53 protein-coding genes and 1 other RNA gene (2 of these 54 cut by a window edge) are annotated in these 55,859 nt (G+C 63.9%); 30 read left to right on the top strand and 24 right to left on the bottom strand.

Annotation, left to right across the window (positions count from 1 at the left end):
• The 3 genes in view from trpC to ACYQML_RS11160 are tightly spaced (each overlapping or abutting the next) and all read left to right on the top strand, a layout consistent with a single transcriptional unit that may run on beyond the window.
• Positions 1 to 190 carry the 3' portion of an indole-3-glycerol phosphate synthase TrpC gene (gene trpC / locus ACYQML_RS11170; protein ID WP_461224981.1) on the top strand. The gene continues 668 nt to the left of window position 1, outside the view, so only the last 190 of its 858 coding nucleotides appear in the window; its start codon lies off the left edge, out of view; it ends in the stop codon at positions 188 to 190.
• Positions 187 to 672: a cyclic pyranopterin monophosphate synthase MoaC gene (gene moaC / locus ACYQML_RS11165; RefSeq protein ID WP_461224983.1), complete on the top strand. Its 486-nt coding sequence runs from the start codon at positions 187 to 189 to the stop codon at positions 670 to 672. Before trpC ends, moaC begins: the two co-directional genes overlap by 4 nt.
• On the top strand, positions 669 to 1,898 hold the full coding sequence (locus ACYQML_RS11160; protein ID WP_461235541.1) for a molybdopterin molybdotransferase MoeA: 1,230 nt from the start codon (positions 669 to 671) through the stop codon (positions 1,896 to 1,898). Before moaC ends, ACYQML_RS11160 begins: the two co-directional genes overlap by 4 nt.
• Positions 1,899 to 1,913: 15 nt before the next feature.
• Here ACYQML_RS11160 and ACYQML_RS11155 read toward each other — a convergent pair whose 3' ends face one another.
• From ACYQML_RS11155 to ACYQML_RS11140, 4 genes are all read right to left on the bottom strand, one after another.
• Entirely contained in the window at positions 1,914 to 2,372 is a 459-nt protein-coding gene (locus ACYQML_RS11155) for an FUSC family protein (protein WP_461235540.1), read from the bottom strand.
• A 253-nt stretch (positions 2,373 to 2,625) separates the two neighbouring features.
• Positions 2,626 to 3,303, bottom strand: a complete 678-nt coding sequence (locus ACYQML_RS11150) for an alpha/beta hydrolase (RefSeq protein WP_461224989.1) — start codon at positions 3,301 to 3,303, stop codon at positions 2,626 to 2,628.
• Positions 3,304 to 3,386: 83 nt separating this feature from the next.
• The gene (locus ACYQML_RS11145) at positions 3,387 to 3,755 is read right to left on the bottom strand and encodes a YybH family protein (protein ID WP_056426973.1); all 369 of its coding nucleotides are present in this window, start codon (positions 3,753 to 3,755) and stop codon (positions 3,387 to 3,389) included.
• Positions 3,756 to 3,778: 23 nt separating this feature from the next.
• A complete protein-coding gene (locus ACYQML_RS11140) occupies positions 3,779 to 4,222 on the bottom strand; it encodes an OsmC family protein (RefSeq protein ID WP_207412362.1) in 444 nt (147 codons plus the stop codon).
• Positions 4,223 to 4,642: 420 nt separating this feature from the next.
• Here ACYQML_RS11140 and ACYQML_RS11135 point away from each other — a divergent pair, with 420 nt between their 5' ends.
• Positions 4,643 to 5,086 (top strand): PAS domain-containing protein, encoded by a 444-nt coding sequence (locus ACYQML_RS11135; RefSeq protein WP_056426967.1) that lies wholly within the window; start codon positions 4,643 to 4,645, stop codon positions 5,084 to 5,086.
• A gap of 125 nt (positions 5,087 to 5,211) precedes the next feature.
• Positions 5,212 to 6,462 (top strand): formyl-CoA transferase, encoded by a 1,251-nt coding sequence (gene frc, locus ACYQML_RS11130; RefSeq protein WP_207412361.1) that lies wholly within the window; start codon positions 5,212 to 5,214, stop codon positions 6,460 to 6,462.
• Between the two features lie 268 nt (positions 6,463 to 6,730).
• Here the strand turns inward: frc (ACYQML_RS11130) and ACYQML_RS11125 are convergent, their stop codons facing one another.
• From ACYQML_RS11125 to oxlT, 3 genes are all read right to left on the bottom strand, one after another.
• On the bottom strand, positions 6,731 to 6,934 hold the full coding sequence (locus ACYQML_RS11125; RefSeq protein WP_461235539.1) for a DUF2867 domain-containing protein: 204 nt from the start codon (positions 6,932 to 6,934) through the stop codon (positions 6,731 to 6,733).
• A gap of 252 nt (positions 6,935 to 7,186) precedes the next feature.
• Complete coding sequence (locus tag ACYQML_RS11120) at positions 7,187 to 7,504, bottom strand: hypothetical protein (protein ID WP_207412359.1); 318 nt, start codon at positions 7,502 to 7,504, stop codon at positions 7,187 to 7,189.
• Between the two features lie 107 nt (positions 7,505 to 7,611).
• A complete protein-coding gene (oxlT, locus tag ACYQML_RS11115; RefSeq protein ID WP_419951759.1) occupies positions 7,612 to 8,928 on the bottom strand; it encodes an oxalate/formate MFS antiporter in 1,317 nt (438 codons plus the stop codon).
• 633 nt (positions 8,929 to 9,561) lie between these two features.
• Between oxlT and ACYQML_RS11110 the strand changes: the two genes are divergently transcribed.
• The 4 genes from ACYQML_RS11110 to ACYQML_RS11095 all read left to right on the top strand — a co-directional run bounded on the left by ACYQML_RS11110 (position 9,562) and on the right by ACYQML_RS11095 (position 12,833).
• Positions 9,562 to 9,924, top strand: coding sequence for a CBS domain-containing protein (locus tag ACYQML_RS11110; protein ID WP_461235538.1), 363 nt, complete (start codon positions 9,562 to 9,564; stop codon positions 9,922 to 9,924).
• Between the two features lie 329 nt (positions 9,925 to 10,253).
• Positions 10,254 to 10,535, top strand: a complete 282-nt coding sequence (locus ACYQML_RS11105) for a hypothetical protein (RefSeq protein ID WP_056430905.1) — start codon at positions 10,254 to 10,256, stop codon at positions 10,533 to 10,535.
• A gap of 67 nt (positions 10,536 to 10,602) precedes the next feature.
• Positions 10,603 to 12,423 (top strand): DEAD/DEAH box helicase family protein, encoded by a 1,821-nt coding sequence (locus ACYQML_RS11100; RefSeq protein ID WP_461224997.1) that lies wholly within the window; start codon positions 10,603 to 10,605, stop codon positions 12,421 to 12,423.
• Between the two features lie 248 nt (positions 12,424 to 12,671).
• Positions 12,672 to 12,833, top strand: a complete 162-nt coding sequence (locus tag ACYQML_RS11095; RefSeq protein WP_461224999.1) for a hypothetical protein — start codon at positions 12,672 to 12,674, stop codon at positions 12,831 to 12,833.
• A 134-nt stretch (positions 12,834 to 12,967) separates the two neighbouring features.
• Here the strand turns inward: ACYQML_RS11095 and frc (ACYQML_RS11090) are convergent, their stop codons facing one another.
• Both frc (ACYQML_RS11090) and oxc read right to left on the bottom strand, forming a co-directional pair.
• Positions 12,968 to 14,242, bottom strand: a complete 1,275-nt coding sequence (frc, locus tag ACYQML_RS11090) for a formyl-CoA transferase (protein WP_461235537.1) — start codon at positions 14,240 to 14,242, stop codon at positions 12,968 to 12,970.
• Positions 14,243 to 14,333: 91 nt separating this feature from the next.
• Entirely contained in the window at positions 14,334 to 16,073 is a 1,740-nt protein-coding gene (oxc, locus tag ACYQML_RS11085; protein ID WP_207412818.1) for an oxalyl-CoA decarboxylase, read from the bottom strand.
• A 787-nt stretch (positions 16,074 to 16,860) separates the two neighbouring features.
• Between oxc and ACYQML_RS11080 the strand changes: the two genes are divergently transcribed.
• Entirely contained in the window at positions 16,861 to 17,553 is a 693-nt protein-coding gene (locus ACYQML_RS11080) for a GntR family transcriptional regulator (RefSeq protein ID WP_461225003.1), read from the top strand.
• A gap of 366 nt (positions 17,554 to 17,919) precedes the next feature.
• Positions 17,920 to 18,657 (top strand): transcriptional repressor LexA, encoded by a 738-nt coding sequence (lexA, locus tag ACYQML_RS11075; protein ID WP_311275128.1) that lies wholly within the window; start codon positions 17,920 to 17,922, stop codon positions 18,655 to 18,657.
• Here lexA and ACYQML_RS11070 read toward each other — a convergent pair.
• The gene (locus ACYQML_RS11070; RefSeq protein ID WP_461235536.1) at positions 18,651 to 20,921 is read right to left on the bottom strand and encodes a ComEC/Rec2 family competence protein; all 2,271 of its coding nucleotides are present in this window, start codon (positions 20,919 to 20,921) and stop codon (positions 18,651 to 18,653) included. The genes lexA and ACYQML_RS11070 overlap by 7 nt on opposite strands.
• Before the next feature lie 178 nt (positions 20,922 to 21,099).
• Between ACYQML_RS11070 and gltX the strand changes: the two genes are divergently transcribed.
• Together gltX and gltA are read left to right on the top strand one after the other, a co-directional pair.
• Entirely contained in the window at positions 21,100 to 22,527 is a 1,428-nt protein-coding gene (gltX, locus tag ACYQML_RS11065; protein ID WP_461225007.1) for a glutamate--tRNA ligase, read from the top strand.
• 229 nt (positions 22,528 to 22,756) lie between these two features.
• Positions 22,757 to 24,046, top strand: coding sequence for a citrate synthase (gene gltA / locus ACYQML_RS11060; RefSeq protein ID WP_056430927.1), 1,290 nt, complete (start codon positions 22,757 to 22,759; stop codon positions 24,044 to 24,046).
• Positions 24,047 to 24,296: 250 nt separating this feature from the next.
• Here the strand turns inward: gltA and rpsD are convergent, their stop codons facing one another.
• Together rpsD and murI are read right to left on the bottom strand one after the other, a co-directional pair.
• The gene (gene rpsD, locus ACYQML_RS11055) at positions 24,297 to 24,914 is read right to left on the bottom strand and encodes a 30S ribosomal protein S4 (RefSeq protein ID WP_056430930.1); all 618 of its coding nucleotides are present in this window, start codon (positions 24,912 to 24,914) and stop codon (positions 24,297 to 24,299) included.
• Between the two features lie 204 nt (positions 24,915 to 25,118).
• On the bottom strand, positions 25,119 to 25,997 hold the full coding sequence (gene murI, locus ACYQML_RS11050; protein WP_461235535.1) for a glutamate racemase: 879 nt from the start codon (positions 25,995 to 25,997) through the stop codon (positions 25,119 to 25,121).
• Positions 25,998 to 26,191: 194 nt separating this feature from the next.
• On the opposite strand from murI, the gene egtB reads away from it, so the two are divergent.
• Both egtB and egtD read left to right on the top strand, forming a co-directional pair.
• A complete protein-coding gene (gene egtB / locus ACYQML_RS11045; RefSeq protein WP_461225011.1) occupies positions 26,192 to 27,466 on the top strand; it encodes an ergothioneine biosynthesis protein EgtB in 1,275 nt (424 codons plus the stop codon).
• A 59-nt stretch (positions 27,467 to 27,525) separates the two neighbouring features.
• Entirely contained in the window at positions 27,526 to 28,500 is a 975-nt protein-coding gene (gene egtD, locus ACYQML_RS11040) for an L-histidine N(alpha)-methyltransferase (RefSeq protein ID WP_461235534.1), read from the top strand.
• A gap of 3 nt (positions 28,501 to 28,503) precedes the next feature.
• Here egtD and ACYQML_RS11035 read toward each other — a convergent pair whose 3' ends face one another.
• The 4 genes from ACYQML_RS11035 to ACYQML_RS11020 form a co-directional block, all read right to left on the bottom strand.
• Complete coding sequence (locus ACYQML_RS11035) at positions 28,504 to 28,779, bottom strand: hypothetical protein (RefSeq protein WP_056430939.1); 276 nt, start codon at positions 28,777 to 28,779, stop codon at positions 28,504 to 28,506.
• A gap of 336 nt (positions 28,780 to 29,115) precedes the next feature.
• Positions 29,116 to 31,605, bottom strand: coding sequence for an ATP-dependent Clp protease ATP-binding subunit ClpA (gene clpA, locus ACYQML_RS11030; protein WP_461235533.1), 2,490 nt, complete (start codon positions 31,603 to 31,605; stop codon positions 29,116 to 29,118).
• A 23-nt stretch (positions 31,606 to 31,628) separates the two neighbouring features.
• Positions 31,629 to 32,036 carry an ATP-dependent Clp protease adapter ClpS gene (gene clpS, locus ACYQML_RS11025; protein WP_461225495.1) on the bottom strand — a complete coding sequence of 136 codons (408 nt, stop codon included), beginning with the start codon at positions 32,034 to 32,036 and terminating at the stop codon, positions 31,629 to 31,631.
• A 351-nt stretch (positions 32,037 to 32,387) separates the two neighbouring features.
• Positions 32,388 to 32,732 carry a phasin family protein gene (locus ACYQML_RS11020; RefSeq protein WP_056430945.1) on the bottom strand — a complete coding sequence of 115 codons (345 nt, stop codon included), beginning with the start codon at positions 32,730 to 32,732 and terminating at the stop codon, positions 32,388 to 32,390.
• Between the two features lie 299 nt (positions 32,733 to 33,031).
• On the opposite strand from ACYQML_RS11020, the gene ACYQML_RS11015 reads away from it, so the two are divergent.
• On the top strand, positions 33,032 to 34,519 hold the full coding sequence (locus tag ACYQML_RS11015; protein WP_461235532.1) for an SPOR domain-containing protein: 1,488 nt from the start codon (positions 33,032 to 33,034) through the stop codon (positions 34,517 to 34,519).
• A gap of 146 nt (positions 34,520 to 34,665) precedes the next feature.
• On the opposite strand, the gene ACYQML_RS11010 is transcribed toward ACYQML_RS11015, so the two are convergent.
• From ACYQML_RS11010 to ACYQML_RS11000, 3 genes are all read right to left on the bottom strand, one after another.
• Positions 34,666 to 35,379: a J domain-containing protein gene (locus ACYQML_RS11010; RefSeq protein WP_461225016.1), complete on the bottom strand. Its 714-nt coding sequence runs from the start codon at positions 35,377 to 35,379 to the stop codon at positions 34,666 to 34,668.
• Positions 35,376 to 35,633, bottom strand: coding sequence for a hypothetical protein (locus tag ACYQML_RS11005; protein WP_461225018.1), 258 nt, complete (start codon positions 35,631 to 35,633; stop codon positions 35,376 to 35,378). The genes ACYQML_RS11010 and ACYQML_RS11005 overlap by 4 nt, the downstream gene beginning before the upstream one ends.
• 86 nt (positions 35,634 to 35,719) lie before the next feature.
• Positions 35,720 to 36,853, bottom strand: coding sequence for a S1C family serine protease (locus ACYQML_RS11000; RefSeq protein ID WP_461235531.1), 1,134 nt, complete (start codon positions 36,851 to 36,853; stop codon positions 35,720 to 35,722).
• A gap of 423 nt (positions 36,854 to 37,276) precedes the next feature.
• On the opposite strand from ACYQML_RS11000, the gene ACYQML_RS10995 reads away from it, so the two are divergent.
• Entirely contained in the window at positions 37,277 to 37,492 is a 216-nt protein-coding gene (locus ACYQML_RS10995; RefSeq protein ID WP_018044781.1) for a hypothetical protein, read from the top strand.
• Positions 37,493 to 37,711: 219 nt separating this feature from the next.
• Here the strand turns inward: ACYQML_RS10995 and ACYQML_RS10990 are convergent, their stop codons facing one another.
• Positions 37,712 to 37,912: a hypothetical protein gene (locus ACYQML_RS10990; protein WP_056430960.1), complete on the bottom strand. Its 201-nt coding sequence runs from the start codon at positions 37,910 to 37,912 to the stop codon at positions 37,712 to 37,714.
• Positions 37,913 to 37,986: 74 nt separating this feature from the next.
• Positions 37,987 to 38,892, bottom strand: coding sequence for a DUF817 domain-containing protein (locus tag ACYQML_RS10985; protein WP_461225022.1), 906 nt, complete (start codon positions 38,890 to 38,892; stop codon positions 37,987 to 37,989).
• Positions 38,893 to 38,984: 92 nt separating this feature from the next.
• Here ACYQML_RS10985 and ACYQML_RS10980 point away from each other — a divergent pair, with 92 nt between their 5' ends.
• The 3 genes from ACYQML_RS10980 (at position 38,985) to ACYQML_RS10970 (ending at position 43,327) form a co-directional block, all read left to right on the top strand.
• A complete protein-coding gene (locus ACYQML_RS10980; RefSeq protein WP_461225024.1) occupies positions 38,985 to 39,404 on the top strand; it encodes a hypothetical protein in 420 nt (139 codons plus the stop codon).
• 148 nt (positions 39,405 to 39,552) lie between these two features.
• The gene (scpA, locus tag ACYQML_RS10975; protein ID WP_461235530.1) at positions 39,553 to 41,718 is read left to right on the top strand and encodes a methylmalonyl-CoA mutase; all 2,166 of its coding nucleotides are present in this window, start codon (positions 39,553 to 39,555) and stop codon (positions 41,716 to 41,718) included.
• A 175-nt stretch (positions 41,719 to 41,893) separates the two neighbouring features.
• Entirely contained in the window at positions 41,894 to 43,327 is a 1,434-nt protein-coding gene (locus ACYQML_RS10970; protein WP_461225028.1) for a mannose-1-phosphate guanylyltransferase/mannose-6-phosphate isomerase, read from the top strand.
• An 18-nt stretch (positions 43,328 to 43,345) separates the two neighbouring features.
• Here the strand turns inward: ACYQML_RS10970 and ACYQML_RS10965 are convergent, their stop codons facing one another.
• A complete protein-coding gene (locus ACYQML_RS10965) occupies positions 43,346 to 44,881 on the bottom strand; it encodes a YifB family Mg chelatase-like AAA ATPase (protein ID WP_461225030.1) in 1,536 nt (511 codons plus the stop codon).
• A 146-nt stretch (positions 44,882 to 45,027) separates the two neighbouring features.
• Between ACYQML_RS10965 and ACYQML_RS10960 the strand changes: the two genes are divergently transcribed.
• The 4 genes from ACYQML_RS10960 to ACYQML_RS10945 all read left to right on the top strand — a co-directional run bounded on the left by ACYQML_RS10960 (position 45,028) and on the right by ACYQML_RS10945 (position 47,867).
• Positions 45,028 to 45,291 carry a PepSY domain-containing protein gene (locus ACYQML_RS10960; protein WP_056430974.1) on the top strand — a complete coding sequence of 88 codons (264 nt, stop codon included), beginning with the start codon at positions 45,028 to 45,030 and terminating at the stop codon, positions 45,289 to 45,291.
• A 56-nt stretch (positions 45,292 to 45,347) separates the two neighbouring features.
• An RNA gene (gene ffs, locus ACYQML_RS10955) (signal recognition particle sRNA small type) lies at positions 45,348 to 45,444 on the top strand.
• A gap of 68 nt (positions 45,445 to 45,512) precedes the next feature.
• Complete coding sequence (locus ACYQML_RS10950; protein ID WP_461235529.1) at positions 45,513 to 47,480, top strand: DNA polymerase III subunit gamma/tau; 1,968 nt, start codon at positions 45,513 to 45,515, stop codon at positions 47,478 to 47,480.
• Between the two features lie 66 nt (positions 47,481 to 47,546).
• On the top strand, positions 47,547 to 47,867 hold the full coding sequence (locus tag ACYQML_RS10945) for a YbaB/EbfC family nucleoid-associated protein (RefSeq protein WP_056430980.1): 321 nt from the start codon (positions 47,547 to 47,549) through the stop codon (positions 47,865 to 47,867).
• Between the two features lie 67 nt (positions 47,868 to 47,934).
• Here ACYQML_RS10945 and ACYQML_RS10940 read toward each other — a convergent pair whose 3' ends face one another.
• The gene (locus ACYQML_RS10940) at positions 47,935 to 49,551 is read right to left on the bottom strand and encodes a phosphoenolpyruvate carboxykinase (RefSeq protein ID WP_311275113.1); all 1,617 of its coding nucleotides are present in this window, start codon (positions 49,549 to 49,551) and stop codon (positions 47,935 to 47,937) included.
• 336 nt (positions 49,552 to 49,887) lie between these two features.
• Between ACYQML_RS10940 and recR the strand changes: the two genes are divergently transcribed.
• From recR to ACYQML_RS10915, 5 genes are all read left to right on the top strand, one after another.
• On the top strand, positions 49,888 to 50,493 hold the full coding sequence (gene recR / locus ACYQML_RS10935; protein ID WP_311275112.1) for a recombination mediator RecR: 606 nt from the start codon (positions 49,888 to 49,890) through the stop codon (positions 50,491 to 50,493).
• Between the two features lie 121 nt (positions 50,494 to 50,614).
• Positions 50,615 to 51,133 (top strand): peptide deformylase, encoded by a 519-nt coding sequence (locus tag ACYQML_RS10930; RefSeq protein ID WP_207412799.1) that lies wholly within the window; start codon positions 50,615 to 50,617, stop codon positions 51,131 to 51,133.
• Positions 51,134 to 51,161: 28 nt separating this feature from the next.
• Positions 51,162 to 52,091, top strand: coding sequence for a methionyl-tRNA formyltransferase (gene fmt, locus ACYQML_RS10925; protein WP_461225036.1), 930 nt, complete (start codon positions 51,162 to 51,164; stop codon positions 52,089 to 52,091).
• Positions 52,092 to 52,116: 25 nt separating this feature from the next.
• Entirely contained in the window at positions 52,117 to 52,890 is a 774-nt protein-coding gene (gene truA / locus ACYQML_RS10920; RefSeq protein ID WP_461225038.1) for a tRNA pseudouridine(38-40) synthase TruA, read from the top strand.
• Between the two features lie 88 nt (positions 52,891 to 52,978).
• On the top strand, positions 52,979 to 54,364 hold the full coding sequence (locus ACYQML_RS10915) for a hypothetical protein (protein ID WP_461235528.1): 1,386 nt from the start codon (positions 52,979 to 52,981) through the stop codon (positions 54,362 to 54,364).
• Positions 54,365 to 54,370: 6 nt separating this feature from the next.
• Here the strand turns inward: ACYQML_RS10915 and dapE are convergent, their stop codons facing one another.
• Positions 54,371 to 55,576, bottom strand: a complete 1,206-nt coding sequence (gene dapE / locus ACYQML_RS10910) for a succinyl-diaminopimelate desuccinylase (RefSeq protein WP_461225497.1) — start codon at positions 55,574 to 55,576, stop codon at positions 54,371 to 54,373.
• A 112-nt stretch (positions 55,577 to 55,688) separates the two neighbouring features.
• Between dapE and ACYQML_RS10905 the strand changes: the two genes are divergently transcribed.
• Positions 55,689 to 55,859, top strand: partial view of a HesA/MoeB/ThiF family protein gene (locus ACYQML_RS10905; RefSeq protein WP_461225042.1) — the 5' end (the start) only. 606 nt of this gene lie beyond the right edge of the window; 171 of the gene's 777 nt are visible here — the first part of the coding sequence; its start codon is at positions 55,689 to 55,691; its stop codon lies beyond the right edge, outside the window.

The raw sequence follows: 55,859 nt of genomic DNA, 5'->3' as shown, positions 1-55,859 counted from the left end.
CATCCGCGTTGCCAAGGGCGTGCCAGAGGACCGTATCGCTGTCGCGGAGAGCGGCATCAGCGGGCACGACGATGTCCTGCGCCTCGAAAAGGGTGGACTTCGGACGATCCTCGTCGGGGAAAGCCTGATGCGCGAAGCGGACGTGACCAAGGCGACGAAACGCCTGCTCTTCGGTAAGGCCGGCAAATGAGCAGCCTCACGCATCTCGATGCGGCCGGTGCCGCCAACATGGTCGACGTCTCAGACAAGGCCGCCACCACCCGCATCGCTCGCGCCGAAGGCGTGGTGGTGATGCTGCCCGAAACGCTGCGCCTGATCCGCGAAGGCGATGCCAAGAAGGGCGACGTAATCGGCACAGCGAGGCTCGCGGGCATCATGGCCTCGAAACGCACGCATGAACTCATCCCGCTGTGCCATCCGCTGCTGATCTCCAAGGTCCGGGTGGAATGCGAGCCGGACGATTCCCTGCCAGGCCTTCGCGTGACCGCAGAGGTCAAGGTGATCGGTCCGACCGGGGTCGAGATGGAGGCCCTCACCGCCGTCTCGGTTGCCTGCCTCACGATCTACGACATGGTGAAGGCAGCCGATCGCGCCATGCGGATCGAAGGCATCCACCTAGTCTCCAAGGATGGCGGAAAGTCGGGCTCGTACCGGGCCGAGGGCGCTTCGTGAGCAAACTCATTCCGGTGGAGGAGGCGCTCGCGCGCATCCTCGCCAGTGCCGCCGAGCCAGTGGCAGCCGAGACGGTACCGGTAGCCGACGCCTACGGCCGGACCCTGGCCGACGATGTGGCCGCCCTACGGACCCAGCCGCCCTTCCCCGCCTCCGCTATGGATGGCTATGCGGTGCGTTCCGAGGATGTGGCCGCCGTTCCGGCAAAACTGGCGCTCATCGGCATGAGCGCTGCGGGCCACGGCTTCTCGGGCACGATCGGCCCCGGCGAGACGGTACGGATCCTCACGGGGGCTCCAGTGCCCACGGGGGCCGACACGATCCTCATTCAGGAGAATGCCGACGTCTCGGACAATGTGGTCACGGCGAAGGAAACGGTCGCCGCCAAGCGCCATATCCGCGTTCCCGGTCTCGATTTCCGGTCGGGCGATCTGCTCTTGCGGGCGGGGGAGTGCCTGGATGCGCGCCGGCTTGCCCTCGCGGCCGCGGGTGGTCACGCCACTCTCCAGGTTCGCCGCCGGCCTCGGGTCGCGATCCTCGCCACCGGCGACGAACTCGTGGCGCCGGGAGAACCGGCCTGCTGGGACCAGATCGTCGCCTCGAATGGATTGGCGGTGGCGAGCCTTGCCCGCGAGGCAGGCGCGGAACCCATCGATCTCGGCATTGCCGGAGACAGCCTCGCCTCCCTCGAAGCCGCACTGGGCCGGGCGCGGGACGCGAAAGCAGACCTTCTGGTGACCCTAGGCGGCGCCTCCGTGGGTGATCACGACCTCGTCCAGGCGGCTCTGCATCGCGAGGGGCTGGAACTTAGTTTCTGGCGAGTGGCCCTCCGCCCCGGAAAGCCACTGATGCATGGGCGCCTCGGTCCGATGATGGTCATCGGTTTACCGGGTAATCCCGTCTCCGCCGTAGTCTGCGGCCTGCTCTTCGTCGTGCCGGCGATCCGGGCTCTTCTTGGCGACCCCAAGGCCGGGGCCGACCGCAGCGAGCCGGCCCTGCTCGGGGCGGACATGCCGGCCAACGATATCCGCCAGGACTACATGCGGGCGCGGATCGAAATCGCGGATGACGGACGTCCGATGGCGTACGCCGAAACGCGCCAGGATTCCTCGATGCTCTCGGTCCTCGGTCAATCCGAAGCGCTCCTGGTTCGCCCACCCGGCGCTCCGGCCGCGAAGCGCGGCGATCCATGCCGGATCATTCGCCTCGATCGAGCGCTGCTCTGAACAGATCCGGTTTCGTCATTTTCCGATGACGTCAGGGGCCGATCTAGCCAGCCGCGTGGCGAGCCAGCCGACGATGATCGCTACGGTGACGCCCCAGCCCACCTCCATGACGCGCGAGCCGAAGATATGCTGCGCCGTTCCGTCATGGGGTACGAGCAGGATGATGGTCGCGGTGATCCCGGCGAGCCGGGCCGCACTCGCCACATTCAGCAACCAGCAGGCCGTGAGCGACAGGATGACTGCGAGGGCATAGGAAGCCAGATGCTGCCCGAGGCCGAGCCAGATACCGAGGCCGATGAGGCCCCCCGTGGCCGCACCGAGCAATTGGTCCCGCCCGACTTTCCGCGTCGCGCGGAACTCGGTCTGGAGTACGGCGATGGCAGTGATTGCCGACCAGAACCCCTCACGCTGATTCAGCGCCTGGGTCGGCAGATAAGCCAGCACCGCCGCGCCAGCGGATAAAAGGCCGTGCACCAAACCATCGATGAGGCGGCGTCGTAGCGGCAAGCCCTTGCGAAGGCGCGCGATACGTTCGCCGAGCCGGCTGATCCTGGCCTCGTCGCGCCCTCCTTTTTCGGTTCCTGGAGGGTGTGCCTGCGCTCGCCACCCAGGGCTTCCCGGTTGCTGCTCCACGATGACACGGTCGCTCGAATCCATGATTTTTGAACGCGAGCCGAGCCTGCTTCGATCCGCCGGCGATCTTCGGGTTTCTCGCTTGCCGGCTCGGTCAGCCGAACACGAACTCCACCGCCTGCGTTACAACCTCAGGCTGGTAGGGGTGTGGCCCATCATACTCCACAGAGGTCACATCGTAGCCAACGTCCCTCAGTTTCGAAGTGTGCACCCGTGCGCTGCGATCGATGGGTATCTGCTCGTCCCGTGTCCCATGTGAGATGAAGATGCGTGGTGACCCGGCCTGCAGATGTACCGACAGGAACCCGGCCGAGGAGATGATGAGGTGGGTGACGACATGGCCATTGGCGAGGCCGGAGGAGAGAGCGTAGCTCCCGCCATCGGAATGGCCGGCGAAGACGATGTGCAGCGGATCGAGCATGAAGCGTGACGCTACCTCGGTCAAAGCGAGGTCGAGCCGCTCGCGGTCCGGCCCGTGACCGCCGATGACGAGATCCCAGGTCGGGAATACGGATTGTGGAGCGAGGAGCAGAAATCCGCGCGCCTCCGCATGCTTTTCGAGCATGGGCAGGATCTTCTCCGCACTCCCGCCGCCGCCATGAAAGAGTACGACGAGGGGAGTTGGCCGTCGCGGATTGATCCTCGGCGGCACGATCAGCATGGCGTCGCGCTCATCGAATAGACCGAGCGGATGGCGGCCCGGAGGCATGGGCTCCCTAGTCGGCAGACGATGCGCAAAAGCGAGACGTCCTGCGAGTTTAGGGTCGATCATGCGGCGAGCCTCGCGTCGTTCGGTGACATGGTGCGGGCGTCGGTCGTTCTCTGCGGTCGGCGCCCCTTGCCTAAGCTGCCGCGTCAATCCGGCTTGGCTTCGCTCAAAGGCTTGATCTTCAGTTGATCGATGATCCACAGCCAGCCGCCGGCCTCCTGCTTCCGTGCGGTCTCCACCGAGATCGTTCCGTTCGGTAGGCGCGCGAAGGTCATCGCAATCCCCCCGTTGCGAATGCTCGGCAGCGTCTCTGCGGCCGGGAACTCGGAGCGCCGCGCCAGAAGGTCGGTGTAGAAGGCCCGGATCTCCTGATGTCCCGTCGCGACCACCTTTCCGGCAGCCAGCACGGCATCCGGTTCGTAGAGGGCGACCAACCCCTCCACATCGCCGGCATTGGCCCTTTCGTTGAAGAGACGGGCAAGGTCTTCTGGGGTTTCTGCTAGCACGTGGTCCATGGCGTTTTCCTCTTGTTACACGGCTACTTCAGCAGCGTACCAGCCGAGTCGCGCACCGCTACGGTGACCGGAATCCCCGCTTTGACGCTCTCGGAGACGGTACAGAAGCGCTCGAACTGCTCGAGAACCTTGTCGAGCCGTGGCATTGTTTCCGCCGGAGCGCTCAGCGCGATGCCGACTTCGATCCCGCTGATCCTCAGGCGACCATCCGCGTTGCGTTCCACGCGAAAGCTCGATCGCGCTGCGAGCCCGGTTGCGTCCTGTTTGAATTTGCCGAGGGCGAAGACCAGGCTCGCGCACAGACAGTTGGTGACGCTGGCGACCAGGATCTGCTCGGGGTAAGGCCCCTCCCCCCCGCCATAGGGTGGCGCCTCGTCAACGGCGAGGTTCGGGAAGGCTTCCCCAAAATCGATCTCGAACCGATAGCCCTCGATCTGCCTGATCGTGATGCTGCCGTCACTGCCCATCCGGGACGTCTCCTCTCGGCTCGCCTAGCCGCCGCGTGCGCACTGAAGCGGCAAAGCAGCGACTGGCAAGGCAACGAACGAGAAGCAAAGGCGAGTTCCATCTCATTCCCCCTCCTTGCCCGCGTGTTGACAGCCCGCCCTCATTGGCATACCAAATACCAACAGTAGACGCACAGAAAAAGCAAGTGCGCGGAACATCTCACGGACGGGGTTTGACCTTTCCGCGAAATGGAGGAAGCGATCACGATGATGCAATGCAGCATTCGCAACCGCAATATATTCCAGACGGAAGCCGAAATCGCGACCACGACTGCGAACGAAGCATCGCGCGTCTCAAGTGAAATCCCTCATCGCGTTTGACGGCCGTACCTGCTGCCTAAGTCGATGGACGACGTTTCACTCGAAGACGCGAAACAAGCCATGTCGGATCAAGCAAATTTCGCCGGTATCGACGTCTCTCAACTGATCGAAGCCGCCGGAGACGCCATCGTCGTCTCCGATCCGGACGGTGCGATCGTCGTGTGGAACGCGGCGGCGGAGAGGATCTTCGGGTTCTCGTCATCCGAGGCGCTCGGCCAATCCCTCGATCTGATCACCCCGGAACGCCAGCGCCAGCGTCACTGGGATGGTTACGCCAAGACAATGCGGACCGGCATCACCCGCTACGGCACCGAGGTGCTGCGCGTGCCGGCGCTTCACAAAGACGGCCGATCACTCTCGATCGCCTTCACCGTCGGACTCCTTCACGGTTCTGACGGCGCAGTGACTGGAATCCTCGCCATCATCCGCGATGAGACCCGGCGCTGGAACGACGAACGTCAGATGCGCAAGCGTCTGAGCGAGCTCGAAAGCGCTGCCGTTTAAGTGGAGGCGCGAAAAGCTAAAAGTTTCGCCAGAATACCGGCCAACACGAGTTCCGGATCAGAACCGGACATTCGAACTATCCGATCCATTATCGTTGCATGACGATCGAAAGGGAGAACGTCGAGATGAGCAAGCCGCTTGAAGGCACCAAGATCATCGATTTCACTCACGTCCAGGCTGGCCCTGCTTGCACGCAGCTTCTCGCCTGGTTCGGCGCCGACGTCATCAAGGTCGAGCGTCCCGGTGCCGGAGACGTGACACGGACGCAGCTGCGCCACGTGGAGGATGCCGACGCCCTTTACTTCACCATGCTGAATTCGAACAAGCGTTCGCTGACCCTCGACACCAAGACCCCCGAGGGCAAGGAAGTTCTCGAGAACCTCATCAAGCAATCCGACGTGATGGTCGAGAATTTCGGTCCCGGTGCCCTCGACCGCATGGGCTTCTCTTGGGCCCGCATTCAAGAACTCAACCCGGGCATGATCCTGGCTTCGGTGAAGGGCTTCTCGGACGGCCACCATTACGAGGACCTGAAGGTCTACGAGAACGTCGCCCAATGCGCCGGCGGCGCCGCCTCCACCACCGGCTTCTGGGACGGCCCCCCCACCGTCAGCGCCGCCGCTCTCGGTGACTCGAACACCGGCATGCATCTCGCCATCGGCATCCTCACGGCGCTCCACCAGAAGAACAAGACCGGCAAGGGCCAGAAGGTCGCCGTGTCGATGCAGGATTCGGTGCTGAACCTCTGCCGTGTGAAGCTGCGCGACCAGCAGCGCCTCGACGCCCTTGGCTACCTTGAGGAATACCCCCAGTATCCGCATGGCGAGTTCACCGACGTGGTGCCGCGCGGCGGTAATGCGGGCGGCGGCGGGCAGCCGGGCTGGGTGCTGAAGTGCAAGGGCTGGGAAACCGACCCGAACGCCTACATCTACTTCACGATCCAGGGCCATGCCTGGGCCCCAATCTGCAAGGCGATCGGCCGCGAAGAGTGGATCGAAGATCCGGCCTACAACACCGCCCGTGCCCGCCAGGACAAGATCATGGACATCTTCGGCACGATCGAGGAATGGCTCGCTGACAAGACCAAGTTCGAGGCGGTCGACATCCTGCGCAAGTTCGACATCCCGTGTTCGCCGGTCCTGTCGATGAAGGAACTCTCGGTCGATCCGTCGCTGCGCGCCAGCGGCACCATCGTCGAGGTGCAGCACCCCAAGCTCGGCTCGTATCTCACCGTCGGAAGCCCGATCAAGTTCTCGGACATGCCGGTCGAGATCAAATCTTCGCCGCTCCTCGGAGAGCACACTGACGAAGTGCTGCTCGACCTCGGTTACACCCAGCAGCAGATCGAGCGCTTGCACCAGGCACGCGCCGTCTAAGACAGATGCAAAGCGGCCCGTCCTCGGACGGGCCGTGGATTGAGGAAAACGGCGTGCCGCGAGGCGCGCCGTTTTCTTTTGGGATGGGACAAGGCCGCAGCAGGACGGCTGCGTCGTCGGCATCGTTGATCGAGCGCCGGCCCTGTTCGAGTGAACGACCTACGTACCGGGACGCACGGCTTCCTGCCCCAACGAGTTCGTCAAACGCCGCAGGTCGGCGGTGAGGATCAAGCGATGGATCGGCGCGACCGGCACCATGCAGACCCAATCAAAGGCATTGTGGATGACGACCGACGAGGTGGCGGTCCCGCACGGTGAGAACCAGCATATCCGGGGCGCTGTGTTCCACCAGGAAGAAGTCCAACGTTTCACCCGCGTGCGCTTGGATCCGGCGTTCACCGGAAAAGCCGCCGATCGCCTTCACGCCGAAACGGGCCGCGATCGAATCTCTCAAGCGGAAGGCGAGCGACATGAGCGGTCGTGGCTCTGAAGTGATGAAATTCTAGTCCTGTATCGGAGTCATCGCCGAGGAGAGTACGACCGATCGCGAGTCGTCATAAACGAGCTGATCGCTCGGGCGCAGAAGCTGAACCGGCAGATCGACGGCCAAGGACTTTCCCCATCTCATTGGTGGGTCGGCCCTAGCATGACCGACGCGGATAATCGGCGGCGCGATGGGTGAACGAGCGCGGCCTGGGCCAAACCGGGCCCGGTAGCCGTGCGTTTATCCCCCTAAGGACGTGGTGCGGTCCTGTTGCCCTCCGATGGGATGCGTAACCGGGAGGCCGTTACGCGAGACATCCAGCGAGGCTGCGTCTTTCCCCTCCATCGCGAGTGCCCCGTAGGGGAGCCAGCCGGCGAAAGGTTCCAGATTGTCCTGCCCAGCGGGGCGATACCAACGCCAGACTTGGCGTGCCGCACTCGGGGCGTACCAGCGACCGGGGCGACCCTCGGCCAGGATCGGACCGAGGGTCAGGTGGTTGAGCCAGATCCGCTCCACGATCTGTGGGGCCGTGTGCATCGGGCGCCAGGTCGGCGGCATCGGACATCTCCTGCGAGGGCGATCACGGGGCGATGAAACGGGTGCGGGGGCCAGGACTTGGCGTCCGGCCCCCGCACTCTGTTCGTGGTCGGTGGCTCAGCCTGAGTTCAGGCAGCGACCACGCGGGGGGCAGGCTTGGTCTCGTCGGAGACGGCCAGCGCCTGGGCCACCACCCGCTTGCGCCAGGGCTTCAGCACGGCGATGGCGAGGAGGGATGCGAGGATGTTGGCGCCTGCGGCGACGAGGAAGACGCCGTCCCAGCTGTTGGTGGCCTGCTGGAGGTAGTTGGCGACCGGGACCAGGAGGGCGGCGGTGCCCTTGGCGGTATAGAGCAGGCCGGCATTGGTGGCGGCGAACTTGGTGCCGAACGTGTCCGTGCAGGTGGAGGGGAAGAGGGAGTAGATCTCGCCCCAGGCGAAGAACACGAAGCCGGAGAGCAGGACGAACCACAGCGGGTCGTGGCCCCAGAGGTAGAGCATGTAGATGCCGAAGCCTTCCATGGCGAAGGCGATGAACATGGTGTTCTCGCGGCCGATCTTGTCGGAGACCCATCCGAAGAACGGGCGGGTCAGGCCGTTGAGCACGCGGTCGATGGTGGCCGCGAAGGTGATGGCCACCATGGTGATGCCCATGATGGTGACGGGCACCTTGTCGACGCCGATATCGGAGGCGATGGGCTTGAGGTTGGCGGTGATCATCAGGCCGCCGGCGCCGACGATGACGAACATGAAGTACATGAGCCAGAAGATCGGCTGGCGGGCGACTTCGCCGGGGGTGTAGTTGCGCCGGGTCTGGATGATGTTGGCGTTGGCCACGACCTCCGGCACCTGGCCCTTCTTGGGCGAGGTGAAGAAGAAGGCGAGCGCGCAGACGACGAGGCCCTGGCCGATGCCGAAGTTGAAGAAGGCGGCCTGGAAGCCGTGGTCGGCGATCATCCACTGGATCGGGGCGACGGTCAGCGCCGAGCCGGCGCCGAAGCCGGCGGCGATGATGCCGGCGGCCAGGCCCCGCTTGTCGGGGAACCACTTCAGGGCCGAGCCGACGCAGGTGCCGTAGACGGCGCCGGCGCCGATGCCGGCCACGACCTGGCCGAGATAGAACATGTTGAGCGAGGCGGCGTAGGAGTTGATGACCCAGCCGATGCCGCAGAGCGCGCCGCCGAACAGCACGACCACGCGCGGGCCGTACTTGTCCACGAACCAGCCCTCGATCGGGACCAGCCAGGTCTCGAACAGCACGAACAGGGTGAAGGCCCACTGGATCGCCGCCCGGTCGAAGCCGAACTTCTTCTGGATGTCCGGCACGAAGAACGTCCAGCCGTATTGCAGGTTGGCGATCATCACCATGCAGATCACGCCGATCACCAGCTGACCCCAGCGGTATCCATCGGATACTCGCCCACTCGTTGTTTCCGCCCTCGTCATTGTCGTCCTCCGCGTTGTTCTATTTTGCTTCACTCGAGGCGTAGGAGCCGGTTGCCCGGCTTCCAGTCTTGGCGAATGCCGACCCTTTGGCGTCGTCAGCATTCTGGTATGTGGAATACCAGCCTCTCTCGTACGTATGAGCCCGTCAAGACCGAGTTGCAGAAAAATCGTCGCCGCAATGCAGCAAACGGGGATTAAACTCAAGATCTCGTTCAGGCGATGAAGAATCTGTCTGAGCTATGCGAAAACAATATCTCGCGGACGCAAATACGGGTCTGCCATGCCCCTAAGTGCATATTGTTGCATAGGCGCAAATTTGCCGTGGAAACGAGGGGTACACCTCTCAACCACCGGATTTTTGCTGATAAATCTGAAATCTGTACGCGACGGCTTTGCGCATGCCTTCGGGAACAGGCAATGCCATACCGGCCACGCAGTGACCGAGCCAAGCCGACGAGGACGTACATAGCCTACCCGCCTCGCCCTGGTCAGGCACCATAGTGCTCTTTCATTCATTGACAACCGGTATTTTGCATACCAGGGTCTGAACTCAGGAAGCGATCCGGAAGGGGCGACGTTATGCCGGCGAGGCAGCAGACGAGCACTGTGGCAAGTCGCCTAAACTATATCCGAATGGATCGCTCGGTTCGCGATGCATTGAACATGTTGCAGAATCCCGGGGTCGACGCTCTCGTCGTCATCGACGGTGTCCCTCTCGCGGACGGTGCCATCGTCGGCATCATTACCGAGCGCGAGATCTTCCGTGCCATGGCATCGCGCGGCCTCGAAGTGCTCGACAACCTTGTCTGGATGTTGGCGAAGCAAGATTTCGCATCTGCCGACGTCAGCACGTCAAATGCCGACCGGCTTAAGCTGTTCTGTGCATATCAGACCGACCATATCGCCGTGACCGATGGCTTCGTCCTGACGTCGATCCAGAGCATTTGGAGCTGCGTCGACGCCATGACTGATAGGAGTACCTCGGCTCACTCGTGATGATCGATCAGGCATTCGGGGTGTTACAATCGAATGTAACGTCAGGTCGTCCAGAGGTTGCCGAGAGATTAAATGATGCGCAATCGATCTCGATCCTTCGTTATTGCGCTGCAACGCGGTCTCACCGCAGGTGCAGGATAAGATATCCCGCTTCTGATCATTGACCTCCATCGTTTTTGCATTCAAAATTTCGACACGATACCCTAGTGTTTCGGCCTGCTCGAAAGGTTCGATTCAAGCCGGGGATCGAGGCAAGGAGACGCTACGGGGCAGCGATCGTCGGTGAAACGCCGACCGCTCGCATCTCGTGGCCAACAGGGTTAGCAGCAATGCGTTACTTGGCCATTCTTGAATGCCCGGTCATCTTCAGCGGCGAATCCCCCAACGGGATGACCAGCATGGACATGTGTCCCTCGGCCGGGATTACGCGCGGACTGATCAGCCGCCATGTCAAAGTCATCGATTCAAGGGTGATCGCAGTCTGCATCTGGCAGAGCGAGTTCTGCGCCAAGCTCTACTTCAACGCGGAATGGTACGAGAAGGCCGAGGCACTCTGGGGTGACCGCTATCAGTTGCGGCTCGAGGCCATCGATGAGGAAGCGGTCGCCTGAGGCGTTCGAGGTCGCCGCCGCGATGCATGGCCGCCCTGGAATTCACTGACTTTTGGAGGGGCCGGCCATGTCCATCATGGTGCCCCCGACTGCCGGCCCAGCTGATTTGCCTCCGCGCCCGGAGTTCGGCCCCTGGAATCCGGGGTTGGAATCGACGTTGCCCCGGGCGTTTCTGTCTCTTGAGACACTCTTCAGACCGGACAACGTAGAAACCAGCCTCGACGATGCCCGCGAGATGAGTGACGTGAGTGGTCTGCCACTGACGCAGCTCGTGCTCTTCCGTGCTCAGCGTCTCGTGGTGCACGAAGTGCTTATCCGCGTCATGGCCGATCTGTCGGTACCGGTCGGGCGCACTTATGGCGATCTCGGCGTCAACTTTCGGGCCATCGTCAGCACGATCCTGGACACCGGGATTGCGTCTCACGCGAATGAGATCGCTGACCTGCTCGTCCAGATCCGGAGCGACGCCGCGCTCGTGCTCCAACGCGAACTGTCCGAGATGTTCACCCCGAAGGTTGTCGGAGAACCGGCCCGCGGACAACCCTCCCTCTGGCAGCTGATCCTTGGCTCTCCCGAACCGGCCAGGCGGAAAAGGGAGCACGGCACGCCAGAGCAATGGGCCCTCCACCATCTCGACGCGTGGTACGCGCGTTGCGCTACACCATCAGACTCCCTCGAAATGGCGGTTTGCGTCGCCCTGCGACAGGTGGTGACAAGCATCATCCGGCGTCGCGGCTTCCTGATCCGCGACACCGCGCTTCTCCACCGTCTCGTCTGCATCCTGGTCTCGAACCAGTATGGTAGCAGCCGGATCGGCCAGCTCATTGAACCATGGTTCCGCGAGGTCGTCGCACGGGAAGGCTACCGCTCATTGAGAGCCCAGACGCAGCCGGTGGTGATGAACGTCAAAGGTGCATCAGCTTCCGGCAAAAGCACGATCCGGCCATATCAGCGTGCGCTCGCCGGGCAAGTCGGCCTCGACGAGTCGGATTTTGCTGTCATCACACCCGACGTCTGGCGCAAGTTCCTGCTCGATTACGACAGCCTCGGTGCGGCCCGCCGCTATGCCGGTACGCTGACAGGACGCGAGGTCGAGATCATCGATCGCAAGCTCGACCGTCACATGGCGGTAAAGGCTGCGGAGGGGCGCATCTCACATCTTCTGATCGACCGGTTCCGGTTCGACAGTTTCACCGTCGATCCCGGAGCAGAGGATGGCAGCCAACTCCTGACCCGCTTCGGCCATTGCGTCTACATGCAGTTCATGATCACGCCGCCGGAGGCAACCGTCGAGCGGGCGTGGAAACGCGGCGAACAATTCGGCCGTTACAAAGCTGTCGAAGATCTGCTCGCACACAACGTTGAAGCCTATACCGGCATGCCACGGCTCTTTTTCACCTGGGCACTCAGGTCGGACAAGCGGGTCCATTTCGAGTTTTTGGACAATAGCGTACCGGAAGGTGAACGTCCCCGAACCGTTGCCTTCGGCATCAACGGCACGATGAATATCCTCGACCTGAAATTTCTCTTCGACATAGATCGGTACCGCAAGATCGATATCTCCGCGCGGTCCGCGCAGGAGGTCTATGCCGCTGCCGGTTCGATGGCGCCTTCGGACAACATGAGCTTCCTGCGCGATTGTATCCGCCGGATGACCACGATCCGCTTTGCGGATTTCGGGACGGGACACGTCTACGCCAAGCTTCACCAGGGGCGCCTGACCCATCTCGCTGCGGATATCGCGGAGCGGGCGGTCGAGAACGCGGAATTGAAGGCGACTCTCGGAGCGATAGGCGTATCGGGAGTTTCACTTCCCATGCCCGAACCCGGCGAGATCCTTCGTCGGGAAGAGGCTCAGACATTGGGCCGCTGGGGTGACGCGTTCTAGGCTCTTATGGTCCTGAACGCGTATGCAACGCGTGCGATGGATGCGGCCAAGGCCCAAGCAATGCGGTGAATATAAAGTCCGTTGGGCCAGGTCCACCCGAACGGGTTGGCGGAATGAACTCAGCGTCTGCCCGAGGCCCTGACACGCTCCGATATGCGCCAGCGACATGAGTGGTCGAAGGAATGTGGTATATCAGTTTGCGGTGCAGCATGGCATCAGGGTGATGCAACGTCCTCCGGGAGCCCGCCATGTTCGCCACTCTCTTCGCCGCCGTGATCGTCATGATCGCGCTTCAGGTCCTTCTCGTAGTGAAGGCCGCCGACCTCCTCTCGGCACACGCAGACAAGAGCCGCGTTGAAAACCGCGATTATGTTCCAGGCTCGGCAGGTCGCTTCACCGGTATCGCCTAAGGGATCGTCTTCGCCTGAAAGAGCGCGGCATCGAGCCTATCCGGCCGACACCGCGCTGAGTCAGGAGGAGCTTCACGTCATGCGCGCAAGCCGAGATGTTGAGACAGGCGGCCCGCGCTTCGTTCAGGGACAGATCATTCGGCTGCAATCCTCTGGATGGCGCCGATCGCCCCTGATTCCGAGATCTTGAGGCAGTCACTCTCGGAATAACCGAGGACATCTCGCAGGATCTCGTCCGTATGCTCGCCCAACAGGGGCGAGCGCTTGACCTCGACCTGGCTCGCCGAAAGCCGGATCGGGTTTCCCACGGTCAAGTACTTGCCGCGCTCCGGATGGTCGACTTCGACCACCGTGCCGGATTTCCTTAGCGATTCGTCCTCGGCGATCTCCTTCATCGAAAGGATTGGACCGCAGGGAACGTGAAGCGCGTTGAGCGTTTCCATCGCCTCGAACTTGGTCTTCGACATCGTCCAGGCCTCGACCCGGGTGAAAATCTCATTCAGATGCGGCAGCCGCGCTTTCGGCGTCGCGTAATCGGAATGCGTCTTCCATGTCGGCTCGCCGATGACATCGCAGATCGGCTCCCAGACCGCGCCTTGCGCGATGAAGTAGATGTAGGCGTTGGGATCGGTCTCCCAGCCCTTGCACTTCAGGATGCGACCGGGCTGGCCACCGCCGGAATCGTTGCCCGCACGCGGCACCGAATCGCCAAAACCGATCCCCTCCCCGTACTGGCTGTATTCCGTGAGCGGTCCGCGCTCCAGCCGCTGCTGGTCGCGCAGCTTGACCCGGCAGAGGTTGAGAACGCCGTCCTGCATGGCGCAATCGACCTTCTGGCCGACGCCGGAATGCGTCCGTTGGTAGAGGGCGGTGACGATGCCGAGGGCGAGATGGAGGCCGGTGCCGGAATCACCGATCTGAGCGCCTGACACCATCGGTATATCGGTACGGAACCCAGTGGTGGAGGCTGCACCTCCTACGCATTGGGCGACGTTTTCGTAGACTTTGCAATTCTCATAGGCGCCCGGCCCGAAGCCCTTCACCGAAGCGAGGATCATGCGCGGGTTAGCTTCATGAATCGTCTCCCAGGTCAGTCCCATCCGGGCAAGCGCGCCGGGAGCGAAATTCTCCACGAGAACGTCACACTCCTTCACCAACCGCCACATCACCTCGATCCCCTTGGGGTTCTTGGTGTCGAGCGTGATGGAACGCTTATTGTGGTTCAACATCGTGAAATAGAGGCTATCCACATCGGGAATGTCTTGGAGCTGTTGGCGTGTGGCATCGCCGACGCCCGGACGCTCGACCTTGATCACGTCCGCGCCGAACCAAGCCAGGAGCTGGGTACAGGTCGGGCCGGACTGGACATGAGTGAAGTCGAGGATCTTCACGCCTTCGAGGGCATTCATAGGACTCTTCCGCGTTGAAGGGCGTTCGGCGGATATGGGCGCCGGCCGCCCCGGCGTCGCTGACGCTGAAGCGGCCGGACGGACCGACGGCCTACTTCTTCTTTTTGACCGCGCTCTGCGGGTTGAGGCTGCCGATATTGCCGCTTTCGGTGCCGGCCTCCGGGTCGATCACCGCGTTGATGAGGGTCGGGCGGCCCGAGTCCATCGCGGCGTTTACGGCCTGGGAGAGCTCGTCCGGCGTCGTCGCGTTGACGCCCACGCCGCCGAAGGCTTCCATCATCTTGTCGTAACGGGAATCCCGGACGAAGACAGTCGTTCCTGGATCGCGGCCGGTCGGATCCGTATCGGTGCCGCGGTAGATGCCGTTGTTGTTGAACACGACGATACAGACCGGCAGGTTGTAGCGGCAGATCGTCTCCACCTCCATGCCGGAGAAGCCGAAGGCGCTGTCGCCCTCCACCGCGAGGACGGGCTTACCGGTCTCGACAGCGGCGGCGATGGCGAAGCCCATGCCGATGCCCATGATGCCCCAGGTGCCGACATCGAGGCGCTTGCGCGGCTGATACATGTCGATGATGCCACGGGCGAGATCGAGGGTGTTGGCCCCCTCGTTGACGAGGATGGCGTCCGGACGTTCGGCGATGATGGTCTTCAGCGCGCCGAGTGCGCCGTGGAAATCCATCGGCGTCGAATTCTTGCGGAGCTTCGACGCCATCTTGGCGAGGTTCTCTTCCTTCTTGGCAGAGATGGCATCGGTCCAGGATGCCGGCGGGGCCTGCCAATCGCCCTTCATCCCGTCGAGAAGCGCGGTGACACAGGAGCCGATATCGCCGACGACGGGCGCCACGATCTCGACATTGGAGTCCATCTCTTTCGGCTCGATGTCGATCTGGATGAACTTCTTCGAGCCGGGCGCGCCCCAGGTCTTGCCCTTGCCGTGGGAGAGCAGCCAGTTGAGGCGCGCGCCCACCAGCAGGACGACATCGGCCTCCTTGAGGACGAGCGAACGGGCAGCACCCGCCGATTGCGGATGGGTGTCGGGCAGGAGGCCCTTGGCCATGCTCATGGGCACGTAGGGGATGCCGCTGGTTTCCACGAGAGCCCGAACCTCGTCGTCGGCCTGCGCATAGGCCGCGCCCTTGCCGAGCACGATGAGGGGGCGTTTGGCGCTCTTCAGGACATCGAGTGCGCGCTTGATCGCGGAGGGGGCCGGCAGCTGGGCCGGGGCCGCATCGATGACCTTGACCAGCGACTTGGCGCCGGCATCGGCCTCCATCACCTGAGAGAAAAGCTTGGCAGGTAGATCGAGATAGACGCCGCCGGGGCGGCCCGAAACTGCGGCCCGGATGGCCCGCGCGACGGCAATGCCGATGTCGGCGGCGTGAAGAACGCGGAAGGCGGCCTTGCACAGGGGCTTAGCGATGGCGAGCTGGTCCATCTCCTCGTAATCGCCCTGCTGGAGATCGACGATCTCGCGCTCCGACGAGCCGGAAATAAGGATCATCGGGAAGCAGTTAGTCGTGGCGTTGGCCAGGGCCGTGAGGCCGTTGAGGAAGCCAGGCGCGGAAACCGTGAGGCAGATGCCGGGCTTCTTCGTCAGGAAGCCCGCGATGGCGGCGGCGTTGCCGGCGTGCTGCTCATGGCGAAAGGAGATGACCCGCATTCCTGCGGCCTGGGCGAGGCGACCGAGATCGGTGATCGGAATGCCGGGCACGCCGTAGATCGTGTTGATGTCATTGAGCTTCAGCGCGTCGATGACGAGGTGGAAGCCATCGGTGAGTTCCGGCTCGGCCGAAACGTCGACATCGATTCTCTGGGCCAAAGCTGACATCGTGTTCTCTCCCTGGTTCTTTGACGTTTTATTTTGATTGGCGGTCCGCAAAGTCGGCGAACCGATGACGTGAACTTTTCCGCTGCGGGATTTGGTTCTCTCGTGCAGCGCAAACCCGATTGTGATGCGGCTTCGGAGACCGCGGGATTCCTCGACGTTAAATCGACGTCCTGGCAGTGACTTTGGAGTTGGCGTTGCAGTGAAGTCGGCCAGCGTGACGTTTCATTCTCCCTCGACGGGGCGTGGATTTTCTTCAACGGGAATCCAAAAATTTATGATCTCTTTGGGTATTCCGCGCAGCTTAATCTTTGCGGTGACTTGATGGGGTCGATGGTGGACACAACCAAATCGCCATGTTTTATAATGCCTATCGCCAGTCGAGCGGCGTTCGCCGGCTGGCGATCCCGCGCCTGCCTCGAACAGAGAAGACGCTTTGACCCGATCTAGCAGTCGAAAACTGCTGTAAGCCCTCCGACCCGATAGGCAATTGGTGGCATACCAAATACCAACTGTCAAACGGATTTGCACGATTGTGCCGATCAGCATCGGATCGCTCGAACGCGAGGCTTCGCATGGCCGGTCGACACGGGAAGAATACAACTCCTTCCTTCATGGTAATCGGAAGTCTGCTCTTCGAACCGTAGCGAGGAAAGCGCCACTCAGCTTATGTTAAGAGCTTTGAGCGGGCCGAGGCATTCCTTGTATTTCAAACGCGAGTTTGGCATGCTTCACACCAAGTGTGCTCGCCCGCGTGTGCGAGTTTAAATTATTCTAGGTGGCATGAAAAATGGTTAAATCCGACACATTTCAAGTAAAGCCTATCGTTGCGACTTCAAGCTTGCGTGCATTGGCTTATGACGCGCTCAAAGAAGCAATCACGAACATGAACATTTATAATCAGCGTGAAGAGGTTCGCCTGGATGAGCGAAAGCTGTCCTTGAACCTTGGCGTGAGCCGCACCCCTGTGCGCGAAGCGCTGACGGTATTGGAGCAGGAAGGCTTCGTGCGGTTCGAGGCCCGTCGCGGTGTCTTCGTCATCAAGAAGTCGAAGAAAGAAATTGTCAGCATGATCCAGGCTTGGTCTGCCTTGGAGAGCATGGCTGCGCGCCTCGCCTGCGAGCGTGCCACCGACGAACAACTTCTCTGCCTGCGTGAGCACTTTCCAGAATTCTATGAAGGACGCCCGTCGGATCATCTCGACGAGTATTCGGAAGCCAACATTCGCTTCCACCAGAAGATCATTTCGCTCGGCCAGTGCGACGTGATCAAAGACATCACCAGCAACCTGCTGATGCATGTCCGCGGTATTCGCAACACCGCGCTGCGTCAGGGGGAACGCGCGGCCAACTCGATCAAGGAACACGTGGCGATCATCAAGGCATTGGAAGCGCGCGATGCAGATCTGGCGGAACGCCTCGTGCGCGAGCACGGCCTCGGCCTCGCCAGCCATGTCGAGAAATATGGTGACTATCTCGACTGATCGACGCTGCCGCCAGAGTACCCGCCATATCGCATGGCTCCCCGGCCGTCGGTGACCGACTAAGTCATCGGCGGGGACTGGGCGCGCGGCTCCGCCGGACACCGCGAAGGCCCGCCATACAGTGGCGGGGTAAGCCCCCGCGGCACGAAGCCCCTTCGGATGATTGAAGGGCCCGGCGGGTGATACCGGCGGACGCCAAGCCGGCCCGCGGTAAGGCCGCTTGAGCGGAACATTGCACCTCAGGAACAAACTCTACCACCGGGTTAACGGAACCCTTGCAGAACACTTGCGGAACGTCTACCGTGTTCGTGTTTTGTTTCAGCGGCGTTAGTCGCGGCCATTGGCTTCAGTGGAAGAGTGATCTGTATGTTGACGCGTAAGCAGCTGGATCTTCTCCAATTCATCCAACAACGGATGCAGGAGAGTGGTGTCCCGCCCTCCTTCGACGAGATGAAGGACGCCCTCGATCTCAAATCGAAGTCGGGGATCCACCGGTTGATCACGGCCCTCGAAGAGCGCGGATTTCTGCGTCGTTTGCCGAATCGCGCCAGGGCGATCGAAGTGATCCGGATGCCTGAGAGCCTGACCGGTGCACCGGCGTCGAAGCCCGCTCCCGCCGGTGAAGTTCGCCGCTTCACGCCGAGCGTCGTCGAAGGCGGTCGGTCCAAGGCGATGCCGTCCCTGCGCCAGCCAACGACCCAGGCCCAGGACGAGAGCGGAAGGTCGATCACAATCCCGGTCATGGGACGGATCGCGGCCGGCACGCCGATCTCCGCCATACAGAACCAGAGCCATTCCGTGACGCTATCACCGGACTTCCTGGCCGGCGGCGAACATTACGCGCTGGAGGTCCGTGGCGATTCGATGATCGAAGCGGGTATCCTCGATGGTGATCTTGTCGTGATCAAGAAGCAGGACACTGCGAATACGGGCGACATCATCGTTGCCCTCATTGACGATGAAGAGGCCACATTGAAGCGCCTGCGTCGCCGCGGTTCCTCCATCGCTCTGGAAGCGGCAAACCCAGCCTACGAGACGAGGGTTCTGGGTCCGGATCGTGTTCAGATCCAGGGGCGGCTCGTCAGCCTGGTCCGTCGTTACTGAAGCCCGTCCGACTGCGTTTCGGATGACGGATCGCCGTCGTCGCCCTCGGGTTCTATGGGTTTCGGACTTGGTCCCGATTCCTTCGGAGGCGAAGGGGACGGCGTGACGACAGCGACCGCCCGCCGCCATGGCGGACGAGAATGAGGTTGGTGGGCGGACGTGACCTGCGGTCCTTCAGGGCCGAAACGGATGGCGGTGGCGCCGCGTAGGGCTAGGTATGCGCGATCGATGACGAAGCCGGCCCGGCAGTCTTTGGGAGCGTCACGGCGGGCGATGATCACACTCGCCCGTTCGCAATCCTCCGCGAAGGCCCGCTTGTCCTTGACGAGGGCGACGATCCGACCCGGTCCTAACTCGACGACGCATCCGACGGTATCGCATCGGCTTCTCGGCGAGGCTGCGACGGCGGCGACTTTCCGCGAATCGCCATCCGCCTTGAGCCATTGTTCGAGGACGAAGGCCGGCGGGCTGCCGAGAATGCTCAATCGGCCGTCCCCGTCGCGGAAGGCTGCACCGCCACCCTCACGGTCGATGTAGACGTCGTAACGCGGCGGCATGGTAGCGAGCACGACACCGAGAGCGGCCGGAGCAAGGCCGATCCAGCGTAAGCTCGAGACGGGAAGTGTCAGCAGGAGCAGAGCGAGAGCAAGCAGGCAGAGTGCCGTGCTGCCATAGGCCGGGACGACGAGCGTGGCGTGTCCGAACCCGCTGATCCAGCCGGAGATCGTGAGCATCCCGCGTACGGCGAGCCCCATCGCCCACCAGACCGGCTGGTCCAGTGCGAAGGGATAGGCGAGGATCCCAAGAACCGCCGCCGGCATCACCGCCAGGGAGACGAGGGGCAAGGTCAGGGCATTGCCGACGATGCCGAAGGGCTGGACGGTCTGGAAATGATAGGTCGCGAAGGGCGCCGTGGCGATCTGGGCGATCAAGGTCGTCGCCAGCGTGCCAAGGACCGCGACAGCCAGAAACCGCCAGGTTCGGGCCAAGAGGCCCGCACCTTCGCGTGGCGGCATCCAGCGATTGAGCGCACCGGCGCAAGCGATGAGGCCCGCAACCGCGCCGAACGACATCTGAAAGCTCGGGCCGAGAATCCCGTCCGGCTCGCGCGCGAGGGCGATGAGGGCAGCGAGCGCGAGGTTTCGCATGCTCAAAGCCGGGCGATCTACCAGGATCGCGCCGAGCATCACCAACGTCATGATGAGCGAGCGTTCGGCAGCGATATCCCAGCCCGAGAAGACGCAATAGGCCGTGACACCCACCATGGCGAAGCCGGCGGCGATCTTCTTGATCGGCCAAACCAGGGCGAGCCCCGGAATGAGGGCGAGCAGCGCGCGGACGAGCCAGAACACGACGCCGGCTGCGAGCACCATGTGGAGGCCGGAAATCGAGACGACGTGGTGAATTCCCGCCGCACGCAGAACCTCGTTGGTCTCGGCATTGATGAGGCCGCGCTTGCCCGTTACGAGGGCGGCGGCCACCGCGCCGGCCTGCCCGCCATTGGCGTCGGTGATGCGCCGGGTCAGCGCGTTGCGGGCGTCGTCTACGGCGGCTGCCAGCGCTACCGAGCGGGGCAAAGGCCTGGGCGGATGCTTGACGTCGATCTTGCCTACCAGGGAACCGACGGCACCGATCCCGCGAAAATAGGCATCCCGGGCGAAATCATATCCGCCGGGGCGGGCCGCGTCGGGCGGCGGCAGGAGCCGTGCCGTCGCCGAAATGAAATCGCCGGGCTTCAGCGCAAGGGCCTTCTTGTAGGAAACGCGGACCCGCGTGGGCCGGCGATCCGGCGGGAGGTTGGCGAAACTCTCCACGAGAACGATCAGGCGGGCGCCGACTTCCCGTTCGTCGAGGGCTTCGACCAATCCGGTGAGCGGGGCAATCGTCGTCCGGGCCAGGACGGGTGCCGCTACGACCTGCATCCTCAGGGTGGCGGCCGCGAAACCCAGGAAGGCTACGGCAAGTCCGAGAACCAATGCCAAGGCCACGGGCCTCGAACCGAGGCGAAGTGCGAGGGCAGAGAGTGCGGACGCGACGAGGAGGGGTGCTGCCAGCGCAGGCTGACCATCCGTGGCGGTGAAACAGACGAGGATGCCAAAACCGAACGTGACGGCAAGCCAGGGAAACAGGCGCCTCTGTTCGGATTCCTGAACCAGCCCGTCGACGATCCAGCGTCTAATCGCGCCGATCAGGATCGCGGGTGAGCGTGACGAGGCCAAGGCGGCACCCGTCGCACCCGTGGCTCGCGCACTGGCCTGCGCCATCTCCGGCTGCGTCTCTCCTCACGGCTCACGAAGCGCGAGAGATGCCGCCCGCGCGAAATCGTCCCCGTTTCGCGACTCGGCGCCACGCTTTCTTAACGTCATCGAAAACGCATGCTACATGCGCCGATCCGGGCCGGTCGATCCGCCCTCTCATTTCACGCACAAGTTTAACCGCCCGATGTCGTCACCCGTCGTTACGCGCTTTGCCCCCTCCCCTACGGGGTACCTGCATATCGGGGGAGCGCGCACGGCGCTCTTCAACTGGCTTTATGCCCGTCATTTCGGCGGCAGAATGCTGCTGCGCATCGAGGATACCGATCGGGAGCGCTCGACCCAGGGCGCCATCGATGCGATTCTCGACGGGCTCCGCTGGCTCGGGCTCGATTGGGATGGGGACGTCGTCTACCAGTTCGCCCGCGCCGCGCGGCACCGCGAGGTAGCGGAAAGCCTGCTCGCTTCGGGCAACGCCTATCATTGCTACGCGACGCCGGACGAACTCACCGCCATGCGCGAAGCCGCGCGGGCCGAGGGACGTCCCATGCGCTATGACGGGCGTTGGCGCGACCGCGATCCTTCGGAGGCACCGGCGGGCGTGAAGCCGGTCATCCGCCTGCGCGCCCCATCCGAGGGCGAGACGGCGGTGGAGGATCAGGTTCAGGGCCGCGTGACCTGGGCCAACAAGGATCTCGACGACCTCGTCCTGCTCCGTTCCGACGGCAATCCGACCTACATGCTCGCGGTCGTCGTCGACGATCACGACATGGGCGTCACCCATGTGATCCGTGGCGACGACCACCTCACGAACGCCGCACGGCAGGGCCAGATCTATGATGCGCTCGGTTGGTCCGCGCCCATCATGGCCCATATCCCGCTCATCCACGGTGCTGACGGCGCCAAGCTCTCGAAGCGCCACGGCGCGCTCGGGGTCGATGCTTATCGCGACCTCGGCTACCTGCCCGCCGCCTTGCGCAACTACCTCGTCCGCCTCGGCTGGAGCCATGGCGACCAGGAGGTGTTCTCGACGGAGGAAATGATCGCTGCCTTCGATCTCAAGTCGATCGGACGCTCCGCTGCCCGTTTCGACTTCGCCAAGCTCGAGAACCTCAATGGGCTCTACATCCGCGGCGCGGAGGATGCCGTGCTGATCGATGCGATCGAGACGATCCTGCCGGCCCTCGCCGCCGATCGCGGATTGCCCACGACCCTGTCCCACGAGCTTCGTGACAAGCTGCGGGCGGCGATGCCCGGCCTGAAGGAACGCGCCAAGACCCTGGTCGAGCTTCTCGACAGCGCCTATTACCTCACCGCCTCCCGGCCGCTCAATCTCGATGACAAAGCGAAGACGCTGCTGAGCGAAGAGGCCCGCCAGCGCCTCGCCGCGATCTTGCCGGCTCTCGCCGACCTGCCGGAATGGAACGCGGCCTCGACGGAAGGCGCAGTGCGCCGGTTCGCGGAGGAGAACGCACTCAAGCTCGGCCTGATCGCGCAGCCCCTTCGGGCCGCGCTGACCGGGCGCGCGACCTCGCCCCCGGTTTTCGACGTCATGGCCGTACTCGGACGGGAAGAATGTCTGGGCCGCCTGGCCGATCAGACGGCGTCCGCCTGATCGCATGCATCGAACCGGTGACAGATCGGCCCGGTTTTCGCTTCAGCGATAGCGTGGAGAGGGGGATCGGTTGAAGGCGGTGGGCCGATCCGCTAACCCGATAGATGTGTGAGCACTTGCAGCATAGGTCTGCCCGTGCGCTCCGGGCCGAAGTGGTGGGTGTCGCCATGCGGACCGGCGCTCCCCTCTGCCAAGGTCTGCCTTCTGCCAAGAAAGGGTCCACGTCTCCATGAGCGCCTCCAGCACGATCTCCGTGGGCGACAACCAAGTCGAGCTTCCGATCAAGACCGGTACGATCGGACCTGACGTCATCGACATCGGCAAGCTTCACGCCAAGACCGGCATGTTCACCTTCGATCCGGGATTTACTTCCACCGCATCCTGCGAATCGAAGATCACCTATATCGACGGCGATGCCGGCGTGCTCCTCTATCGCGGCTACCCGATCGAGCAGATCGCCGAACAAGGCGACTTCCTCGAGACGTGTTACCTGATGCTGTTCGGCGAATTGCCGACGCCCGCCCAGAAGGCGGATTTCGACTACCGGGTCACGCGCCACACCATGGTGCACGACCAGATGAACCGCTTCTTCCAGGGGTTCCGCCGCGACGCCCACCCGATGGCGATCATGGTCGCCTGCGTTGGCGCGCTCTCGGCCTTCTATCACGACTCGACCGACATCTCGGACGACAAGCAGCGGATGATCGCCAGCTTGCGCATGATCGCCAAGATGCCGACGCTCGCGGCGATGGCCTACAAGTATTCCATCGGGCAGCCATTCGTTTATCCGAAGAACGACCTCGATTATACCTCGAACTTCCTGCGGATGTGCTTCGCGGTGCCGTGCGAAGAGTTCGTCGTCAACCCGATCTATGCGCGCGCGCTGGACCGGATCTTCATCCTCCACGCCGATCACGAGCAGAACGCCTCGACCTCCACCGTTCGTCTGGCCGGTTCCTCGGGCGCCAACCCCTTCGCCTGTATCGCCGCCGGCATCGCGTGCCTGTGGGGCCCCGCGCATGGCGGCGCCAATGAAGCAGCGCTAAAGATGCTGGAAGAGATCGGAACGCCCGACAACGTCGCGAAATACGTCGCCAAGGCCAAGGACAAGAACGACCCGTTCCGGCTGATGGGCTTCGGTCACCGCGTCTACAAGAACTACGATCCGCGCGCCCGCATCATGCAGAAGACCACGCATGAGGTGCTCAGCCAGCTCGGCATCAAGGACGATCCGCTTCTCGAAGTCGCTGTGCAGCTCGAGCAGATCGCCCTGAAGGACGAGTACTTCATCGAGAAGAAGCTCTACCCGAACATCGATTTCTATTCCGGCATCACCCTCAAGGCGATGGGATTCCCGACCTCGATGTTCACGGTGCTCTTCGCCCTGGCCCGCACCACCGGGTGGATCGCTCAGTGGGCCGAAATGATCGAGGACCCCTCGCAGAAGATCGGCCGTCCGCGCCAGCTCTATATCGGACCGGACAAGCGCGAATACGTGCCCATCGGCCAGCGCGGCTGATACTTTCGTTCAGGCTGTCCGTCGTATTCGACCTCGCTTTCGAAGCGAACGTCACGGAGGGTCATGATCTTATGGATAAAGGAATGAATGAAGGTGGGGTGGCCGACAGGCTACCCCGCCTTTTTTGTGCCCCTACCCGCGTCGTGAGCCGTCCGAAGAGCGAGGCCTGATCGATCTTCGATCGATCGGGCAAACAAAAAGGCCGCCCTCTCGGGCGGCCTTTTTTCGTCTCGGCGATGATCTGGTGGGATCAGCGCGAATAGAACTCGATCACGAGGTTCGGTTCCATCTGGACCGGGTAGGGAACCTCGGTGAGGCTCGGCACGCGGGTGACGCGAGCCGTCATCTTGGAGTGATCCACCTCGATGTAGTCCGGCACGTCACGCTCGGCGAGCTGCGAAGCCACGACGACGATCTCGAGCTGCTTCGAGGAATCCTTCACCTCGATCACGTCGCCCGGCTTCACGAGGAAGCTGGCGATGTTCACGCGACGGCCATTCACCTTGACGTGGCCGTGGTTCACGAACTGACGGGCAGCGAACGGGGTCGGCACGAACTTAGCGCGGTACACGACCGCGTCGAGGCGACGCTCCAGCAGACCGATCAGGTTCTCGCTCGAATCGCCGCGAAGGCGGATCGCCTCGGCGTAATAACGGCGGAACTGCTTCTCGGTGATGTTGGCGTAGTAGCCCTTGAGCTTCTGCTTGGCGCGCAGCTGCGTGCCGAAGTCGGACATCTTGCCCTTGCGGCGCTGGCCATGCTGGCCGGGGCCGTATTCGCGGCGATTGACGGGGCTCTTCGGGCGGCCCCAGATGTTCTGGCCCATACGGCGATCGAGCTTGTGCTTCGCCTGAATACGTTTTGACATCGCGGTTCCTCTCAGCGAGTGAGATTGGTCGAGGAACGCGCCCTCCTCTTCCCGAAGCGGCCCGAGGCCGAAGCGGAACGACAGAGCGGACATTGCCGCTCACGGGTGCGCTTGAAAAAGCTGCGGGGCCCCTCTCGGAGCCCCGTAACTCTGCGCTGCATAAGCGAGAGATGCCCGAGCGTCAATGCCGAGGCGGCAACACATCTATTGCAAGGCGAGCTGCATCATCTCCACGGCGACATCGCCGACACCTCTTGCGTCGAGAGAGCGACGGAGGGAAGCCGTGACGCCCGCACCGCTGGTGAAGGCCGTGAGTCCCGGGGGGATGTCGTCCAGGGGCTTACGACGGGATGGACCGAGAAGTTGTGTCACCCGGCGGGCGATGGCCGGCGCCGGGTCGATCCAGCTCACTTCCCATGGGGCAAGGCGCTGGAACCGCGCTAGCAGCAGGGGATAATGGGTGCAGGCGAGGCAGACCATATCCGTGCGCCGACCATCCTCTCCCTCGACGAAGCAGGGTGCGATTTCGGCGGCGAGCAACGCATCGTCGACAGGATGCCCCGCAAGTTCGGCCTCGGCATAGGCCGCCAGATTCGGCGATCCGACGAGCGTGACCACGCAATCGCCCGCATAGGTCTCGATCAGGTCGTGGGTGTAGGGCCGCGCAACCGTCCCCGGCGTCGCCAGAAGAGTGATCCTGCGTGAACGCGTCGCTTCCGCCGCTGGCTTGATCGGTGGCACGACGCCCACGAAGGGGGTGGAGAAACCTGCCCGGAGAGCGGGAAGCACAAGGGTCGATGCGGTGTTGCAGGCGATAACGATGAGGTCGGGCGCGTGGCGCGCGATCAGTCGCTCCATCACCGTCGTGACGCGGGCGACGAGGATGGTCTCGGAGAGGCGGCCATAGGGAAAAGCCGCATCGTCCGCCGCATAGACGTAACGCGCGTCGGGGCGGGCCCGCCGGACCTGTTCGAGAACCGTCAGCCCCCCGAGCCCCGAATCGAAGACGAGGATCGTCGGGGTCGGCCGCATCTCGGCAACCAGGGCCGCTGTCATCGCTCCCGCCATCAGATCGATCCGCATACGAGCCTTGCCTGGACACAGTGCGTGGATGGCAGAGTGTCGGGCGACAGGGTTAAGGCCGTGTCACTGCGGCATGAAAAAGGCCCGGCATTTTCAGCGCTTGTGCGCCGCGGCGATGGGCGCAGACGAAGGGCCGTTGCCGAATGGCAGCGGAGCCATATTTCCGCATCATGGATGCGAGTGGAGTGATCGACATGGCAGCGACAGCGGCAATTCGCGAGACCTCGCACCATCAGGCAGACGGCGCAGCATTCCCGCCGCCTAACGTATCGGCGCGACCGGTGGATCGCGCAGCCTGGATCAGAGCCTTCCGCGCGGTACGCGACGAAACGGAGCGCCGCGCTGCGCCGCTCTCGCCGGAGGACCAGCAGATTCAGTCCATGGCGGATGCCAGTCCGACGAAATGGCATCGGGCCCATACCACGTGGTTCTTCGAGCAATTTCTCCTGCGTGATCACGTCCCCGGCTACCGCATCTATGACGAGCGGCTGCACTACCTGTTCAATTCCTATTACGTCGCGGCCGGCCCCCGGCAGCCGCGAATCATGCGCGGCCTTATCACCCGCCCGACCGCCGACGAAGTCGCCGGGTACCGTGCCCATGTGGACCGGGCAGTGGAAAGCCTCCTATCGGATGCTACCGACGCGACCCTCGAGACCGTGTTGCCGATCCTCGAAATCGGCCTCTATCATGAGCAGCAGCACCAGGAATTGCTGCTCACGGACATTCTCCATGCCTTCGCGCAGAACCCGCTGAGCCCCGTCTACGATGCCGGATGGCGATTTCCCCGTCCGGTATCGCGCGGCGGAGCCGCCGAACTGCGGGGTGGGGTGGCGAAGATCGGGCATGAGGGCGAAGGCTTTTCGTTCGACAACGAATCGCCGCGACATGAGACTCTGATCCTGCCGTGCCGGATCGACAAAGGCCTCGTCACCAATGCGCAATGGCTCGCCTTCATTGAGGATGGCGGCTACGCGCGTCCTGAACTCTGGCTCTCGGATGGCTGGCTCGCGGTGCAGGCGGAGGGCTGGGAGGCCCCTGGCTACTGGCAGCGCAACGATGCAGGGCAATGGTCGAGCATGACCTTTGACGGGCAGGCAGGCATCGACCCAGCCCTGCCTGTCACCCATGTGAGCTATTTCGAGGCGGATGCCTTCGCCCGATGGGCAGGGCGCGACCTGCCAACCGAATTCGAATGGGAGATTGCCGCCAAGGAGGGCCTTCTCGACGACGCTTTCGGCCTCGTCTGGCAATGGACCCGCTCGGCCTATTTGTCCTACCCGGGCTACAGGCCGGTGTCCGGTGCGCTCGGCGAATACAACGGCAAGTTCATGTCGAACCAGTTCGTTCTGCGCGGTTCCTCGGTGGCGACATCGGAAGGACATGCCCGCATCGGCTATCGCAACTTCTTCTATCCCCACCAGCGCTGGCAATTCACGGGACTGCGGCTGTCGAACTATCGCGACTGAGCATCGTTTCCCACACCCGCGTAACCCAGCGTCCTTTGGCGTCCTTCGGAGACTTGCCCGTGACCATCAATCCCGTCTTCACGGACGCCACACCCCTGTCCGCCGTCAGCTCGGAAGAACAATTCCGCGATGACGTCCTGGTTGGACTCACGGCGGCGCAGAAATTCATTCCGGCGAAGTATTTCTACGACGAGGTCGGCTCGGATTTGTTCGAGGCGATCACCCGCCAGCCGGAATATTACCCGACCCGAACCGAGATCGGTATTCTGGATGAATCGGGGGCGGACATCGCCTCACTTCTTCCCCCGCGCGCGAACCTCGTGGAATTCGGTAGCGGCTCGACGGTGAAGGTCCGGCGTCTTCTCGTCCATCTGACTGATCTGGCGGCCTACGTGCCGGTGGACGTTTCCGAGAGCTTCCTGAGGAGCGAGGCCGAGACTCTGTCTCGCGATTTCCCTCGGCTGTCGATCCAACCGGTGGCCGCGGATTTCACCCGGCCCTTCACTCTCCCCGACGGGCTTTCCAACAGCGCCGTGGCGGGGTTCTTTCCGGGCTCGACAATCGGAAATTTCGAGCCGCCACAGGCGGCCCATCTCCTCGCCCATTTCGGGAGGGTTCTAGGTCGCGGGGCATCTCTCGTCGTCGGCGTCGATCTCGTGAAAGACAAGTCCGTGCTGGACGCGGCCTATGACGATGCGGCGGGAGTGACGGCGCGGTTCAACATCAACTTGCTGCATCGGATCAATCGCGAACTCGGCGCCGACTTCGACCCGTCAGCCTTCGCCCACCGGGCCTACTTCGCCCCGGAGGCTTCGCGGATCGAATTGCATCTCGTCAGCCTGCGCGCCCAGCAGGTATCGCTAGCGGGCCGCCAGTTCAGCTTCTCGGAGGGAGAGACGATCCATACCGAGAACAGCTACAAGTACACGATCGACGGCTTCCGCGACCTCGCCAGCCAAGCCGGATGGAACGTGGCCAAGAGCTGGACCGACGGCGAGCGCCTGTTCTCGGTCCATGCCCTGACACGCGGATAAGGATCAGGCTTTTTTCTCGAGCATCTGCTTGACCTGCATCAGCTGGTCCCAGACGGTCCCCGGGGTGGTGCCGAGCACGTCGAAACCGGCGCTGATGCCCCAATAGATCCCGTAGCAGATGATCGGAACGAGGATCCAACCCAGGATTTCCTCGCCCCGGCGACGGCGCATGCGCCGGCGTCGACGCTCTTCTCGGCGGGTCAGTTTCTGCGGGCGGGCCGCGACATGCGTGCCTTGGCTGGAGAGTGGCGTCAGGGGGCCCTCTTGCAGATCGCTCATGGATACTCCCCTGTTGTCGCGAGTGGCTATGACGATCACAGGCTCGATGCTCCTGGCGACGATCTGAACCGTCGCCGGACACCTGAACCTGTCATGTCGCTCGGCGAGCCCCCTCGCAGGATTCACGACCGGACGGGCGCCTATGCACCCATTCGAACGCGGTTGCTAACGACCGATCATGCCCATGTCGACCACGGGACCGACGTTTTCGTGGCACGATACGAAGTCTCGATCATCCAACCCCGTGGGTCTGACCCATTTGTGCATGGCATAACGCAGAAGGGGCGCATCTTCCGTTGAGGAAGACGCGCCCCTTTTGACCGATGCCTCGTGCGATCAGGCTCGAACGAGAGGAACCTTAGGAACGGTGCGGACACCGCCCGAACCGCCGGAACCGCCCTTGTCGTCCTTCTTCGCCTCGTCCTTCTTCCGCGGAGCAGCCTTCGCCCGGCTACGCTTGCGCTTGCTGCCACCGGCGTCGGTGACGTCCTTTTCCGGCTTGGGCGTCACCGGGCCGGCCGGGAACTCGAAGGCCAGTGCATCTTTCTGCGCCAGCGCCTCGCCGTCCTCAGCTTTCTTCAACACCACCCTGACCGCGCCGCCATCCTTGAGACGTCCGAAAAGCACCTCGTCGGCGAGTGGAGTCTTGATCGTGGTCTGGATCAGGCGTGCCATGGGCCGCGCGCCCATCGCCTCGTCATAGCCATTCTCGGTCAGCCACTCGCGTGCTTCGTCGGACAGCTCGATCGTGACGTTGCGGTCGGCGAGCTGGGCCTCGAGCTGAAGCACGAACTTGTCGACGACTTTGGCCACCACGTCCTTCGGCAGATGTCCGAAGGAGATGATCGAGTCTAGGCGGTTCCGGAATTCGGGCGCGAAGAGCTTGTTGATCGCCTCCACGTCGTCTCCCGTGCGCTTGGTCTTAGTGAAGCCATAGGCGGACTTCGCCATGTCAGACGCACCCGCATTCGTCGTCATGATGATGATGACGTTGCGGAAATCGACCTGCTTGCCGTTGTGATCGGTGAGCTTGCCGTGATCCATCACCTGCAACAGGATGTTGAACAGGTCGGGATGAGCCTTCTCGATTTCGTCCAGCAGCAGCACGCAATGCGGATGCTGGTCGATCCCGTCCGTGAGGAGCCCGCCCTGGTCGAAGCCGACATAGCCGGGCGGTGCGCCGATCAGGCGGCTCACCGTATGCCGCTCCATATACTCCGACATGTCGAAGCGGATCATCTCGATGCCGAGCGATGAGGCCAGTTGCTTGGCCGCCTCCGTCTTGCCGACGCCGGTCGGGCCGGCAAACAGGTAGGAACCGATCGGCTTGTCGGGGTCACGCAGACCGGCACGGGCCAGCTTGATCGCCGAAGTCAGCGCCTCGATGGCATTCGACTGGCCGTAGACGACGCGCTTCAGGTTCTCGGTGAGGTTCTTCAGAACCACCGCGTCGTCCTTGGAGACGGTCTTTGCCGGGATGCGGGCCATCGTGGCGATGGTCGCCTCGATCTCCTTGACGCCTATAGTCCGCTTGCGGCGGGCTTCCGGCACCAGCATCTGCGAGGCGCCGGTCTCGTCGATTACGTCGATCGCCTTATCCGGCAGCTTACGGTCGTTGATGTAGCGCGCCGACAGTTCCACGGCGGCCTTCACGGCCTCGGTCGTGTACTTGAGTTTGTGGAACTCCTCGAAATAGGGCTTGAGCCCCTTCACGATTTCGATAGCGTCCGGAATCGACGGCTCGTTGACGTCGATCTTCTGGAACCGGCGCACCAGGGCACGATCCTTCTCGAAGTACTGGCGATACTCCTTGTAGGTGGTCGAGCCGATGCAGCGGAGCGAGCCATTGGCGAGTGCAGGCTTGAGGAGGTTCGATGCGTCCATCGCGCCGCCGGACGTCGCACCGGCGCCGATGACCGTATGAATTTCATCGATGAACAGCACCGCGTTCGGATGCGCCTCGATTTCCTTCATCACCTGCTTGAGGCGCTCCTCGAAGTCGCCGCGATAGCGCGTGCCGGCAAGCAGCGTCCCCATGTCGAGGGAGAACACCGTCGCATCAATCAGGACTTCCGGGACTTCCTTGTTGATGATCTTGCGCGCCAATCCCTCGGCGATGGCAGTCTTGCCCACGCCCGGGTCGCCCACGAGCAGAGGATTGTTCTTCTGGCGGCGGCAAAGGATCTGGATGGTGCGCTGGACCTCGCTCTCACGTCCGATCAGCGGATCGATCCGACCATCACGGGCCTTCTTGTTGAGGTTGACGCAATAGGCATCCAGCGCGTCACCCTTCTTCTTCGTTCGGTTCTCGGCCTCATCGCCGCTCGGACGCTCGGACGAGGGCTCCTCTTCCGCACCGCGAACCGGCTTCGCCTCCGAAGCGCCCGGGCGCTTGGCGATACCATGGCTGATGTAATTGACCGCGTCGTAGCGGGTCATGTCCTGCTCCTGCAGGAAATAGGCGGCATGGCTTTCGCGCTCGGCGAAGATCGCCACGAGCACGTTGGCCCCGGTCACCTCTTCCCGGCCGGATGATTGGACATGGATGACCGCCCGCTGGATGACCCGCTGGAAGCCCGCCGTCGGCTTGGCATCCTGCCGGCCATCGCCGATCAGGTTGGCGAGTTCGGTATCCACATATTCGACCAGGCTGCGTTTCAGCGTGTCGACCTCGACGTTACAGGCGCGCATGACGGCTGCGGCATCCTGGTCGTCCACCAGGGCGAGGAGCAGGTGCTCCAGCGTCGCGTATTCGTGCCGGCGCTCGCCGGCGAGCGCCAGGGCGCGGTGGAGAGCTTGTTCTAGGCTGCGAGAGAAGCTGGGCAAAAGCGGGTCCTCGTGTGGGGTGCCTATTTTTTTTCCATGACGCACTGGAGAGGATGTTGGTGTTTACGCGCGAAGTCCATGACCTGCGTCACCTTGGTCTCCGCCACTTCGTACGTAAAGATCCCGCACTCGCCGACGCCGTTCTGATGCACGTGCATCATGATCTGGTAGGCATCGGCCTGTGATTTATTGAAGAACTTCTCGACCACGTGCACGACGAATTCCATCGGCGTGTAATCGTCGTTGAGCAGGAGGACGCGGTACAGGCTCGGCCGTTTGGTCTTGGGCTTGGTGCGCGTGATGATCGCCGTCCCCGAGCGACCGTCGTCGGTGCCACCCGGTCCAAGGGGATCAGCCGCGCGCGGCACCGTGGGACCGGCAGAATTCGCGCCATCACGTCCGATGGTCGCGGCGAAACTGCCGTGATCCATGACGGAAGAGACCAGACAACGCATCGGGTCGTCGAACATCGGAATAGCATCGACCCCATTTGTGGCAGCGGAGTCCGGACGCGGATATGTAAGAACCGACCGGTTTCCCGACTGCACGCTGGCGCGGCGCACCTGCTTCTCGTCCAATCTATAGGCCGTTTCCGGACTTCGCCAGTCGCCTGCGCGCACTTGTCCGGTCACTCGACGCCACGGATGCCTACCGCCGGGCGGACATCGCCCGGGTCCGGCGCCGGAAGGTGCCGTGGCGCACGAAAAAGGGCGACCGAGCCGTCGCTCGATCGCCCTTCGGAATAGCTTTTTCGGTCTCTCGGGCGCTGGCGCCGAGGGAGCTCAGTTGGTGGCGGGAAGCTTGATCTTCGTCAGGCCCTCGAGCGGCTTGCCGATTTCCTTGGCGAGCTCGGCATACAGGCCGCCGACCAGCTTCGCTTGAGCGACCATACGCTCGTAGGACGCCTTCATGAACTCGGCCTGGATTTCCATGGCGCTCTGAGGGGTCTTCGCCTCGGCCAGCTTCTTCATGGTGGCGGTGCCATGCTCGAACGACTGCTTGGTGTAATCCGCCATCTCGGTTCCGACGGTCTGGTTCGTCCGCGCCACCAGCGACACGTTCTTCATCACCGAGTCGATGCCGGATTTGTCGAAAGCGGGGATCTTGTCGAAAAGCTGACTGGTCATGGGATGCGAGATACCCTTTCGGGCATTCCTCTGGGGCCGGATGTCGACAAGGCCGGTTCCCCGACCCGCGGAAGCGACCAATGCCGTCTCTATGTGCGATGCAACATGGAACGTCAAGATCATGTTGCATCGCAGCAAAAACGGTCAAATCAATCGCCAGGCATTAACCGGGCCGTAACCGCGTCGACCTAGCCTGATTGACAGATGTTGCGAGGTCACGGCGGCACGTTCGCCGGCTTTGCAGTGATGATGCAGTGCAAGCCGATCTCACGATCGGTTGTCGAGGACACCCCGTCGCGATGCGTAGCGTTCCGAGTCGCTCCCGGACGACCCATGGACTGCCGGCCCTCATTGCGGCCGCAGCCGTTCTCACGGCCATCGCCTCGCCCGCCGACGCGCGTCGTGGGCACCATCACCGGGGCGGCGGGGGCTACAACCCACCCTACGCCGCCATGGTGATCGACGTGAAGACCGGCCGTACCCTGCATGCGGTCAACGAGGATTCCCTCCGGCATCCGGCATCGATCACCAAGGTGATGACGCTCTACATGCTGTTCGAGCAGCTCGAGCGCGGCCGCTTCAACCTCGATTCGCCGCTGACCATCTCCGCCTTCGCAGCCTCCCAATCCCCATCCAAGCTCGGGCTCCGGCCTGGCTCGACGATCGAGGTCGAGGACGCGATCAAGGCCATCGTCACGAAATCCGCCAACGACGTGGCTTGCGCCATCGGCGAGAACATCGCCGGCTCCGAGCCGAAATTCGCCGAGATGATGACCCGCAAGGCGCAGGCCCTGGGCATGACCAGGACCAACTACGCCAATGCCTCGGGTCTGCCGGATGCGGACCAGATCACCACGGCGCGCGACCTGACCATCCTCGCCCGCGCGATCCAGGACCGGTTTCCGCGCTACTACAAATATTTCCAGACCCGCTCCTTCGCCTTCCGTGGCCGGGTCATCGGCAACCACAACCGCCTCCTTGGAAATGTCGAGGGCGTCGACGGTATCAAAACCGGCTACACCCGCGATTCGGGGTTCAACCTTATGACCGCCGCCAAGTCCGACGACCGCCAGATCGTTGCGATCGTGCTCGGCGGAAAGTCGGGCGCCAGTCGCGACCGGATCATGGCCGATCTCGTCCGGGCGAACCTGCCCCGGGCCTATGCCGGCAACCGGCAGACCCCGGCCGTGACGGAAGTCGCCGAGCGTGGCCGTCCCGCCGTGGTGGCGGACGCCACGTCGCGGACCCGCACGCAGGTCGCCTCGGCCGATGACGAGGACGTGGAGGTCGAGACCACCGCTTCGACCCAGCCCCTCGACATCAGCCCGCGCCAGACAACCACGCCCGGAAGCGCCGGCGCCAAGTGGCGGAGCGGCGCCCTCCCGGCCTCGGCTCAGGCCTATGCCCCGAGCAGCGCGCCCGCCGCGTTCCCGGGAGCCAAAACCTCGCCAAGCGGCAAGTCCGACGCCCGCCTCGCATCGGTCGACGGCGCTCGGTCCGACCCCGCACCGAAGGCAGCATCCACGAGCCGCGTCACGCCCACCGCCTGGGTGATCCAGCTCGGCGCCATGGACGACGAAGACAAGGCCAAATCGATGCTCTCCGAGGCTCGCAGCCGGGCCGGCAGCGCGCTCTCCAAGGCGTCACCTTACACCGTGCGGGTCGATCACGGCGGCGCCACCCTTTACCGGGCGCGGTTCTCCGGCTTCAGCGAACAGGAAGCCGCCCAGGATGCCTGCTCGACCCTGAAGCGCAACGGCTTCAACTGCTTCGCCACGCGAAGCTGAACTCCACCAACGCGACGGTTTCCCTCTTCAGGATGCCGAACCCGTCCTGACAACGGCGACGACGCCCTTCGCGTCTTCGTCGAACCCCGACGGCTGTTCGCCGGTCGGGTCTGATCGAGCATTTTTCTGGCAACGCGCGTGGAGTATCAGCGATGTCGGCTCACAAGCCTGTCTCGGGCCGCGTTGATACGCGAAGCCCCCTCGACCGTTCCGCCCTGGTCGGGATGCCACCGTTTCATCAGCGTGCGATGAGCCGTGCGGATCTGCTGCAAGGTCGCCCCGCTCTGAAGCCCCAGGATCTGGTGAGCCTCCTCCTGCGTCATCGACCCTGGATCCGGCGGACGGCGCGACCGCGCGTTGGCATCTCTCTCAGCGTCTACACGCCCGGCGGCCGTCCTGCCGTCGAGATACGTCTGTAGCCGGCGGGCGGCGATGCGATCCACCTTGCGGCAGACCGCGAAGATCTGCATCAGCGCCGCATCCGGAAGCTGTGACAGGCGACGGCCGGCATAGGGACCGATCTGAACGATCCCGTCAGCGGTCCGTCCGTCTGGCATCACCTCGAACAGCACGATCGTGGGCCGTGCGACGGCAACACGCCCGACCAGTCCGCGCAGCCGGACGACGAGGGCATCGACACCGTCGAGAAACCAGAACGCGATGCCCCCGAACAGGATCGCGAGTTCGACCCGTCCGCGAATAGCCGCCACAGCTGCCAGGGCGAGCAAGACATAGCCTCCGCTGCGTCTCACGACACGCGGCGTGATCAGGCGCCGCAAGCGCCGAACGAGTTGGGGCTTCGCGTTCTTCGCGTACCACCACAGGACGAACAGGGCCGCGAGGGCGGCGAGGATCGTCATCGGCGGATGTCGTGATCGAGCGAGACCCGTCCGGCGATCCGGATCTGGACCTCGCCAATCCGGTGCGAACCAATCCGCGAGCCGGCCCGCTCAGTGATACGGTCCGGGCAACGCTCACGAGACGGCGGACGAACTCCCTCGGGAGCGTCGCCGGCGCATAAGCGCCACGCCCTGTCGCTCGCTTCGGCCGGCATCGTGCCGAGCGTCAGCGCGACGCAGACGAGGGATCGGGACAGGCGGGCCTTCGTCGTCATTGCGTGTCTTGCGTGTTCTCGTGCGGCGCGGTTCCGTCCCTACTGCACCGGAAACGGCCGATGTGACAGCCCGAACCGGGAAAGCCTTATTGCCGCGTCTCTGCGACATCCGCCGTGGTGACCGTCACCTTGCGGATGCGTCCGTCCCGCTCGACAGCGAGTTCGATGGACTTGCCGATCCCCGCCGCTTCCATCGCGGCGGTGAGGTCGGCCAGGCGGTGCACGGGCTGGCCGGCCGCTCCGACGATGATGTCGCCTATCGTGCCGGTCTGAACGTCGACGCCACGCAAGCCGGCTTCGGCGGCCGGCGATCCGCGCAGAACCCGCAGGACCACGACACCATCGATCCCGAGGCGCGCGGCGGTGGCCTCCTGCCCGGCGATGATGCCGATCCCCGGATTGCGGGTGCGTCCGTTGCGGATGAGTTCGGGGACGACCCGGTTCACGACATCCACGGGAATCGCGAAACCGATGCCGGCGCTGGCACCGGAGGGAGAGTAGATCGCCGTGTTGACGCCCACGAGGCGTCCGGCGGAATCGAGGAGTGGCCCGCCCGAATTGCCGGGATTGATCGCGGCGTCGGTCTGGATGACGCCGGACAGCTCCCTCCCCTCCCCCGTTGGGAGGCGGCGGCGAAGCGCGCTGATGACACCCGTCGTCAGGGTATGGTCGAGACCGAATGGATTCCCGATGGCGAAGGCCGATTGCCCGACCTTGAGATCCGCCGAGGTACCGATGGCGAGGGGCGGCGGAACGGCGCCGGTGCCGCCGAGGCGAAGTACGGCGAGATCGTAGCTCGGCGCAGCGCCGACGATCGTCGCCGGACGGACTTCACCCGAGGAAAGGCGGACGGACACCGACCCACCCCGCTGGGCAGCCGATGCGACCACGTGATTGTTGGTGACCACATGCCCTGCGCCATCCCAGACGAAGCCCGTACCCGTCTGCGCACCGGTGCCGCCTTCGCCCTCCTCGGCGTCGGGGCTCATCAAAGAGCGCCCCTGTGCGGCGGCCTGGGCGAAGACATGCACGACCGATGGGCTCGCACGCTCGAACAACGTCGCGGTGGACGTTTCCGCTTGGGCCAGATCCCCCCGCGCCGTGATGGCCCGCGGGGTTTCGGCCGAGAACAGGAGGGCCGCCACATAGGGCTGCCCGACATAGAGGGCCATGAGCACCAGGGCCGCCGTGATCGCGATGCGGCCAAAGCGGTCCGACATGTCACATCCCTTTCACAGCTTTGGAAAAATTCTGGACTGCGTCTGTCGCATTAACTGGTCGGTCACGCATCTCCGTTCAACTGTTTTGACGGGCGGCACGATCCGGGTGCGCAGGCACACGGTTCCGCCCCAACGTTCAAGCTACAAGTACGACAAGCACTGCCACTCTCAACTCTTCATCATAAAAAGAGGGCGTCCCAGAGCAGCGGCTTCAAGCTTTGTGTCCAAAACATGATGCTTAAGGCAGGGGATAAAGGATTGGGTCTGCCATACTCATCATGGCAATGCCTAAATTGATCGCAAAGCTGCCCTAGAGATGCTTCCATTCTCACGGAAACACATCCCGCGCTGGCTGCGCCAAGTGCTGGTTCAGTCGCACAGACCCGCGGGGAATGACCCTCTCAGGTTCAAGGAAACATTGTTATGGAAACCGAAGCCCTCGAACGTCCTGCCGATCTGACGATCTGGCGGACCACTCCCGTCCCGGCGCCGCTGGCCCAGCCTGCGCGCTACGGCACCCTTCGCGAGGCGATCGAGGCCGCCGCAGGCGCCCTGACCGACCCGGCAAAGCAGCCATGGATCATCACGGAAGAAGGCGAAATTCTCTCGCCGAACTGGATCCGCACCTATCTCAACTAATCCGCTGTGGCTTCTGTCAGCCGACTGACGAGCTCTTTTAGACCCAGCCGCCGGCGCGGAACCGACCGCGCCGCGCAGCGGGCGTAACGATGATGTCGCAAGTCGGACCCGCCTGTCCGATGCATGCATCATCCTTTGCGGGCAACCCGACCCGTCCTACGGCATGGCCTGCCTCAATGCGGGCAATCATCGGGCCTTGTCGCCGATGGTGACCGAGGCTCAGACCTGCCGGTCCACGACCGCACCTTGGCCTTCGGGAAGAACGGCCTTCTGCTGATCGGCGGATTGCTGCAACATCTGGGAAATGGCCCGGTCGCTCTCGCCTTGCTTGCGTATGAAAGTCGTCTGCATCGACTCTCGCGTCGCAGCCGTCTGGTTCGACACGATCGACTGTGCAAGGCCGGCGATGGAATCACTCATGAACGGGGTTCCTCATGGCTCGAACGGGCATAGCCCGTTCGATCTTGCCAAACCTTGAAGAAGGCCGATCGCTATTATCTCGAATTTCTCCGCTCAATCCCGCCGTGTCGATAAATCTCCGGTTTGTTCACGAGGGTGACCAGCACGTAGGAAATGATCATCAGCAAATACCAGGCACCCAGTTTCTGCCAGGAAACCATCGCCCAGGTCGATGTCTGGTTCGGATAGAGCCAGACCCGCGTCCCCGTGCCGATATTTTCGGCAAACCAGATGAACAGTGCGACGAGCAGGAAGCCCAGGAGAAGCGGCATTCTCCGGTGCACCCGCCAGACTTTGAAATGCACCCAGGTTCGGCCGAACAACACGGCCGTTGCCGCGAACAACCCGAGGCGGATGTCCATCGCGTAGTGATGGGTGAAGAAGTTCACGTAGATCGCCGCGGCCAGCAGGAGCGTCACGCCGGTGCCGGGATGATGGGTGAAGCGGAAGTCGAACAGGCGCCACACCCGGGCGATGTAGGAGCCGATGCTCGCATACATGAAGCCGGTGAAGAGCGGCACACCCGCAATGCGAAGCAGACTGGCCTCCGGATAGATCCATGACCCGACGGCAGTCTTGAAGATCTCCATCACCGTCCCGACCACATGGAAGAGCGCAATCACTTTCGCCTCCTCCCAGGTCTCCATGCGCAGGGCGAGAAGCGCTATCTGTATCGCCACCGCCGACAGCGTGAGAAAATCGTACCGACTGATCGCCGCATGCGGCGGATAAAGCAGGTAGCTCGCGATGAGCAGGGCGCAGAGCAAACCGCCGAACAGGCACGCCCACCCCTGCTTGATGCCGAACCTCAGGAATTCGTAGAGTCCCGCCGCGAAAGGTCCCCGCCCCAGGGCCCATGCACCGAGACGTGCCTCAATGCCGGCGAACCGGGCGATGGGCGGCCAGGTGCGGGCGGCGCTTTGGGTCGGGATGTCTGTCACGTTAGCGGTTCCGGCAGTGGCGCAGCCCGCCTTAGCGTAGCCGAGGGTGAAGCTCGACCTTATCGATAGCGCGGGAGGGCAATCGCTTGCCGATGCGGACGACCGAGCAAGACGCCGATTGGGAATCGGAGCGTGTGCGACGCGATCTGGCCCGCTCGCAGAAGCTCTTGGCCCGGCGTCGGTTTCGCGCCATCGCCATGCGCGTGTTTCGAGGCGTTCTTGGTAGCGGCGCCAGCTTCGCGGCGCTGATCAAGCTGAAGCTTGCCGGCTCGCTCGTGCTGAAGGGCGGTCTCGCCCTCCTCGTCGGGCTCAGCCTCGCCTGGCCGATCGTATTTGGAATCCTGCTTGCCCTGGCTCTCGTCGTCCTGGCGGTCGTCGGAATCATGGAGGGTGAAACCCCCAACTGCCCGGACACGTGCTGGGAGGCCTCGAAGCGACGCGACAGGCTGCGCGAACTGATCGACGAACGCATCGAGTGGCTCAAAAGCCGATCAGGAGGCGCCGAGAACTGAACGATGCCGCAGTCTGAGGCTGTGCCGGAAGCCCCCCTCCGCGGAGTTGGGATCGCGGTTCATCCTCAAAATGAATTTGAGAGGGATAGCCCGAAGCCGGTGCTTCACTATAATGCTTCGCCATACGCCGCCGCACGAGTTCGATCACATGACGTCCCGTATCCCTGATTTCGCGAACGTCCCCTACACGGCAGATGCCTTCACGGCGCCCGTGCCGCCGGCAGGCGAGCCCTGGATGACGCCGGAAGGCATCCCGGTGAAGGGCGTCTACGGGCCGGAGGATCGCGAGGGGATCGAGTTTCTGCACACTTATCCCGGTGTTGCGCCTTATCTGCGCGGCCCCTACCCGACGATGTACGTGACGCAGCCCTGGACGATCCGGCAATATGCCGGCTTCTCCACGGCTGAGGATTCGAACGCCTTTTATCGGCGCAACCTCGCGGCCGGACAGAAGGGCCTGTCGGTGGCCTTCGATCTCGCCACCCACCGGGGCTACGATTCCGATCATCCGCGCGTCTCGGGCGATGTCGGCATGGCCGGCGTGGCGATCGATTCGATCTACGACATGCGGACGCTGTTCTCGGGCATTCCGCTGGACGAGATGACCGTCTCCATGACGATGAACGGCGCGGTGCTGCCGATCCTGGCGCTCTACATCGTGGCGGCCGAGGAACAAGGCGTGCCGCCGGAGAAGCTCGCCGGCACGATCCAGAACGACATCCTCAAGGAGTTCATGGTCCGCAACACCTACATCTACCCGCCGGCGGGTTCGATGCGGATCATCGGCGACATCTTCGCCTACACGTCGGCTCATATGCCGAAATTCAACTCGATCTCGATCTCCGGCTACCACATGCAGGAAGCCGGTGCGACGAACGACCTCGAACTCGCCTACACGCTCGCCGACGGCGTCGAGTACATCAAGGCCGGTCTCGCGGCCGGGCTGACCATCGACAAGTTCGCACCCCGCCTGTCGTTCTTCTGGGCCATTTCCACCAACTTCTTCATGGAAATCGCCAAGATGCGGGCCGCGCGCCTGATCTGGGCCAAGCTCGTGAAGGAGTTCGAGCCGAAGACCGACAAGTCTCTGCCCCTGCGCACCCACAGCCAGACGAGCGGCTGGTCACTGACCGCCCAGGACGTATTCAACAACGTCACCCGCACCTGCATCGAGGCGATGGCCGCAACGCAGGGCGGGACGCAATCGCTCCACACCAACGCCCTCGACGAAGCGCTAGCGCTGCCCACAGACTTCTCGGCCCGCATCGCCCGCAACACCCAGCTGTTCCTGCAGCAGGAGAGCGGCACGACGCGGATCGTCGATCCGTGGGGCGGCTCCTACTATGTCGAGAAGCTGACCCGAGACATCGTCGCCCGCGCCTGGGAGCATCTCCGCGAAGTCGAGGAATTGGGCGGGATGGCCAAGGCCATCGAGGCCGGCATCCCCAAACTGCGCATCGAGGAAGCGGCGGCCCGCGCCCAGGCGCGGATCGATTCCGGCCGCCAGACCATCGTCGGCGTCAACAAATTCAAGCCAGAGGATGACCGCGCCATCGAGCTGATGCGCGTCGACAACGGCAATGTCCGCATGCTCCAGATCGACAAGCTCAAGAGGCTGCGCGCCGAGCGCAACCAGGCCGACGTTGATGCGGCCCTTGCGGCACTGACCGCAGCCGCCCAAGGAGAGGGCAATCTCCTGGCGCTAGGTGTCGAGGCTGCCCGCGCGAAGGCGACGGTCGGAGAGATTTCCGACGCGCTGGAAAAGGCCTGGGGCCGGCATCGGGCGGAGATCCGCTCGATATCGGGCGTCTACAAGCGAGAGGTGGGTGGCATGTCGCCGGTGGTCGAGACCGTTCGTCAGCTCGTGGAGACCTTCGAGGAGAATGACGGGCGGCGCCCGCGCATCCTCGTCGCGAAAATGGGCCAGGATGGACATGACCGAGGTCAGAAGGTGATCGCCTCGGCCTTCGCCGATCTCGGCTTCGACGTGGATATCGGACCCCTCTTCGCAACTCCCGCCGAAGCCGCGCGTCAGGCTGTGGAGAACGACGTCCACATCGTCGGCGTGTCGTCCCTGGCCGCCGGCCACCTGACGCTGGTGCCCGAATTGAAGGCAGCCCTCACCGAACAAGGCCGGGGCGACGTCATGATCGTGATTGGTGGGGTCATCCCCCCGGGTGATTATCCCGCCCTCCATGCCGCTGGCGCATCTGCGATTTTTCCACCCGGCACGGTCATTGCTGACGCTGCGGTGAAATTGATCGAAGAACTCAACGGAAGGCTCGGTTACAGCGCGCGTCAGGCCGCCGAATAGCGCATTCATGTTACACGACCGTAGTGCAAGAGATCGGCTTCGACGCTGGCCTCAAGCGCTTGCCTAATGCATTTATCGTTTTTGCCGCATTTTTCATCCCACGCCGGGTTGGTTGCGGCGCAGCAAAATTGTATTTCCCGGCAACGTACTGAACTGAAATTGTGAGTTGACGCCGATGGCCTCAGGATTTTTCCCTCTCATCCATCCGGTCATCCTCTGCGGAGGCTCCGGTACGCGCCTTTGGCCTGCTTCTCGCGAGAGCATGCCGAAGCAGTTCACTCCGCTCGTGAACGCGGACAGCTCGACATTCCAGGACACCGCCCGTCGGGTCACCGACGGAACCGCCTTCTCGCGGCCGACGATCATCACCAGCAGTGAAGCCCGCTTCATCGTGGCGGAACAACTTCTGCAGGCCGAGGTCCAAGCCGACATCGTGCTCGAGCCGGAGCGTCGCGATTCCGCCGCGGCCGTTGCGGTAGCCGCCCTCCATGCCGCCCGCCGCGACCCGGAGGCCGTGGTGCTGATCCTGGCGGCCGACCATGTCATCGGTGACACCGCGGCCTTCGTCGAGGCTGCACGCGCCGCCGCGGTTGGTGCGCAGGCGGGTCGCATCATGACCCTGGGAATCGAGCCGATCGCTCCATCCACCGCCTATGGCTATATCCGCAAGGGCGCGCCCATCGACGGCGTAGAGGGTGCCTATGAGGTCGGGCGCTTCGTGGAGAAGCCCAATCGTCATGGCGCGGAAAGCCTGATCGCCGACGGGGCCCTGTGGAACAGCGGGTACTTCCTGTTCCGGGCCGACGTCATGCTGGCCGAACTCGAGACCTATGTCCCGGAGATCCTGGCCGCGACACGCACGGCCCTCGACAAGGCGACGAGCGATCTCGATTTCCTGCGCCTGGATTCCGCCGCCTTCGCCAGCGCGCCGAAGACCTCCATCGATTACGCGGTGATGGAGCGGACCGATCGCGCCGGAGTCCTGCCGGTCTCCTTCCCCTGGTCCGATGTCGGCACCTGGGATGCGGTCTGGGACGTCCTGCCTCGTGATGCGTTGGGCAATGCCGTGCGCGGCCGCGTGGAACTCGTCGAAACCCGGGGCAGCCTGATCCATAGCGAGGGCGAGCACCTCACTGCGGTGGTCGGCGTCGACGATATCGTCGTCGTCTCGACCCCGGATGCCGTACTCGTCACCTCGAAGGCCAAGGCCGGCCTCGTCAAGGAGCTGGTCACGCAGCTGCGCGAGAAAGCCCATCCGGAGGCGGATGCCCATCGCCGGATGTTCCGCCCCTGGGGCTGGTATCAGCGCATCGATATCGGCGAGCGTTTCCAGGTGAAGCGCATCATGGTGACGCCGGGCGGGCGGCTCTCACTGCAGAAGCACTTCCACCGTGCCGAGCATTGGGTCGTGGTGCGCGGCACGGCCGAGGTCACCGTGGATGACCGTGTCGTGCTGGTTCACGAGAACGAGGCGGTCTACCTGCCCATCGGATCGATGCATCGCCTCACCAATCCGGGCAAGATCCCCCTCGAACTCATCGAGGTCCAGGTCGGATCCTACACCGGCGAGGACGACATCATCCGCGTCGAGGACATCTACGGGCGTTAAAACGAGAGACGGTCGGGCTCAGGCGGCCACAGGCCGCTCGGCCCGGCCGCGATAGGACAGGGCCTCGGCGAGATGGATGCGGCGTACCCGCTCCTCCCCGTCGAGGTCAGCCAGGGTGCGCGCCACGCGCAGGACGCGGTGAAAGCCGCGAGCCGAGAGACGCATGGTTTCCGCCGCGTCGCGGATCAACGCCGTACCGTCGGCATCCGGCGCGGCCATCTCTTCGATCATCGGAGCCGGACACGTAGCGTTGGTGACGACGCCGGTGAGCCCCTGCGCGGTGAAGCGCTCGGTCTGCAGTGCCCGAGCGACTGCGACCCGCGCCGCCGTTTCGGCCGAGCCTTCGGCGGGAGGCGGTAGGATCAGATCGACCGCCGCGACTGCCCCAACCTCGATTCGCAGGTCGATCCGGTCGAGGAGCGGCCCGGAGATGCGGGCGCCATATTGCGCGACACAACGCTCGTTGGGTCCACGTCGACAGGCATAGCCCGGCTCGAGGGCCTGACCGCAGCGACACGGATTCATCGCGGCGATCAGCTGGAACCGCGCCGGATAGGTCACCCGGTGATTGGCGCGCGCGATCATGACCTCTCCGGTCTCCATCGGCTGGCGTAGGGAATCGAGCACCTGGGGTGTGAATTCGGGAAGCTCGTCGAGAAACAATACGCCGCCATGCGCCAGGGAGGCCTCGCCAGGGCGGGCATTCATTCCGCCGCCCACCAAGGCCGCCATCGACGCCGAATGGTGGGGCTGGCGGAAGGGGCGCCGGTTCGAGAGCGCACCGCCTTTCAGCTCGCCGGCCACAGACTGGATCATCGAGACTTCGAGGAGCTCGCGCGGACCGAGCGGCGGCAGGATCGAGGGAAGTCGCGCGGCGAGCATCGATTTGCCCGCGCCCGGTGGGCCGTTCATCAGCAGGTTGTGCCCTCCGGCGGCGGCGATTTCTAGCGCTCGCTTGGCGCCTTCCTGGCCCTTGATGTCGCGAAGGTCGGGTAGGCGTCCCGTGCTCGTGGCCACGGCCGGTTCGGGCCGGGCCATCACCTGGCTTCCCTTGAAATGATTGGCCAGTTGAATCAGCGAACGCGGGGCCAGCACGTCCATATCGCCGCCGGCCCAGGCTGCCTCGGGTCCCGTCGCCGCTGGGCAGATCAGGCCAAGTCCTCGCGCATTCGCCGCCATCGCGGCGGGCAGGACGCCGTTCACCGCCGTGATCGTGCCGTCGAGAGCGAGCTCACCAAGAACGCAGTACCCGGCGAGCGCATCGGGTGGGATCGCGCCGATGGCGGCCATCACCGCGAGGGCGATGGGAAGGTCGTAATGCGAGCCTTCCTTCGGCAGGTCCGCCGGAGCGAGGTTGACGGTGATGCGCTTTGCCGGAAGCGCCAGTCCCGATGCGATCAGCGCCGAGCGCACGCGCTCGCGCGATTCCGCCACGGCCTTGTCCGCCAGCCCCACCACCATGAACATCACCGCCCCCGGGGCGATCTGGACCTGGACGTCGACGGCGCGCGCCTCGATCCCCTCGAAGGCGACTGTGGCGACGCGGGTGACCATGGATCCAGACCCCTGAGCTTATAGCCAAGGTTAGGATGCGCCATGGCTCATGACAACCAGCGCGTGCGCCCTTGCTGACGTGTCATGGAACTCCATTCCCGATTCGCCGTTCGAAAGTCTCACTTTCCGGACCAAGGAGTTCCACCATGTCGATCAAGACTGCGAGCCTCGCTGCCATCGCCCTCGGTTTCGCCCTCACTGGCACCGCCTTCGCCGACCGTGCGCCGACCCCCGAGGAGCGTACCAAGATCGAAGCCACCTTGAAGAAGGAAGGCTTCACCAAGTGGGGCAAGATCGAAGTCGAGGAGCACGAGATCGACGTGGACGACGCCATCGATGCGAATGGCAAGCAGTTCGACCTCGAACTCGACCTCAAGACCTACGCGATCACCACTCGCGAAGCCGAATAAGCGCTTCGTCCGTCCTAGCGCTTGCGTTCCAGCAAGGCGCCGGCCATATAGCGCTCGGGAGGTTGGCGAGGGACGTTTCACTCGCCAACCGGGTCAGGTCCGGAAGGAAGCAGCCCTAACGAGACCGAGCGGGTCTTCGTCCAGCCTCCCACCTTCGTTTCTTTTGAGGTCCGCGTGGCGGCATCCCCCGACCCGGGGCCGCTCGAACCACGCAAGGCGGCATGGACGCGACCTCCGGCACTCCGAGCGATTTTCCCGGCCTTCCGGGTCTTCCCGAGCCCGTACCGGCGGCCACGCCCTACCGGGTGCTGGCGCGCAAATACCGCCCCCAGAATTTCGACGATCTGATCGGCCAGGGCGCGATGGTCCGCACATTGGCCAACGCGTTCGCGGCCAATCGCATTCCACAAGCCTGGATGCTGACCGGTGTGCGCGGCGTCGGAAAGACGACGACCGCCCGCATCCTAGCCCGTGGTCTGAACTACCTGCGCGACGGGCATCCCGATACCGGCCCCACCATCGCCATGCCGGAGCTCGGCCGCCATTGTCAGGCGATCATGGAATCACGGCACATGGACGTGCTGGAGATGGATGCCGCCTCGCATACCGGTATCGACGACGTACGCGGCATCATTGACGGCATACGCTATTCGCCGGTCTCCGCCCGCTACAAGGTCTACATCGTAGACGAAGTGCACATGCTCTCGGAGAAGGCGTTCAACGCCTTTCTGAAGACACTGGAAGAGCCGCCGCCCCACGCCAAATTCGTCTTCGCCACCACCGAGATCCGCAAGGTGCCGGTGACGATCCTGTCGCGCTGCCAGCGTTTCGACCTGCGTCGGGTCGAGGCCGACACCATGGTCGCCCATCTGGCCAAGATCTGCGCGGCCGAATCCGTCGAGGCCGAGCCGGAAGCCCTGGCGGCGATCACCCGCGCCGCCGAAGGTTCGGTGCGTGACGCGCTCTCGCTCCTCGACCAGGCCATCGCCCATGGCGCCGGCCTCGTCACGGGGGCGAGCGTGCGCGACATGCTCGGCCTCGCCGACAGGGGGCGGATCGTCGACCTGTTCGGGGCGGTGATGCGTGGCGACGTACCGACTTCTTTCGCCGAGATCCGCAGCCAGTACGAAGCGGGAGCGGATCCCGCCGTCGTCCTGTCGGACCTGGCGAGCTTCACCCATCTGGTCACCCGGCTGAAGCTCGTGCCCGATGCGGCGGCGGCCGACCCGACCTTGAGCGCCGACGAGCGCGGTCGCGGAGGTGAGTTCGCGGCCAAACTGTCCATCCGCGCCCTGTCCCGCGCATGGCAGATCCTGCTGAAGGCGATTCCCGAGGTCCAGACCGCCGCGAGACCGCTCGCCGCCGCCGAAATGGCTCTCGTCCGCCTGGCCTATGCCGCCGACCTGCCGACGCCGGACGAGGCCCTGCGACAGTTAAAATCGGATGCGTTCGCCGCAACCCCGATGACATCGACGGGAGCTACACTGCCGAGTGCATCCGCGCCGAGCGGAGTGTCATCTGCGCATGCCGGAGCAGCACACTCGGCCACATCGGGCCCGCCGCCGGGGGCTTCGCAGTCATTGGCCGCACAATCGATGGCCTCGCCATCAATCGACTTGCCATCAATCGACTTGCCATCGATCGACTTGCCCCCGCCGCGTCCCGCGCTGACCCTCGCGGCGAGCGGCGGCGCGCGTGTGAATCTCGTCCCGGCCCCCGCCCCGGAAGCAGCGCCCCGCGAGGCTGGTCCGCGCCTGACCTGTTTCGAAGATATCGTCGCCCTCGCCGACGAGCGCCGCGACATCGGCCTCAAGATGGCGCTGGAACGAGAAGCGCATCTCGTACGGTTCGAGGAAGGGCGGATCGAGTTCCGCCTGGCGGAGGGAGGCCGGCAGAGCCTGCCCAACGATCTTGCCCGTTCGCTGGATGCCTGGACTGGCCGACGCTGGATCGTCGCGTTGTCGAAGGAGGAGGGAGAGCCCACCCTTGCCTACAAGGCACGCGCCGCGCTGGAATCGCGCCATGAGAACGCGGCGGCGCACCCTCTGGTGAAGGAAGTGCTCGCGCGCTTCCCCGGCGCCCAGATCATCGACGTGCGGGACAAGGCCCCCCCGGTGGAAGCGGCTGCCAGCACGGACCTCACGCCGGTCGACCCCGAAAGCACCGGAGATCCGGACGACGAGGCATAGCGCTTCGCCGCTGCCGACCCCAGATGCCGTCCTGTAATCGTCTCACTTCGTTTTGAAAGCTCAGCCATGCGCGACCTCATGGGAATCATGAAGCAGGCCCAGGCCATGCAGGAGAAGATGGCGACCCTGCAGCGCGAGCTCGATACCGTCGAGGTCAGCGGCGCGTCCGGCGGAGGCGCGGTCGCCGTGACGATGACCGCCAAGGGCCTCGTAAAGGGCGTCACCCTCGATCCTGGGCTGATGAACCCCGACGAACGTGAGATCCTGGAAGATCTGATCGTGGCCGCGGTCAATGACGCGCGCGGGAAAGCCGAGCAGGTGGCGGCCGAACGCATGGGCGAACTGACCAAGGGATTGCCGATCCCGCCGGGGCTGAACCTGTTCTAGGTCTTCGGCCGGTTCTTCGTCGTAGGGGCCGATCCCGGCACGAGCCGGGATCGAACGATGATCTGTCTCAGGCCGCGATGACCTGAACCGGCTCGGCGGCGCGCACGTCGGCGTCCACATGGGCCTCGAAGCGCTTGAAGTTCTCCCGGAACATCGACACGAGGCGCGTCGCCGTCTCGGCGAAAGCCGTCTTGTTGCCCCAGGTCTTCACGGGCTGAAGAATGTGCGGCTCGACCCCCTGAACGAAAGCCGGAACCGCGAAGCCGAAATACGGATCGCGACGGAACTCGGTCTTCGACAGCGACCCGTCCAGGGCGGCACCGAGCAGGCGACGCGTGACGCGAATCGGCATGCGCCGTCCGGTACCGACACCTCCGCCGGTCCAGCCGGTATTCACCAACCAGCAATCCACATCGTGATGAGCGATGAGATCACGCAGCAGGTTGCCGTAGACGCTCGGGTGCCGGGGCATGAAGGGTGCGCCGAAACAGGTCGAGAACGTCGCCTCGGGCGCCGTCAGGCCGCGTTCCGTTCCGGCCACCTTGGCGGTGTAGCCGGAGAGGAAGTGGTACATCGCCTCCGCGCCCGAGAGCTTGGCGATGGGTGGCATCACCCCGAACGCGTCGCAGGTGAGCATCACGATGTTCTTTGGGTGAGCGGCCCTGCCCGTGGCGCTGGCATTGGCGATGAAGTCGAGCGGGTAGGCGCAGCGGGTATTCTCGGTGAGCGACGCATCGTCGAAATCGGGGCGACGCGAGAGCGGGTCGATTACCACGTTCTCCATCACCGTGCCGAAACGCTCGGTCGTGGCGTAGATCTCGGGCTCGGCGTTGCGGGAGAGACGGATGGTCTTGGCGTAGCAGCCACCCTCGAAATTGAAGATGCCGTCCTTGCTCCAGCCATGCTCGTCGTCGCCGAGGAGCTGCCGCGAGGAATCGTTGGAGAGCGTGGTCTTGCCGGTGCCCGAGAGGCCGAAGAACAGGGCGGACTCGCCCTCGGCATCCAGCGCCGCATTGGCCGAGCAATGCATCGGCATCACGCCCGCGCCGGGCAGAACGTAGTTTAGATAGGTGAAGACCGACTTCTTCATCTCGCCGGCATAGGCGCTGCCGCCGATGAGGACGATCTTCCGGGTGAAGTCGATGGCGATGACGGTCTTCGAGCGGCAGCCGTGACGGTGCGGCTCGGCTTGGAAGCTCGGAAGATCGATGATCGTCAGACCGGGGACGTAATCCTCAAGAGCCGAACGGTCGGGCCGGATCAGCAGGTTGCGGATGAAGAGCGAGTGCCAGGCGAGTTCGGTGAAGACCCGCGCCTGGACACGGTGGGCCGGATCGGCGCCGCCATAGAGGTCCTGGGCGAAGAGTTCGCGCCCTTCGGCATGGCTGAGGAAATCCTGGTACAGCGTCTCGAATTGCTCGGGCGTGATCGCGCCGTTGTTCTCCCACCAGATTTCGTTCTCGGTGTTGGCGTCACGGACGATGAACTTGTCCTTCGGCGAACGACCGGTATGGCTGCCCGTGGTCGCCACGAGGGCGCCGCCATGGGCGAGCTGCGATTCACCACGGCTCAGGGATTCCTCGTAGAGCCGTGGGGGTTCCAGGTTCCAATGAACCGCCTTCAGATTGCGCAGGCCGATTTTTTCGGGTCCATGGCTGGCGTTGAAATCGCCGAAATGTGTCACGTCCGCTACTCCTCGAACACCTGATCGCTTTGAGGTCTGGCTTGGCCGGAATCTCCCATTCGTCTTCCGGACGGTCCGATGGAGCGTCCACGCGGTCGTTCAGGTCCGCCGCGCACAGGTTCACCACTCGATCGAATAGACCTGCTTATTCTCCGGCGGCCACCGGTCAATTGAGACGGCAACGGTTTAAAAGACGAACGAACGGATCTGTCAGAGAAACAAAGGGGTATCCGGAGCGGCGTCGGAACGCATGCGGCGGCGGCGATTCCCGACTACAAGACGACGAGATCCGACCCCATTTAACGAACACGGCCGCGGCCGTCTGACGGAACACGTATGGCCCAAGCCGTTGCCGGCCCCGAAATCGAACGCCTGATCCAGCTCCTCGCGCGAATGCCGGGGCTCGGCCCGCGCTCGGCCCGGCGCGCGGCGCTGCATCTCATCAAAAAGCGAGAAGCTCTGCTCGCTCCGCTGGCGGAGGCGATGCAGGTGGCCTCCGAGCGCATCGTCGTGTGCCAGGAATGTGGCAACGTCGATACAAGCGACCCATGCACCATCTGCCGGGACGCGTCGCGCGATCCCTCCATCCTGGTGGTGGTCGAGGATGTCTCGGATCTCTGGGCCCTGGAACGGTCAGGGGCGGTGACGGCGCGCTATCACGTCCTCGGTGGCGTGCTCTCCGCCCTCGATGGTGTCCGGCCGGAGCATCTCAACCTCGCGAGCCTGGTGGACCGGGCCGGGAATGGCGATGTCCGGGAGATCATCCTGGCTCTGAACGCCACGGTCGATGGTCAGACCACCGCGCATTACGTCACCGAATCCCTGGCGCATCACAGGCTGAAGGTGACCCGCCTCGCCCATGGCGTGCCGGTGGGGGGAGAGCTCGATTATCTCGACGAAGGGACACTCTCGGCGGCCATCCGAAGCCGGACGGCGTTCTGAGCCGCATCGCTATCCCTGGCCGATTTGACCGGCCATCCGCCAAACCTTATCTGCGGGTCCGGCACGGCGGACCCGGGAGACAGGGAGCCGGGCCCTTTTCATCGACAGATCCGGCCGCGCCATGACCATCCGCCCCCTCGTCATCCTGCCAGACGCCCGCCTGCGTCAGGTGTCGACCCCCGTCGGTACCATCGACGATGAGGTCCGCACCCTCGCGGCCGACATGCTGGAGACGATGTACGATGCCCCGGGCGTCGGCCTCGCCGCCATCCAGGTCGGCGTGACCAAGCGTGTAGTCACGATCGACACGTCGAAGGACGAGAACGCGCGGCAGCCGCAGGTCTTCATCGACCCGGAGATCGTCTGGGCTTCGGAGGAGAAGCGCGTCTATGACGAGGGCTGCCTGTCGATCCCCGAATATTACGGCGAGGTCGAGCGGCCCGACCGGGTGCGCGTACGCTTTCGCGACCTTTCCGGTGAAACCCGCGAGATCGAGGCGGACGGGCTTCTGGCCACCTGCATCCAGCACGAGATCGATCACCTCGACGGCGTACTCTTCATCGATCACCTGTCGAAGTTGAAGCGCGACCGCGTCATCAAGAAATTCGTCAAGGCGGCCAAGCGCGGCGAGGACGTCTGATCCCATCCTTCAACAGAGAGCGCGCGCGATGAAGCTCGTCTTCATGGGGACGCCCGATTTCGCCGTGGCGACCCTGGCGCGCCTGGCGGAAGACGGTCACGACATCGCCGCGGTCTATACCCGCGCCCCGGCGCGGTCCGGGCGCGGCATGGCGTTGCGTCCGTCTCCCGTCCATGCGCTGGCGGACAGGCTCGGCCTGCCGGTTCATACCCCCACGACGCTGAAGACGCCGGATGCGCTCACGCTGTTCCGATCGCACGGATGCGATGTCGCCGTGGTGGTCGCCTACGGGATGCTGCTGCCTCAGGCGATCCTCGACGTGCCGCGCCACGGGTGCCTGAACCTCCACGCCTCCCTGCTGCCACGCTGGCGCGGGGCGGCACCGATCCAACGCGCGGTCATGGCAGGGGATACGGAGAGCGGTGTCGGCATCATGCGCATGGAGGCGGGCCTCGACACCGGCCCCGTAGCCCTGGAAGAACGGGTCGCCATCACCCCCGGCATGAGTGCGGGAGACCTTCACGATACGCTGATGCCCATTGGCGCGGCGCTCATGAGCCGGGCCCTCGGCCAGCTGGAACACGAGCCCCTCCCCCTCACGCCCCAATCCGAGGAGGGTCTCGTCTACGCGCACAAGATCACCAATGACGAGGCGCGCATCGACTGGTCGAAGCCGGCGGGTGAGGTGGCGAACCATATCAACGGGCTGTCGCCCTTCCCCGGAGCCTTCTTCGAGGCCGATCTCGGCAAGGGGCCGGAACGGGTGAAGGTGCTGCGCGCCCTGCCAAAGCAGGGACAGGGCATGCCCGGCACTCTGCTCGATGCGGCCGGAACCATCGCCTGCGGCGAGGGAGCCGTGCAGCTCACAGAGTTGCGCCGGGCCGGCAAGGGCGGCATCGTCACGGGTGCGGAATTCGTGCGCGGTGCGCATCTCGCGCCGGGAACGCGCTTCCCGTGAACTCAGAGACCGGGGGCCGTCGCTGATGCCCCGCTACAAACTCGTGATCGAGTATGACGGCGCTCCGTTCTGCGGATGGCAGCGACAGGCCGAAGACATCACCGTCCAGGGCGCCATCGAGGACGCCGTCAAACGCTTCACAGGGGAGGACCTGCGCCTGACCTGCGCCGGTCGGACGGATGCCGGCGTCCACGCCATCCATCAGGTGGCCCATCTGGACCTCATCAAGGACTGGCGCACGGATACGGTGCGCGACGCCCTGAACGCCCATCTCCGCCCGCTACCGGTCGCCATCGTCAGCGCCGAGCGGGTCGGGCCCGGTTTCGATGCGCGCCACTCAGCCATTCGACGGCATTACCGCTACCGCATCTTCAACCGGCGCAGCCCGCCTGCCCTGACGCGCGACCATGTTTGGCACGTTCCATGGCCGCTCGATGCCGAGGTGATGCACAGGGCCGCGCAAGGTCTCCTCGGTCGCCACGACTTCACCGCCTTTCGGGCCGCCGAGTGTCAGGCGAACAGCCCGATCCGCACCCTAGAACAGCTCGATGTGGCCACGGTGACGATGGGCCTGTTCGAGGAGATCGTGATCTCGACCTCGGCACGCTCGTTCCTGCACCATCAGGTCCGCGCCATGGTCGGAACACTGATGATGGCCGGCTGCGGCCGCTTCGGCATCGCCGAGGTCGCCGACATCCTGGCGAGCCGCGACCGCGCCCGCTGCGGCCCGATGGCGCCCGCCAAGGGACTGACCTTCGTGGGGGTGGATTACCGGCCAGACCGGGAATCTACTGAGTAATCAATTTCAGATTGTATTTTGCCAGCGAAAAGGCATCTTCAGGCAACCTCGACGATCTTCGACATCGTGAGGCCTGGAGCCTTCGCCCGTGGAAACGCCATTCCAGATCATCCTCGTTCTCGCGACTGTCTTCGCGGTCGTCTCACCGCTGATATTCGTCGCCATACGAGAGGCGATCAAACTTCAGAGGCAGGAGATCATCACGGATCTCGCAACGGTCTTCGATAGATCGGATCAGCCGGGGCCGATGCTGATCCCATCCTTCGAATTCGTGAAATACAAGTATTTCGTCGGGGCCAAGCGCAGCAGCGACCCGACCGCAGGATTCGGTGGCGATGATCGAACGAATGCCATGGCGCGGGAGGCGCATCGCAAACGCGAGGATTTCTCGAAGGTCTCCTGGCTCATCGGCTGCGCTCCCTTCAGCGCATTCGCGGGGATCGGCATGTTCTACGGATTGTCGCTGCTCCTCTGGATGTTCGCCGGACAACCGACGACACCGTCCGGTTTCAGCTGGCCGGGCGTGACGTATCCGACGCCGGGTAGCCTGGGGCTGGTCTGGCTCCTGGGAATCTGCGCGGCCTTCGCCGGAAGCTACGTTACGGCGTTGCGCAGTTTCTACCGCGCGATCAAGAACTTCGACATGAGCCCCGGGACGATCGTCGGCGAGAGCATCAGGATGCTGGTCAGCATCGCGCTCGGGCCGATCCTCGTAATTTCTATCCTCTGGATCGGGACGGACGTGGTCTCCGCACTGCTGAAAGCAGATTCCCTCGCGACTGCGCCGGCCACCATCGCTGCAGTGGTCGTCGCCTGTTTCGTCGCCGGGATCATGCCAGATGTCGTCATGCGGAGCATCGTGCAAAGAGACCAGCTGAAGAACTTCAAACGCGAGGAAGAGGACGTCTTCCGGGCCTTCAAGATCACACCCGTAGAGATCATCGACGGGATCGACAGCAACATCCGTGTCAGGCTCGACGATCACCACATCCACTCGACACAGAACCTAGCCACCGCCAATCCGCTGATGCTGTTCGTAGAGACACCGTTCGGCGTCTACCAGATCATGGATTGGGTGGCGCAGGCGCAGCTCTGCTGTTCGGTCGGCCGAGAGAGGGTCATCCGGCTTTGGCCCCTAGGCGTGCGGACCCTGTTCGACCTCGAACGGCTGGCCGCTTCCACCGACGGCACACACGAAAACCTGCTTCTGGAAGTCGGGCGCATCATCCTCGGTGACAGCCTCGTTCCGCTCACTGTCAAGGATCCCAAGGCTGCGGCCGCGCTGACGAGAGCCAGTATCGAGCTGCGCCTGGACGACCCGCATGTCCACCGCCTTCGGCAGATCTACATCGCCGTCGGGGAAAGATTGGGCCCGCGCAATCGCCGCTTCACCTTGCACCGGCATCGCCTCCAATGCCGGTATCGCATTCGCGATAGCTGGGTTCGACAGTCGATGATGCGCAAGGCGTCGTGATGCCCATCAGGCTTTGGCTGGGTTCGCTGTTTCCCCGAAGTAAGCCGCCAGCACCCGCCCATAGATCGCGGTCAGCCGATCCAGATCGGCGATAGCCACGCATTCGTCGGTCTGGTGCATGGTCTCACCCACGAGGCCGAACTCGATGACCGGACAGGCATCCTTGATGAAACGGGCATCCGATGTGCCCCCGGTGGTGGACAGGACCGGGCGCAGCCCGGTCTCGGTCTCGATCGCCTCGACCACGAGGTCCGTGAACGCGTCCGGCGCGGTGAGGAAGGCGGGCGAGTTCGAAGGCTGAAGGTCCAGGGTGAACCGGACGGTGTTGCCGGCGGCCGCCTCCAGCCGCCGTTGGATCTCGGCACCCAGGGTTTCCGCCGTCCAACCCTCGTTGAAGCGAATGTTGAACGTCGCGCGGGCATCGGCCGGGATGACATTGGTGGCCGGATTGCCGACATCGATGGTGGTGAATTCGAGGTTCGACGCATCGAAATGCGCGGTGCCGCCATCAAGGGGCTCGGCGAGAAGGGCGGAGGCGAGGCGCAGCAGGCCGGGGATGGGGTTCTCGGCCTTGTGGGGGTAGGCCACGTGGCCCTGGCGGCCATGGACGACGAGCTTGCCGGTGAGAGACCCGCGCCGACCGATCTTGATCATCTCGCCGAGGTGCGCCGGGTTGGTGGGCTCGCCGAGAAGGCAATGATCGAAACGCTCGCCCCGCGCCTTCGCCCATTCGAGGAGCTTCACCGTCCCGTTGATGGCTGGCCCCTCCTCGTCGCCGGTGATGAGGAACCCGATGGAGCCGTTGAACGCCCCTCCCCGCTCGGCGACGAAAGCGAGCGCCGCCGAGAGCATGCAGGCGATACCGCCTTTCATATCGACCGCGCCGCGGCCGTAGAGCATGCCGTCCGCTACCGCGCCATCGAACGGCCCGTGCCGCCACGCTTCGACGGAGCCTGGCGGGACGACGTCGGTATGGCCAGCGAAAAGGAGATAGGGACTGCCTGTCCCGATCCGCGCGTAGAGATTGTCGATATCGGGCGTTCCCGGCTCCGAGAAGCGTGGGCGCTCGACAGTGAAACCTGCCTCCTCCAGGACGCCACCGAGCCATTGCAGGGCACCGCCCTCCTCCGGCGTCACTGACGGACAGCGGATGAGGGCCTGGGCGAGGGCCAGCGGCGAGTGATCGGCGATAACGGGAGAGGACACGGGCATCGTCTCGTCGAGATGGGACATTCCACCGTCGCGAATAAGCGGCACGGCACCGGGACGCAAATACCGTCCCGATGGCCTTTCGGCGCTTCGCCGCAAGGGCTATCTCACCGGGATGGCCTTCTCCAGCGACGAAGTCGAACGCTACGCCCGCCACCTCGTCCTGCGCGAAGTCGGCGGACCGGGACAGGCGCGTTTGCAGGCGGCGCGGGTGCTCGTCATCGGCGCCGGCGGGCTTGGCGCTCCACTGATCCAGTATCTGGCAGCGGCCGGCATCGGCACGATC

This window comes from Methylobacterium sp. CM6244, assembly GCF_054817885.1.
Note: the sequence above shows the minus strand (reverse complement) of the source record. Positions and strands in the feature narration are given on the sequence as shown.

Excerpts from the sequence above, each read along its gene's own strand:
- ACYQML_RS11080 (WP_461225003.1), top strand. The coding sequence starts at position 16,861 with ATGGTTAAATCCGACACATTTCAAGTAAAGCCTATCGTTGCGACTTCA.
- ACYQML_RS11015 (WP_461235532.1), top strand. The coding sequence starts at position 33,032 with ATGCGTAGCGTTCCGAGTCGCTCCCGGACGACCCATGGACTGCCGGCC.
- oxlT (WP_419951759.1), bottom strand. The coding sequence starts at position 8,928 with ATGACGAGGGCGGAAACAACGAGTGGGCGAGTATCCGATGGATACCGC.
- frc (WP_207412361.1), top strand. The coding sequence starts at position 5,212 with ATGAGCAAGCCGCTTGAAGGCACCAAGATCATCGATTTCACTCACGTC.
- ACYQML_RS10965 (WP_461225030.1), bottom strand. The coding sequence starts at position 44,881 with ATGGTCACCCGCGTCGCCACAGTCGCCTTCGAGGGGATCGAGGCGCGC.
- ACYQML_RS10980 (WP_461225024.1), top strand. The coding sequence starts at position 38,985 with ATGCGGACGACCGAGCAAGACGCCGATTGGGAATCGGAGCGTGTGCGA.
- ACYQML_RS11035 (WP_056430939.1), bottom strand. The coding sequence starts at position 28,779 with ATGAGCGATCTGCAAGAGGGCCCCCTGACGCCACTCTCCAGCCAAGGC.
- egtB (WP_461225011.1), top strand. The coding sequence starts at position 26,192 with ATGGCAGCGACAGCGGCAATTCGCGAGACCTCGCACCATCAGGCAGAC.
- ACYQML_RS11145 (WP_056426973.1), bottom strand. The coding sequence starts at position 3,755 with ATGGACCACGTGCTAGCAGAAACCCCAGAAGACCTTGCCCGTCTCTTC.
- ACYQML_RS11010 (WP_461225016.1), bottom strand. The coding sequence starts at position 35,379 with ATGACGATCCTCGCCGCCCTCGCGGCCCTGTTCGTCCTGTGGTGGTAC.
- ACYQML_RS10945 (WP_056430980.1), top strand. The coding sequence starts at position 47,547 with ATGCGCGACCTCATGGGAATCATGAAGCAGGCCCAGGCCATGCAGGAG.
- ACYQML_RS10950 (WP_461235529.1), top strand. The coding sequence starts at position 45,513 with ATGGACGCGACCTCCGGCACTCCGAGCGATTTTCCCGGCCTTCCGGGT.
- frc (WP_461235537.1), bottom strand. The coding sequence starts at position 14,242 with ATGAATGCCCTCGAAGGCGTGAAGATCCTCGACTTCACTCATGTCCAG.
- ACYQML_RS11005 (WP_461225018.1), bottom strand. The coding sequence starts at position 35,633 with ATGACGACGAAGGCCCGCCTGTCCCGATCCCTCGTCTGCGTCGCGCTG.
- ACYQML_RS11070 (WP_461235536.1), bottom strand. The coding sequence starts at position 20,921 with ATGGCGCAGGCCAGTGCGCGAGCCACGGGTGCGACGGGTGCCGCCTTG.
- scpA (WP_461235530.1), top strand. The coding sequence starts at position 39,553 with ATGACGTCCCGTATCCCTGATTTCGCGAACGTCCCCTACACGGCAGAT.
- ACYQML_RS10930 (WP_207412799.1), top strand. The coding sequence starts at position 50,615 with ATGACCATCCGCCCCCTCGTCATCCTGCCAGACGCCCGCCTGCGTCAG.
- ACYQML_RS11135 (WP_056426967.1), top strand. The coding sequence starts at position 4,643 with ATGTCGGATCAAGCAAATTTCGCCGGTATCGACGTCTCTCAACTGATC.
- ACYQML_RS11020 (WP_056430945.1), bottom strand. The coding sequence starts at position 32,732 with ATGACCAGTCAGCTTTTCGACAAGATCCCCGCTTTCGACAAATCCGGC.
- ACYQML_RS11140 (WP_207412362.1), bottom strand. The coding sequence starts at position 4,222 with ATGGGCAGTGACGGCAGCATCACGATCAGGCAGATCGAGGGCTATCGG.
- ACYQML_RS11105 (WP_056430905.1), top strand. The coding sequence starts at position 10,254 with ATGCGTTACTTGGCCATTCTTGAATGCCCGGTCATCTTCAGCGGCGAA.
- dapE (WP_461225497.1), bottom strand. The coding sequence starts at position 55,576 with ATGCCCGTGTCCTCTCCCGTTATCGCCGATCACTCGCCGCTGGCCCTC.
- moaC (WP_461224983.1), top strand. The coding sequence starts at position 187 with ATGAGCAGCCTCACGCATCTCGATGCGGCCGGTGCCGCCAACATGGTC.
- ACYQML_RS11095 (WP_461224999.1), top strand. The coding sequence starts at position 12,672 with ATGTTCGCCACTCTCTTCGCCGCCGTGATCGTCATGATCGCGCTTCAG.
- ACYQML_RS11100 (WP_461224997.1), top strand. The coding sequence starts at position 10,603 with ATGTCCATCATGGTGCCCCCGACTGCCGGCCCAGCTGATTTGCCTCCG.
- gltX (WP_461225007.1), top strand. The coding sequence starts at position 21,100 with ATGTCGTCACCCGTCGTTACGCGCTTTGCCCCCTCCCCTACGGGGTAC.
- gltA (WP_056430927.1), top strand. The coding sequence starts at position 22,757 with ATGAGCGCCTCCAGCACGATCTCCGTGGGCGACAACCAAGTCGAGCTT.
- ACYQML_RS10995 (WP_018044781.1), top strand. The coding sequence starts at position 37,277 with ATGGAAACCGAAGCCCTCGAACGTCCTGCCGATCTGACGATCTGGCGG.
- ACYQML_RS10970 (WP_461225028.1), top strand. The coding sequence starts at position 41,894 with ATGGCCTCAGGATTTTTCCCTCTCATCCATCCGGTCATCCTCTGCGGA.
- truA (WP_461225038.1), top strand. The coding sequence starts at position 52,117 with ATGCCCCGCTACAAACTCGTGATCGAGTATGACGGCGCTCCGTTCTGC.
- ACYQML_RS10960 (WP_056430974.1), top strand. The coding sequence starts at position 45,028 with ATGTCGATCAAGACTGCGAGCCTCGCTGCCATCGCCCTCGGTTTCGCC.
- ACYQML_RS11120 (WP_207412359.1), bottom strand. The coding sequence starts at position 7,504 with ATGCCGCCGACCTGGCGCCCGATGCACACGGCCCCACAGATCGTGGAG.
- recR (WP_311275112.1), top strand. The coding sequence starts at position 49,888 with ATGGCCCAAGCCGTTGCCGGCCCCGAAATCGAACGCCTGATCCAGCTC.
- ACYQML_RS11000 (WP_461235531.1), bottom strand. The coding sequence starts at position 36,853 with ATGTCGGACCGCTTTGGCCGCATCGCGATCACGGCGGCCCTGGTGCTC.
- ACYQML_RS11125 (WP_461235539.1), bottom strand. The coding sequence starts at position 6,934 with ATGTCGCTCGCCTTCCGCTTGAGAGATTCGATCGCGGCCCGTTTCGGC.
- ACYQML_RS10990 (WP_056430960.1), bottom strand. The coding sequence starts at position 37,912 with ATGAGTGATTCCATCGCCGGCCTTGCACAGTCGATCGTGTCGAACCAG.
- murI (WP_461235535.1), bottom strand. The coding sequence starts at position 25,997 with ATGCGGATCGATCTGATGGCGGGAGCGATGACAGCGGCCCTGGTTGCC.
- clpS (WP_461225495.1), bottom strand. The coding sequence starts at position 32,036 with ATGGATCACGGCAGTTTCGCCGCGACCATCGGACGTGATGGCGCGAAT.
- ACYQML_RS11150 (WP_461224989.1), bottom strand. The coding sequence starts at position 3,303 with ATGATCGACCCTAAACTCGCAGGACGTCTCGCTTTTGCGCATCGTCTG.
- fmt (WP_461225036.1), top strand. The coding sequence starts at position 51,162 with ATGAAGCTCGTCTTCATGGGGACGCCCGATTTCGCCGTGGCGACCCTG.
- lexA (WP_311275128.1), top strand. The coding sequence starts at position 17,920 with ATGTTGACGCGTAAGCAGCTGGATCTTCTCCAATTCATCCAACAACGG.
- oxc (WP_207412818.1), bottom strand. The coding sequence starts at position 16,073 with ATGTCAGCTTTGGCCCAGAGAATCGATGTCGACGTTTCGGCCGAGCCG.
- ACYQML_RS11110 (WP_461235538.1), top strand. The coding sequence starts at position 9,562 with ATGGATCGCTCGGTTCGCGATGCATTGAACATGTTGCAGAATCCCGGG.
- rpsD (WP_056430930.1), bottom strand. The coding sequence starts at position 24,914 with ATGTCAAAACGTATTCAGGCGAAGCACAAGCTCGATCGCCGTATGGGC.